This window comes from Nocardia sp. NPDC004718 (assembly GCF_053601535.1).
In genome coordinates, this window is record NZ_JBSGCA010000005.1 from 57,672 (window position 1) to 115,342 (window position 57,671).

General features: G+C 70.7%; 25 protein-coding genes and 1 pseudogene (2 of these 26 cut by a window edge). 12 read left to right on the plus strand and 14 right to left on the minus strand.

Annotated features, from left to right (window positions below):
- From ACWEH3_RS05855 to mftA, 8 genes and pseudogenes are all read right to left on the minus strand, one after another.
- Positions 1–16,904: the 5' portion of a non-ribosomal peptide synthase/polyketide synthase gene (locus ACWEH3_RS05855; RefSeq protein ID WP_452358275.1), read on the minus strand. The gene continues 8,332 nt to the left of window position 1, outside the view; 16,904 of the gene's 25,236 nt are visible here — the first part of the coding sequence; the start codon lies at positions 16,902–16,904; its stop codon lies off the left edge, out of view.
- Positions 16,904–34,690 (minus strand): non-ribosomal peptide synthase/polyketide synthase, encoded by a 17,787-nt coding sequence (locus tag ACWEH3_RS05860; protein ID WP_452358276.1) that lies wholly within the window; start codon positions 34,688–34,690, stop codon positions 16,904–16,906. The genes ACWEH3_RS05855 and ACWEH3_RS05860 overlap by 1 nt, the downstream gene beginning before the upstream one ends.
- Positions 34,691–35,079: 389 nt before the next feature.
- A complete protein-coding gene (locus tag ACWEH3_RS05865; protein ID WP_450020967.1) occupies positions 35,080–36,450 on the minus strand; it encodes a GAF domain-containing protein in 1,371 nt (456 codons plus the stop codon).
- Between the two features lie 125 nt (positions 36,451–36,575).
- On the minus strand, positions 36,576–38,027 hold the full coding sequence (gene mftG, locus ACWEH3_RS05870; RefSeq protein WP_450020969.1) for a mycofactocin dehydrogenase MftG: 1,452 nt from the start codon (positions 38,025–38,027) through the stop codon (positions 36,576–36,578).
- A gap of 100 nt (positions 38,028–38,127) precedes the next feature.
- A complete protein-coding gene (gene mftF, locus ACWEH3_RS05875) occupies positions 38,128–39,528 on the minus strand; it encodes a mycofactocin biosynthesis glycosyltransferase MftF (RefSeq protein ID WP_450020971.1) in 1,401 nt (466 codons plus the stop codon).
- A 231-nt stretch (positions 39,529–39,759) separates the two neighbouring features.
- Positions 39,760–41,070, minus strand: coding sequence for a mycofactocin radical SAM maturase (mftC, locus tag ACWEH3_RS05880; protein WP_450021054.1), 1,311 nt, complete (start codon positions 41,068–41,070; stop codon positions 39,760–39,762).
- A gap of 51 nt (positions 41,071–41,121) precedes the next feature.
- Positions 41,122–41,322, minus strand: a pseudogene (gene mftB / locus ACWEH3_RS05885) (mycofactocin biosynthesis chaperone MftB); the annotation flags it as partial.
- 10 nt (positions 41,323–41,332) lie between these two features.
- Positions 41,333–41,431, minus strand: a complete 99-nt coding sequence (mftA, locus tag ACWEH3_RS05890; RefSeq protein ID WP_157170973.1) for a mycofactocin precursor MftA — start codon at positions 41,429–41,431, stop codon at positions 41,333–41,335.
- Positions 41,432–41,826: 395 nt separating this feature from the next.
- On the opposite strand from mftA, the gene mftR2 reads away from it, so the two are divergent.
- Complete coding sequence (mftR2, locus tag ACWEH3_RS05895) at positions 41,827–42,465, plus strand: mycofactocin system transcriptional regulator MftR2 (RefSeq protein WP_450020973.1); 639 nt, start codon at positions 41,827–41,829, stop codon at positions 42,463–42,465.
- Between the two features lie 61 nt (positions 42,466–42,526).
- Entirely contained in the window at positions 42,527–43,582 is a 1,056-nt protein-coding gene (locus tag ACWEH3_RS05900; RefSeq protein WP_450020975.1) for a 2Fe-2S iron-sulfur cluster-binding protein, read from the plus strand.
- 40 nt (positions 43,583–43,622) lie between these two features.
- Here ACWEH3_RS05900 and ACWEH3_RS05905 read toward each other — a convergent pair whose 3' ends face one another.
- The 3 genes from ACWEH3_RS05905 to ACWEH3_RS05915 all read right to left on the minus strand — a co-directional run bounded on the left by ACWEH3_RS05905 (position 43,623) and on the right by ACWEH3_RS05915 (position 46,784).
- On the minus strand, positions 43,623–44,360 hold the full coding sequence (locus ACWEH3_RS05905; protein WP_450020977.1) for a DNA alkylation repair protein: 738 nt from the start codon (positions 44,358–44,360) through the stop codon (positions 43,623–43,625).
- Positions 44,361–44,654: 294 nt separating this feature from the next.
- Positions 44,655–45,416 carry a glutamate racemase gene (locus ACWEH3_RS05910; protein WP_450020979.1) on the minus strand — a complete coding sequence of 254 codons (762 nt, stop codon included), beginning with the start codon at positions 45,414–45,416 and terminating at the stop codon, positions 44,655–44,657.
- A 171-nt stretch (positions 45,417–45,587) separates the two neighbouring features.
- Positions 45,588–46,784, minus strand: coding sequence for an NAD(P)/FAD-dependent oxidoreductase (locus ACWEH3_RS05915; RefSeq protein WP_450020981.1), 1,197 nt, complete (start codon positions 46,782–46,784; stop codon positions 45,588–45,590).
- A 216-nt stretch (positions 46,785–47,000) separates the two neighbouring features.
- Here ACWEH3_RS05915 and ACWEH3_RS05920 point away from each other — a divergent pair, with 216 nt between their 5' ends.
- The 3 genes from ACWEH3_RS05920 to ACWEH3_RS05930 all read left to right on the plus strand — a co-directional run bounded on the left by ACWEH3_RS05920 (position 47,001) and on the right by ACWEH3_RS05930 (position 49,032).
- Positions 47,001–47,357 carry an SPW repeat domain-containing protein gene (locus ACWEH3_RS05920; RefSeq protein ID WP_450020983.1) on the plus strand — a complete coding sequence of 119 codons (357 nt, stop codon included), beginning with the start codon at positions 47,001–47,003 and terminating at the stop codon, positions 47,355–47,357.
- On the plus strand, positions 47,357–47,986 hold the full coding sequence (locus ACWEH3_RS05925) for a TetR/AcrR family transcriptional regulator (RefSeq protein WP_450020985.1): 630 nt from the start codon (positions 47,357–47,359) through the stop codon (positions 47,984–47,986). The genes ACWEH3_RS05920 and ACWEH3_RS05925 overlap by 1 nt, the downstream gene beginning before the upstream one ends.
- Positions 47,987–48,075: 89 nt before the next feature.
- Positions 48,076–49,032, plus strand: a complete 957-nt coding sequence (locus ACWEH3_RS05930) for a hypothetical protein (protein ID WP_450020987.1) — start codon at positions 48,076–48,078, stop codon at positions 49,030–49,032.
- A gap of 92 nt (positions 49,033–49,124) precedes the next feature.
- On the opposite strand, the gene ACWEH3_RS05935 is transcribed toward ACWEH3_RS05930, so the two are convergent.
- Positions 49,125–49,943, minus strand: coding sequence for an alpha/beta fold hydrolase (locus ACWEH3_RS05935; RefSeq protein WP_450020989.1), 819 nt, complete (start codon positions 49,941–49,943; stop codon positions 49,125–49,127).
- A gap of 138 nt (positions 49,944–50,081) precedes the next feature.
- On the opposite strand from ACWEH3_RS05935, the gene ACWEH3_RS05940 reads away from it, so the two are divergent.
- The 3 genes from ACWEH3_RS05940 to ACWEH3_RS05950 all read left to right on the plus strand — a co-directional run bounded on the left by ACWEH3_RS05940 (position 50,082) and on the right by ACWEH3_RS05950 (position 53,383).
- Positions 50,082–51,350, plus strand: coding sequence for an epoxide hydrolase family protein (locus ACWEH3_RS05940; RefSeq protein ID WP_450020991.1), 1,269 nt, complete (start codon positions 50,082–50,084; stop codon positions 51,348–51,350).
- A gap of 210 nt (positions 51,351–51,560) precedes the next feature.
- A complete protein-coding gene (locus ACWEH3_RS05945) occupies positions 51,561–52,571 on the plus strand; it encodes an adenylate/guanylate cyclase domain-containing protein (RefSeq protein ID WP_450020993.1) in 1,011 nt (336 codons plus the stop codon).
- Positions 52,572–52,615: 44 nt separating this feature from the next.
- Entirely contained in the window at positions 52,616–53,383 is a 768-nt protein-coding gene (locus ACWEH3_RS05950; RefSeq protein WP_450020995.1) for an RluA family pseudouridine synthase, read from the plus strand.
- A 342-nt stretch (positions 53,384–53,725) separates the two neighbouring features.
- On the opposite strand, the gene ACWEH3_RS05955 is transcribed toward ACWEH3_RS05950, so the two are convergent.
- Positions 53,726–54,328 (minus strand): TIGR03086 family metal-binding protein, encoded by a 603-nt coding sequence (locus ACWEH3_RS05955; RefSeq protein WP_450020997.1) that lies wholly within the window; start codon positions 54,326–54,328, stop codon positions 53,726–53,728.
- A 51-nt stretch (positions 54,329–54,379) separates the two neighbouring features.
- Between ACWEH3_RS05955 and ACWEH3_RS05960 the strand changes: the two genes are divergently transcribed.
- The 3 genes from ACWEH3_RS05960 to ACWEH3_RS05970 all read left to right on the plus strand — a co-directional run bounded on the left by ACWEH3_RS05960 (position 54,380) and on the right by ACWEH3_RS05970 (position 56,517).
- Positions 54,380–54,817 (plus strand): MarR family winged helix-turn-helix transcriptional regulator, encoded by a 438-nt coding sequence (locus ACWEH3_RS05960; RefSeq protein ID WP_450020999.1) that lies wholly within the window; start codon positions 54,380–54,382, stop codon positions 54,815–54,817.
- Positions 54,818–54,987: 170 nt separating this feature from the next.
- Positions 54,988–55,773 carry a metallophosphoesterase gene (locus tag ACWEH3_RS05965; RefSeq protein WP_450021001.1) on the plus strand — a complete coding sequence of 262 codons (786 nt, stop codon included), beginning with the start codon at positions 54,988–54,990 and terminating at the stop codon, positions 55,771–55,773.
- Positions 55,774–55,839: 66 nt separating this feature from the next.
- Positions 55,840–56,517 (plus strand): phosphodiesterase, encoded by a 678-nt coding sequence (locus ACWEH3_RS05970; RefSeq protein ID WP_450021003.1) that lies wholly within the window; start codon positions 55,840–55,842, stop codon positions 56,515–56,517.
- Here the strand turns inward: ACWEH3_RS05970 and ACWEH3_RS05975 are convergent.
- Entirely contained in the window at positions 56,514–57,575 is a 1,062-nt protein-coding gene (locus ACWEH3_RS05975) for an AraC family transcriptional regulator (RefSeq protein ID WP_450021005.1), read from the minus strand. The two genes, ACWEH3_RS05970 and ACWEH3_RS05975, sit on opposite strands and share 4 nt — an antisense overlap.
- An 85-nt stretch (positions 57,576–57,660) precedes the next feature.
- Here ACWEH3_RS05975 and ACWEH3_RS05980 point away from each other — a divergent pair, with 85 nt between their 5' ends.
- Positions 57,661–57,671, plus strand: the 5' portion of a protein-coding gene (locus ACWEH3_RS05980; RefSeq protein WP_450021007.1) for a flavin-containing monooxygenase. 1,456 nt of this gene lie beyond the right edge of the window; only the first 11 of its 1,467 coding nucleotides appear in the window; it begins with the start codon at positions 57,661–57,663; the stop codon falls past the right edge of the window.

Here is a 57,671-nt window from a genome sequence, read left to right on the forward strand (position 1 = left end):
GACACGTCGAACGTGGTCGCCGTCTTCTGCAGGTAGACGTCCTCGGCGGTGAGACCGTACCGCGACTGCATCCAGGTCATCTGGTTGACGATCGCGGCGTGCGACACGCTGACGCCCTTGGGTTTCCCGGTGGAGCCGCTGGTGAAGATCACGTACGCCGGGCTGCCCGGGCGGATCGGCGCGCGACGTTCGTCGGCCGCGATCGCGTCGTCGGCGTAACCGTCCAGCGCGACGGCCTCGACCAGGACGGTGGCGACGGAATCGCCGACGTCGATCCGGTCGGCCGCCGTGGTGAGCACGGCCACGGGCGTGGCGGTGTCGAGGATGTGGGCGATGCGCCGCGCGGGGTGGTCCGGGTCGATCGGCACATACGCCCCGCCCGCCTTGAGCACCGCGTACATCGCGACCACCAGCTCCGGTGAGCGCCGGAGCGCCAGCGCCACCAGCGCTTCCGGGCCGACGCCCGCCGCGATCAGGTGGCGGGCCAGCCGGTTGGCGCGCCGGTCCAGCTCGCCGTAGGTCACGGTGACGGGAGGCAGCGCGCTATCGGGCACGAACACCAGCGCGGGGTCGTCGGGCGTCGCGGCGGCCTGCGCCTCGAATTCGTCGAGCAGCAGTTCGTCGGCCAGGGCGGTGTGCGTGGAGTCGTTCCACTCGGTGACCACGCGGCGCAGTTCGCCCGCGTCGAACAGGTCGATGTCGCCGACCACCTGTTCCGGGTCGGCGGTGACCGCGGCGAGCAGACGGGTGAAGCGCGCGCCGAACGTCGCCACGGTGGAGTCGTCGAACAGGTCGGTGGCGTAGGTGAAGCGCAGCGCGTCACCGGTGACGGTGAGCTGGAGGTCGAACGGCGTGGTCTCGCAATCGAAGTCGTGCACCGCCACGGCGACGCCTGCCATGTCCAGGGCGACCGGCGCGAGGTTCTGGAAGAACAGCGCGATCTGGAACAGCGGGTGCCTGGCCTGCGAGCGCGGCGGATCGAGCAGCTCGACCAGGCGCTCGAACGGCACGTCGGCATGGGCGAAGGCGTCCAGGTCGCGCTCGCGCACCCGGCGCAGCACGGCCGCGAAGGTGTCCGAGCCGGGGACCTGCGCGCGCAGTACCAGGGTGTTGACGAACATGCCGACCAGCTCGTCCAGCGCCGCGTCACCGCGCCCCGCGACGGGCGCGCCGATCGCGATGTCCTCCGTACCGGACAGCCTGGCCAGCAGGGTGGCCAGCGCGGCGTGCACGACCATGAACGGTGTGGCCTCGTAGCGCGCGGCCACGTCGGCGATGCCCGCGCCGATCTCCTGCGGGAGAGCGACGGTCGTGCTCGCCGCCATGTGCGAGGCGACGGCGGGGCGCGGCCGGTCGGCGGGCAGGTCGAGCTGGGCGGGCAGAGCGCGCAGCGTCTCGCGCCAGTACGCGAGCTGGCGTGCGGCCACCGAGTCCGGGTCGTCCTCGGCGCCGAGCACCGCGCGCTGCCAGAGCGCGTAGTCGGCGTATTGCAGGTCGAGTTCGGTCCAGTCCGGGGCGGTGCGCGTCGCGCGAGCCGCGTAGGCGGCGGCGAGATCGCGGGCCAGCGGGCCCATCGAGAAGCCGTCGGCCGCGATGTGGTGCACCACCAGCGCCAGCAGGTGGTCGCGATCGGACCGGGTCACCAGGCCGACGCGCAGCGGCACTTCGGCGGTCAGGTCGAACGGGGCGGCGGCGAACTCCCGCAGCGCGCCCGTCGCTTCCAGCATTCGGACCGCGGGCGCCTGATCGACGTCGAGGATGCGCTGATACCCGACGCCCTCGTGGTCGGGGTACACGGTGCGCAGCGTTTCGTGCCTGCCGACCACGTCGCCGACGGCGGCGGCGAGGGTGTCCGGGTCCAGGTAGCCGGTGAGGCGGACCACCACCGCGATGTTGTGCACGGTTTCGGCGGGATCGAAGCGGTTGAGGAACCACATCCGCTGCTGCGCGGGCGAGAGCGGGATGCGCTCCGGGCGTGGGCGCGGCACGAGCGCCGGTTTGGCGCCCGTCCCCGCGAGCCGTTCGGCCCGCGCGGCCAGCGCGGTCACGGTCGGCGCCTCGAACAGCAGGCGCACCGGGATCTCGGCGTCCAGTTCGGCGCCGAGCCGGGCGGCGACCTGGGTCGCGAGCAGCGAGTTACCGCCGAGGGCGAAGAAATCGTCGTCCGCCCCCACGCGCTCGACGCCGAGCAGAGCCGCGACGATCCCCGCCACGGTCGCCTCGGTGCGGGTGGCCGGAGCCCGGTACCCCACGGTCGCGAACTGCGGCGCGGGCAGCGCGGCGCGGTCGAGCTTGCCGGAGGCGTTGACCGGGAACCGCTCGAGCAGGACGAACGAGGTGGGCACCATATACGCGGGCAGTTCGGCGCTCAGCGCGGCCCGCACGTCCTCGATGTCGATCGGGTGGCGGCCCGAGGCAACCAGGTAGGCGACCAGCTGATCGCCCAACCGCTCGTCCGAACGGACCAGCACCACGGCCTGGGCAACCGCGTCCAGCGCCGACAGCGCCGACTCGATCTCGCCCGGCTCGATACGCAGACCGCGCAGCTTCACCTGGAAGTCCGTGCGGCCGAGATACTCCAGCTCGCCCTTGCCGGTCCAGGAGACGAGGTCACCGGTGCGGTACATCCGCGCCCCGGCGGGTCCATACGGGTCGGCCACGAACCGGTCGGCAGTCAAGTCCGGGCGTGCCACGTAACCCTGGGCCAGCTGTGCACCGGCGAGGTACAGCTCCCCCGGAACGCCGACCGGGACCGGCCGCATCCGGGCGTCCAGCACCAGCAGGCGGGTGTTGGCCACCGGTCTGCCGATCGGCACGGACACCAGGTCCTCATCGGTCACCTCGTGATAGGTGACGTCGACGGCGGCCTCGGTAGGGCCGTACAGGTTGTGCACCCGCGCTCCGATCACCTCTCGCGCCCGCTGCGCGGCAACCGCGGGCAATGCCTCGCCCGATGCGAAGACGTTGCGCAGCGTAATGCACTTTTCTGCGCGCGGATCCGCCAGGAAAACCGCCAGCATGGCGGGTACGAAGTGCACCGTCGTGACGCGTTGCTCGACGATCAGGCGGGCCAGATAGGCGGGGTCGCGATGCCCATCTGGACGTGCGACCACCAAGCGAGCGCCGAAAGCCAAGGGCCAGAAAAATTCCCAGACCGAGACGTCGAAGGTGGCGGGGGTCTTCTGCAGCACCACATCGTCCGTGACCAGCGGATAGGCCGACTGCATCCAGGTGAGGCGATTCACGATCGCCGCGTGGGTGACGGCCACGCCCTTCGGGCGACCGGTCGATCCTGAGGTGAAGATCACATACGCGGTGTGGCCAGGGGCGGGCGCACCGAGCCGGTCTACGGCGGTGAGCGGATCGGCGGAGTACCGGGTCAGGTCCAGCCGGTCGACGCGGACCTGCCGCGCCGCGCCCGCGTCCAGGTCCGGGCCCGAGGTGAGCACGCACACCGGCCGGGCGGTCGACAGCACGTACTCCAGCCGCTCGGCCGGATGGTCGGGGTCGAGCGGGACGTACGCGCCGCCCGCGAGGGTGACCGCGTAGATGCCGACCACCAGTTCCAGCGACCGTCGCATGCCGAGCGCGACCGGCGCATCCGGGCCGACGCCCTGACCGACCAGCCAGCGCGCCAGCCGCCGCGCCCGCGCGGCGAACTCGGCGTAGGACAGGGTGCGCCCGTCGACCGTGACCGCTGGCGCGTCCGGGGTCCTCGCGACCTGCGCCTCGAACAACGAGATCAGCGTGGCGGCCGGGTCGACGGGGACGGCGGTGTCGTTCCAGCGGTCGAGCACCAGTGCCCGTTCCGCGTCGTCCAGGATTTCGAGGTCGCCGACCGGCACCGAGGGGTCGGCCACCGCGGCCCGCAGCACGCGCGTGAAGCGAGCCCCGAACGTCTCGACGGTGGCTCGGTCGAACAGGTCCGTGGCATACCGCAGCACGCCGCGCAGCGCGTAACCGGTCGCCACGCGGTGTTCGGTCAGTTCCACCGCCAGGTCGAACTGCGCGACGCGGTTGTCCAGCGGATAGGCCGACACCGTCAGGCCGGGCAGGCGCAGCACGGTGTCGTCGTGCTGCTCGAAGGTGAGCAGTGTCTGCACCAGCGGCGAATGAGACTGCGAGCGAACCGGGTTCAGCTCCTCGACCAAGCGCTCGAACGGCAGGTCGGCGTGGGCGAAGGCCCGCACGTCGATCTCCCGGACGCGGCCGAGAAATGCGGCGAACGACGCGTCCGGCGTGATCGGCGTGCGCAGCACGAGGGTGTTGACGAACATGCCGACCAAGTCGTCCAGCGCTTGTTCGCCGCGTCCCGCGACGGGGGTGCCGATGGCGACGTCGCCGGCTCCGGCGAGCCGGGCGAGCAGCGCGGCGTAGGCGGCGTGCAACACCATGAACATCGAGACGCCGTGCCGCCGGGCGAGTTCCGCGATCGAGCCGGTGAGGTCGGCGGGAATCGCGAACTCGACGGTGGCGCCGCGACCCGAGGCCACCGCCGGGCGGGGACGGTCGGCGGGCAGTTCCAGCAGCGGGGCGAGTCCGTCGAGTTCCGATCGCCAGTAGGCGATCTGGTTCGACAGCGGCGAGTCCGGATCATCCGCGCAGCCGAGTGCCTCGCGCTGCCAGAGGGTGAAGTCCGCGTACTGCACGGGCAGCGGCGGCCACGACGGCTGCTCCCCCGCGACGCGCGCGGTATAGGCCGTCATCAGGTCGCGGGCCAGCGGTGCGGTGGAGACGCCGTCGGCGGCGATGTGATGGACCACCACGGCCAGCACATGGTCTTCGGGCGCGACGCGGAACAGGCTCGCCCGCAGCGGGATACGACTGCGCAGGTCGAAGCTCTCGCCGATCGACGCGAGCACCGTGTCCCGCAGGTTCGGCTCGGTCACCTCGATCGGATGCAGTGGCAGTTCGGGCACATCCGCGCCGGTGCGGACGACTTGGGCGGGGCCGTCGGCGTCGGCGGGGAAGACGGTGCGCAGCGATTCGTGCCGATCGATCACGTCGCGCACGGCCGCGCGCAATGCCGCGAGGTCCAACGCGCCGGTGAGCCGGATCGTGATCGGGATGTGATAGACCGCCGAATCCGGATCGAGTCGGTGCAGCAGCCACATCCGGGTCTGTGCCAGAGACAACGGGATCCGCTCCGGCCGTTCACGGGGAACGAGCGCGGGCCGGGTGGCGTCCGTCGGTTCCGATCCCGCCACTCGCAGGGCGAGTCCGGCCACGGTCGGCGCTTCGAACACCTCGCGCACCGTCAGCGCGCACCCGAAGGCCGCGTTGACCCGGGCGACCAGCCGCATGGCCAGCAGCGAGTTGCCGCCGCGGGCGAAGAAGTCGTCGTCCGCGCCGATCCGCGCCGCGCCGGTCAGGTCGGCGACCAGGGTGGCGAGCACCGCCTCGGTCCCCTCCCGCGGTGCGCGGAAGTCTCCCGTGGCGCCGGTGAACTCGACGGCGGGCAGCGCCGACCGATCGAGCTTGCCCACCGTGGTCAGTGGCATCTGGCCGAGCACGACGATGTGGGCGGGCACCATGTACGCGGGCAGTTGTGCTCGCGCCTCGTCGAGCACCACATCGGGCGTCGGGTCGGCTCCGGTGACGTAACCGACGAGGCATTCCTGTCCCGCGTTGTCGCGAGCCACGAGCACCGCCGCGTTGGTCACGCCGGTCGCGGCGGCGAGGACGGCCTCGACCTCGCCCAGCTCGATCCGCTGGCCACGCAGCTTGACCTGCGAATCGTTGCGGCCCAGATACACCAGATCGCCGTCGCGGTTCCAGCGCACCAGGTCGCCGGTCCGGTACATCATGCGGCCGGGCACGCCGAACGGATCGGCGACGAACCGCTCGGCGGTCAGTCCGGGGCGGGCGTGATAGCCGCGCGCCAGCTGGTCGCCCGCGAGATACAGCTCGCCCGTGACGCCGATCGGCACCGGGCGCAACCGGTCGTCCAGCACGTAGGCCCTGGTGTTCCAGCACGGACGGCCGATGGCGACGTCCCGCCCGGATTCGGCGTCGCTGTCGGTGAATTCGTGGTAGATCGCCGAGATCGCCGCCTCGGTCGGGCCGTAGGCGTTGTGCACCGCGCCGTCGAAGCTGCCGCGCAGCGCGGCGAGCAGGTCCGGGGTGAGCGCCTCGCCGCCGCAGTGCAGATGCCGGAACGACCGCAGCGCGTCGCCCATGCCCTCTCCGATCAGCGCGGCCAGCACCGAGGGCACGTACTCCGCGATGGTGATCCGGTGTTCGCGCAGCAGATCCGCGAAGTAGGCCAGGTCCAGGTGCCCGCCGGGCCGGGCGATCACCAGCGGCGCGCCGACGGCGATCGGCAGGAAACATTCCCACACCGACACGTCGAAGGTCAGCGGGGCCCGTTGCAGAATGCGGTCGGACGCCGTGACCTGGTAACGGAATTCCAGCCAGCGCAGCTGGTTCATGATCGCGCGGTGGGTCACCGCGACGCCCTTCGGCCGGCCCGTGGAGCCGGAGGTGAACAGCACGTAGGCCGTGTTGTCCGGGCGCAGCGCGGTGATCCGCTCGGCGTCGGCCACCGGTCCGTCGGCGAAGTCATCGAGGTCGAGAGCGTCGAGCTCGAGCACGGGGACACCGTCGAGCGGGTGCAGCGTCACGTCACCGGCGGTCAGCACCAACCGGGGCTCCGCGCTCGCGACGACCTGCGCCAGGCGTTCGGCCGGATGCGCCGGATCGATCGGCAGATACGCCGCGCCCGCGCGCACGATCGCGTACATCGCCACGAGCATGTCGATCGAGCGCGCCGCGGCCAGGCCGACGATGTCCTCCGGGCCCACACCTGTCCGGATCAGCCTGCGGGCCAGACGGTTCACACGAGAGGCGAACTCCGCGTAAGTCACCGCTTCGTTCTGATAACGCACGCCGACACGGTCGGGCGTGGCCGCGACGCGGGCGGTGAGCAGGTCGTCCAGCGTCTCGGCGGGCAACGGGTGCGCGGTGGCGTTGCGATCCGACAGCAGCAGGCCGCGTTCGGCCAACGACATCAGCTCGAGCGTGCCGCCCCTGGTGCGGGCGTCGCGCACCAGGGCGCGCAGCACGCGGTCGAAGGCGGCGAGGAACCCGGCGGCGGTCGGTTCGTCGAACAGGTCGAGCGCGTAGTGCAGGTGCACGTCGATGCCGTCGGGCGCGCCGTCGGCGGCGTAGCGGTCGGTCAGCGTCCAGTCCAGGTCGAGCTGGATCGGCGCCGCGCCGATCTCCAGCGCCGCGATGGCCAGCCGGTGCAGCCGGAACTCCGGCGCGGTCTGGTTCTGCAGGGTCAGCGCGACCTGGTACAGCGGGGCGTGCGCCTGTGAGCGAACCGGGTTCACCACCTCGACCAACTGCTCGAACGGCACCGCGGCGTGATCGAAGGCGGCCAGGTCGGCCGCGCGCACGGTCTCCAGCAACTCGGCCAGAGTCGCGTCCGGGCGAACCTCGGTGCGCAGCACCAGCGTGTTGACGAACATGCCGACCAGCTCGTCCAGCGCTTCCTCGCCGCGCCCGGCGACCGGCGCGCCGATCACGACGTCCCGGCCCGCGCCGTAGCGGCTCAACAGCACGGCCAGCGCGGTGTGCAGCACCATGAACGGGGTCGCCCGGTGCGCGGCGGCCAGTTCCTGGATCTGCTCGTGCAGTGCGGCGTCCAGCCGTCCGGTCAGCGCGCCGCCCCGGTTGGTGGCGACCGCGGGGCGGGGCCGGTCGGACGGGAGTGTCAGCACCTCCGGCAGCCCGGCCAGCCGGTCGGTCCAGTAGGACAGTTGGCGTGCCAGCACCGAGTCCGGGTCGGCGGCGGAACCCAGCGCGGTGCGCTGCCAGATCGCGAAGTCGGCGTACTGCACCGGCAACGCTCCCGGCGCGGGAGCCGTGTCCGCGCACCGCGCGACGTAAGCGTTGGCCAAATCCCGGGTGAGCGGCGCGAACGACCAACCGTCGGCGGCGATGTGGTGCACGACGAACAGCAGGACGTGCGCCTGGTGGCTGCCGGCTGCGCCGTCGTCCTCCACGCGCAGCAGGCGCACGCGCAGCGGAACCTCGGCGGTCACGTCGAACCCGGCTCGCGCGGCGGCGGCGACGAGTTCGGGCACCTGCGGCGCGGGAACCGGCCGTGCGACCAGCTCGACCAGCTTCGTCCCCGCGGGCAGTACCAGCTGCGTCGCACCGCCGTCCTGCTCGGGGTAGATCGTGCGCAAGGTTTCGTGCCGGGCGATCACGTCGGCGATCGCCGCCTCCAGGGCCGGCACGTTCAGCGCTCCGGTGAGGCGCAGCGCGAACGGGATGTTGTACGCGCCGCTGGTGGTGTCGAACCGGTTCAGGAACCACATGCGCTGCTGGGCGATCGACAGCGGGATCGACCCGCCGCGCTCCTGCGGCGTGAGCGGCGGCAGCGCGACGGGCCCGGTCTCGGCCGGAGCGTCGACCGTGATCCGCCGCGCCAGCGCCCGCACCGTGGGCGCGTCGAAGATCGTGCGCACCGCCACTTCCCCGCCGGTGGCTTTGCCCAGCCGCGCGGCGAGCTGGGTGGCGCTGAGCGAATTGCCGCCCAGGGCGAAGAAATCGTCCTCGGCGCCGACCTCGTCCACCCCGAGCAGAGCCGTGAATGTCTCGGCGACGAGTTCTTCCGCCGCGCCGCTCGGCGCCTCGAACACCACGCCGGCGATCACGGGCGCGGGCAGCGCCGATCGGTCCAGCTTCCCGGACGCGTTCACCGGGAACCGGTCCAGCACCACGAACGCCTGCGGCACCATGTAGCCCGGAAGCCGTTGGGCCACCGCGTCACGCACCGCCGCGATCTCGACCGGTCCGTCCGTAACCAAATAGGCGACCAGGCGCTCGCCCACGCCGCGATCGTCCCGGACCAGCACGGCGGCCTGGGTCACGGCGGGCGTCGCCGCGAGCAGCACCGACTCGATCTCGCCGAGTTCGACGCGCAAGCCGCGGATCTTGACCTGGAAGTCGGCGCGGCCGAGGAACTCCAGCTCTCCCGAAGCGTTCCACCGCACCAAGTCGCCGGTGCGGTACATCCGTTCACCGGGCGGGCCGAACGGGTCGGCGACGAACCGGTCGCCGGTGCGGCCGGGGCGGTCCAGATAGCCCCGCGCCAGTTGCACGCCCGCGAGATACAACTCCCCCGGCACACCCGCAGGCACCGGGCGCAGCCGCGCGTCGAGCACATACGTTCTGGTGTTCCAGATCGGTTCGCCTATCGGCACGGTCTCGAAATCGGTGTCGCGCACCTCGTGGAAGGTCACCTCCACCGCGGCCTCCGTGGGGCCGTAGCCGTTGTGCACCCGCGCGCCGGTGAGTTCGCGCATCCGCTGGGCCACGCCGACGGGTAGCGCCTCGCCGGAGCAGAACACCTCACGCAGCGACGGCACGTCGAACTCGCCCGCGACGAAGACGGCCAGCATGGACGGCACGAAGTGCGCCGCGGTGACGCCCTCGGCGCGGATGAGGCGGGCCAGATACGCCGGGTCGCGATGCCCGTCCGGCCGCGCCAGCACCATGCGCGCGCCGACCTGCAACGGCCAGAAGAACTCCGGCACCGAGACGTCGAAGGTGGCGGGCGTCTTCTGCAACAGCACATCACCCGGCCCGAGCGCGGCGTACGCGGACTGCATCCAGCACAACCGGTTCACGATGCCGCGGTGACTCATCGCGACACCCTTCGGCTTGCCCGTGGAACCCGAGGTGAACAGCACGTAGGCGGTGTTCGCCGGGCGCAGCGGAGCGCGCCGGTCGGCGTCGGTGAGCGGGGTGTCCGGGTAAACGGACAGGTCCAGCCGGTCGATCCGCGTCTCGGGCACGCCGCAGTTCAGGTCCGCGCCGGCGGTCAGTACGCACACCGGAGCGGCGGTGGCCAGGATGTGGGCGGTGCGTTCGGCGGGGTGGTCGGGATCGAGTGGCACGTACCCGCCGCCCGCGACGGTGACCGCGTACATGCCCACCACCAGGTCGAGGGATCGGCGCATACCGAGCGCCACCAGCGTTTCCGGGCCGACGCCCTGGGTGACGAGCCACCGCGCCAGCCGGTTGACCCGCCGGCCGAATTCCGAATACGTGAGCGTCGCGGAGCGACTCGTCGAGGGGTGGTGGTCGGGCGTCTCCTCGAAGGTGACCGCGGGCGCGTCCGGTGTGCGTTCGACTTGCGCGGCGAACAGCGAGGCGAGCGTGTCGGATTCGGGGAACGGGCGCTCGGTGGCATTCCACACCCGCAACACCCGTGTGCGTTCGGCGTCCGAAAGCAGTTCGATGTCACCGATCCGCGCACCGGCGTCGACCGCGACGGCGGCCAGCATCCGCTGGAAGCGGTCGGCGAACGACTCGACGGTCGCGGCGTCGAACAGATCGGTCGCGTAGCGCAGGGTGCCCGACAGTCCCGCCGAATCCGCGCGCTCCGCCACCACCAAGTGCAGGTCGAATTTCGCTCCGTTGTCGGGGATCTCGACCGGGTGCACCGACAGCCACGGCACCTCCATGGCTTTCCCGCCGAATGCGGGCGTCGCGGTCTCGAAGCTGAACATCACCTGGAACAGCGGATGCGTGCCCGCGGAGCGATCCACCGCCATGACGTCCACCAGGCGCTCGAACGGCAGGTCGGCGTTGGCGAACGCGGCCAGATCGGCCTCGCGCACCTCGCTCAGCAGCGCGGCGAACGAGGCGTCGGCGGCTACTCGGGTGCGCAACGCCAGGGTGTTGACGAACATGCCGACGAGTGCGTCCAGCGCCCGCTCTCCGCGTCCGCCGACGGGCGAGCCGATCACGATGTCGGCGCTGCCGCTCAACCGGGCCAGGGTGGCGGCGAAGGCCGCGTGCAGCGTCATGAACAACGTCGCGCCGCCGCGCCGGGCCAGCGCGCGCAAGCCGGCGACGACCTCGGGCTCGATCAGGAAATCGACGCCCGCTCCCTCGTGCGAGGGGATCGCGGGCCGTGGATGATCGACCGGGAGGGGCAGTTGCGGCGGCGCGCCGGTCAGCACGTCGCGCCAGAAGCGCAGCTGCTGGTAGGCGAGATCCCCGGGGACGTCCTCGGCGCCGAGCAGTTCCCGATGCCAGAGGCTGTAGTCGGCGTACTGCACCGCCAGCGGCTCCCAGCCCGGCCCCCGGCCGGTCAGGCGCGCGAGATAGGCCCCGACCAGGTCGGTGACCAGCGGGACCATCGACAAGGCGTCGGCGGCGATGTGGTGCACGACGAACACCAGCACGTATTCGTCGCCGGTGACGCCGCGCGCCTCGTCGACCCGGTCCACCGCGAGCAGCGCGACCCGGCACGGCAACTCGGCGGTCACGTCGAACCCGGCGCCGACAATGCCTGCCACGGCGTCCTCCAGCGCGGAGCGGTCGATCGGCACCGGATGCAGGCTCAGGCCGATATCGGCGGCGTCGCGAACGGATTGGCGGGGCCCGTCGTCGGTTTCGGGGAAGGTGGTGCGCAGCGTCTCGTGCCGGGCGAGCACGTCGAGTACGGCGCGCTCCAGCGCCGTCACGTCGAGGCGGCCGGTCAGCCGCAGCACGATCGGCAAATTGTACACGCTGTCGGCGCCGTCCTGGCTCTCGACGCGGTTGAGGAACCACAGGCGCTGCTGTGCGGGCGAGAGCGGCACCCGCTCGGGCCGTGGACGGCGGACCAGCGGGAGTCGCGGCGCCCCGGCGGCGCCGAGCCGCTCGACGGCGGCGGCGAAGCCCTCCACCGTGGGCGCGTCGAACAGCGCGCGCACCGGAACGCGTACTCCCATCGCCTCACCCGTGCGGGCGCTGACCTGAGTGGCGTCCAGCGAGCTACCGCCGAGAGCGAAGAAATCGTCGTCCAGCCCGGCCCGCTCGACCCGCAGCACCTCCGCGACCACCGCGGCGACCAGACGTTGCGCGGCGCTCACCGGCGGACGGAAGCGCTCGGCCGCGAGCACCGGGATCGGCAGGGCGGAGCGATCGAGCTTGCCGCTGGTGTTGCGGGGGAATTCGTTCAGCTCGACCACTGCGGTCGGCACCAGGTAGTTGGGAAGACGCTGAGCGACGGACGATTTCACCGCGTCGAGGTCGAGCGTCGCACCCGGCGCTGCGATCACATAGCCCGCCAGGAACTCTCCCGCCGGTCCGGTGACCAGCCGCGCCGCGGCCTGGCCGACCCCGGCCGCCGCAAGCAGCGCTGTCTCGATTTCGGCGAGTTCGACGCGCCGACCGCGGAACTTCACCTGGAAGTCGCTGCGGCCCAGATAGATCAGCTCGCCGTCACGGCTCCAGCGCACCAGGTCGCCGGTGCGGTACATGCGGGCGCCCGGCGCGCCGAAGGGATTGGCGACGAAGCGATCGGCGGTGAGGTCGACGCGGCCGTGGTAGCCGCGCGCCAGCTGCGCTCCCGCGAGGTACAGCTCGCCCTGCACGCCGATCGGCGCTGGCCGTAACCGTCCGTCCAGCACGTATACCTGCGAGTTCCACTCCGGCTCGCCGATCGGCACTTGCGGCGAGTCCACCTCGGTGACCTCGCGGCTGGTGATGGACACCGCCGCCTCGGTGGGGCCGTAGAGGTTGTGCAGGCCCGCGTCGCACACCTGCCGGAACGCGGCGGCGGTCTCCGGCGGCAGCGCCTCGCCGATGACGAACACGTCACGCAGCGAGTCGAGTTCGCCCGGCGCGGCGTGCGCGGCGAACACCGCGAGCATCGATGGCACGAAGTCGGTGAGTGTGACGCCATAGCGGGCGACGGTCTCGGCGAGATAGCGCGGATCGCGATGTCCGTCCGGTGCGGCCAGCACCATGGTCGCGCCCGCTCGTAACGGCAGGAAGTAGCCCCACAGCGAGACGTCGAAGGTGCTCGCGGTCTTCTGCAAGTAGACATCGCCGGTGCGCGGACGGTACTCCGCGTGCATCCAGGCCAGTTGGTTGGCGATCGCCTGGTGACTGACCGCCACGCCCTTCGGCTTTCCGGTGGACCCGGAAGTGAAGATCACGTAGGCGGGATGCTGCGGGTGCAGCGCGCCGTGGCGTTCGCGGTCGCCGATCTTGCCGGAGGGGTAGGCGGAAAGATCGAGTTCATCCAGCTGATACACCGGAACGGAGACCGGCGCGGCCGCGTCGAAACCGCTATCGCTCATGGTCAGGACGGCCTGCGGTCGCGCGGTGTCGAGGATGTGGCCGATGCGTTCGGCGGGATGCCCTGGGTCCACCGGGACGTACGCGCCGCCCGCCCGCGCCACCGCGTACATGGCGACGACCAGTTCCACCGAGCGCGGCAGGGCCAGCACGACCAGCGCTTCCGGGCCGACGCCGATCCCGATCAGCATCCTGGCCAGCCGGTCGGCGCGGTCGGACAGCTCGGCGTAGGTCAGCCGCTCGCCGTCGGTGACCACCGCGACGGCATCCGGGGTACGGCGCACCTGCGCGTCGAAACCCTCGTGCAGGAACCGGTCGGGCACTCGGTGCCCGCTGGCGTTCCAGCTCGCGGTGACGTAATCCAGCTCGCCCGCGTCGAGCAGCGGGAGATCCCCGACCGGCGCGTCCGGGTCGTCCACCGCCGCACGCAACAGCCGGACGAACTTCGCGGCGAACTCTCGCACCGTCGCGGCGTCGAACAGGTCGGTGGCGTAGGTGAATTCGGCGCGGTAGCTGTCGGCGAGTTCGGACACCGTGAGCTGGAGGTCGAACTTCGCGAAACCGGAGTCGAAGTCGACCTGCTCGGTGTCGAGACCGGGCATGGTCAGCGCGATCGGCCCGATGTTCTGCATGAACAGCGCGACCTGGAACAGCGGATGCCGGGCGGCCGAACGCGCCGGGTTCAGCGCCTCCACCAACTGCTCGAACGGGATGTCGGCGTGCGCGAAGGCGCGCAGGTCGCGGTCGGCGGCGTGCGCCACCAAGTCGGCGAAACCGCGCGCGGCGTCCACTTCGGTGCGCAGCACGAGGGTGTTGACGAACATGCCGACCAGGTCATCGAGAACGGCCTCGCCCCGGCCGGCGACCGGTGTGCCGATAGCGATGTCCTCGGTACCGGACAACCGGGCCAGCAGGGCGGCCAGCGCCGCGTGCAGCACCATGAACGGCGTCGCGCGAACGCGTGCCGCGATCGTCTCGACGCCGGAGCGCAGCGCGGCGTCGACGGCGAACTCGTAGGTGGCGCCCTGGTACGAGGGCGCGGCAGGACGCGGCCGATCGGCGGGCAGATCCAATTGCGCGGGCAGCTCGACCAATTCGGCGCGCCAGAAGGCGAGCTGGCGCGCTGCCACGGACTCCGCGTCGGTCTCCGCACCGAGGACCCGTCGCTGCCACAGCGCGTAGTCCGCGTACTGCACGGCCAGCGGAGTCCACTCCGGCCCGCGGCCGTCGCGCCGCGCGGCATAGGCCGCGGCCAGATCGCGCATCAGGGGCACGAGCGAGACGCCGTCGGCCGCGATGTGGTGGACGACGAGCACGAGCGTGTGGTCCTCGAATTCGCAGCGCAGCAGGCGCACCCGCACCGGGATCTCCTCCGCCACGTCGAAGCCCTGGCTCGCCACCCGGCGGATCGCCGCGGCCAACCGCTCCCGCGGCACTTCGGCGGGCGTCAGGTCGAACACCGCGTGTACGCGTCGCACCGACTGCGCAGGCCCCTCGGCGGTCTGCGGATACACGGTGCGCAGCACTTCGTGCCTGGCCACCAGATCGGTGATCGCCGCCGATAGCGCGGCGACGTCCAGCGGGCCGCGCAAGCGCAGCGCCACCGGGATGTTGTCCACGGCGGCGGCGCCCAGCTCGCGGGCCTGATCGGTGTCGGCGCCGAACCGGTTGAGGAACCACATGCGCCGCTGGGCGGGCGAGAGCGGAACATGCTCCGGGCGCGGACCGGCCACCAGCGGCGGACGCGCCGCGACCGGATGCGCCGACGCGGCCACCGCGGCCACGGTGGGACGATCGAAGAAATCGCGCACGTCCACGGTCGCGCCGATGGCCGCGGCGATCCGGGCGATAGCGCGGGTGGCGAGCAGCGAATTGCCGCCCAGCGCGAAGAAGTCGTCATCCGCGCCCACGCGCGGCACGTCGAGCAGCTCGGCGAAAATCGCGGCGACCGCCGTCTCCGCCGCGGTCTCCGGCGTCCGATAAGCCGTTGTCCCGGAATCGAATCGCGGCTCGGGAAGCGCTCTGCGGTCCAGCTTGCCGTTCGCGTTCAACGGCATCGCCGCCAGCGCGACGAGCAGCGTCGGCACCATGTAGTCGGGCAGCTCGCGGCGGACGGAGTCCAGTACCTCGGCGGTCTCGACCGCGTCGCCGACCACGTAGCCGATCAGATGATCGCCGCTCGCGTGCCGGTGCAGCACCACCGCCGCCTGGGTGACGCGCGGGTGGCGCAGCAGCGCCGCCTCGATTTCGCCGAGTTCGATCCGCAGGCCGCGCAACTTCACCTGGAAGTCCGTGCGGCCCAAATACTCCAGTTCCTCCGGCCCGCCCTCCACCCCGGGCGCCCAGCGCACCAGGTCGCCGGTGCGGTACATCCGCTCCCCGGCCGGTCCCTCGGGGTTCGCCACGAATCGCTCGGCGGTCAGGCCCGGCCGGGCGACATAACCGCGGGCCAATTGCACGCCTGCCAGGTACAACTCACCGACGACGCCGCGCGCCACCGGACGCAGGCTGTCGTCGAGCACCAGCAACTCGGTGTCGTCGGCGGCGACGCCGATCGGCACGCCCGCCACGTCCGCGCCGGTCACCTCGTGCGCGGTGACGTCGACCGCCGCCTCGGTGGGCCCGTACAGGTTGTGCAGCGTCGCCCCGCAGACGTCGCGGAAGGCCGCGGCGGTGGCGGCCGCAAGCGCCTCACCCGAGGCGAAGACCAGCCGCAGCGAGTCCACCGCGACCGGCTCGGCGACGAAGACCGCGAGCATGGACGGCACGAAATGCGCCACCGTGACACCGCTTTCGGCGATCACGCGCGCCAAGTACGCCGGGTCCCGATGACCGTCCGGCTCCGCGACGACCAGCCGGGCGCCGACCTGCAACGGCCAGAAGAACTCCCACACCGACACGTCGAAGGTGAACGGCGTCTTCTGCAACACCACGTCGTCGGCGCGCAGCCGGTACATCCGTTGCCGCCAGCGCAGATTCGCCACGATCGCGCGGTGCGAGACGGCGACGCCCTTCGGCATGCCGGTCGAGCCGGACGTGAAGATCACGTAGGCGAGGTCGTCGGCCGACCGGGCGACCGCGGGCGCATCCGGCGTGGGCGAGCCCGCGAATTCGTCGATCCGCAGCGTCGCGACCGCACCGCCGAAGTCGGGCTCGTCGCGCGTGGTGGTCAGCACGAGCGCCGGCTCGGCGACCGCGAGCACATAGCCGATGCGGTCGGCCGGATGATCCGGGTCGATCGGCAGGTACGCGCCGCCCGCACGCAGGATCGCGTACATGCCGACCAGCAGGTCGATCGAGCGCCGCACGGCCAAGCCCACCAGCGAGTTCCGCCGCACGCCGAGTTCGACCAAGCGGTGGGCCAGCGCGTTGACCCGGCCGTCGAATTCCGCATAGGTGAGGGTGATTCCCGCGTATTCGACGGCGATCGCGTCCGGAGTCCGCCACACCTGCTCCTCGAACAGGCTCACCAATGTCTCGACCGGCGCGGTGGTGGTCGCCGGGAGATCCGGCGCGGCCGCGAGCGCGTCGTCGAGCAGCGCGTCCAGCACCGCGCCGAGCGCGCCGTCACCGGATTCCAGCAGCGCGGGCAGTCGACCGGAGACCACCACCGGAACCAGCGCCTCCGCGCCCACCTCCGCGCCCATGACTTCGGACAGGGCCGCGAGTTCGTCGGCCAGCGCCGCGTAGGTGACGGTGAGCTGCCCGTGCCGCAACGCCACGCGCTGCGGGTCCAGCCCGGCGACAATCGCGATGAGACCGGGCAGGTCGTCGATGCCGTAGCCGCGGCGCACGGCGTCTGCGTGGGTCATCAGCGGTTTCCTTCCGAATCGATGGCCGCCGCCGAGTCGGCGAGCAGCGCCTCGGCGGTGGCGGGCAGGGTCCGCAGCAAGGCCGCAAGACCGCTGCCGCCGAGTGCGGCGAGCAGGCCGGGCACCAGCCCGGCGAGCGAGACATGGATCAGGGCTTCGGGTTTGGCCGCCGGGCCCATCGCCTTGGCGACGGACGCGAGCTTCGCGTCGAGCTCGCCGAAGGAGACCAGCCGATCGCCGTGCTCGAACGCGGTGGCGGCGGGGACGGCCCGTGCCGTCCGGGCGATCAGCGCGGGCAGGTCCGCCACCGACGCGGTGGGCCGGGGCAGCCGTTCGGCCGCGGAACGGATGTCGATCGCGCGAAGGGCCGCCGCCGGATCCGCGGCCACCGCCTCCAGCACCCGCAGCAAGCGGTCACCGAACGCGTGCGCCGTCGGTTCGTCGAAGAGGTCGGTCGCGTAGCCGACGCGCAGTTCCATACCGGCGCGCGCACCGTCGGCGGCGAACTGCTCCAGCACGGTCACCTGGAGGTCGAACTTCGCCTCCGCCGACGTCAGGTCGATCGCCTCGACCGCGAGGCCGGGCAGTTCCACCTCCGCCCGCGGCAAGTTCTGGAAGGTGAGCAGTACTTGAAACAGCGGCGCGTACGAGCCCGAACGGGTGACGCCCAGCGCCTCGACCACCTGATCGAACGGGACGTCGGCGTGCGAGAACGCCGCCAGATCCCGCCGGGTGACCTGGCGCAGCAGCTCGCCGAAACTCGCACGGGGATCGACCTCGGTGCGCAACGCCACGGTGTTGACGAACATGCCGACCAGCTCGTCCAGCTCGCGGACGCCGCGCCCGGCGACCGGCACGCCGACCGTGACCTCCCCCGCGCCGGACAGTTTCGCCAGCAGCACCGCGAGCGCGCTGTGCACCAGGGTGAACAGTGTGCCGCCGTGTTCGCGGGCCAGTCGCTCCAGGCGGACGGTGCGCTCGGCGTCGATCTCCCGGCTAACGCTTGCCCCCTGCATGGTTCGCCTGGCCGGTCGCTGTCGATCGGTGGGCAGGGCGAGCAGTTCCGGCGCACCGGTCAATTCGGTGCGCCAGAAGGCGAGTTGGCGCGCCAGCAGGCTGTCGGGGTCGGCGCCGTCGCCGAGCAGCTCGTGCTGCCAGGCGCTGTAGTCGCGGTAACGGATCGCGGGCGGGGCCCAGTCCGGCGCGTGTCCGGTGGATCTGGCCAGATAGGCGCGCACCAGGTCGGCGGTCAACGGTGCGATCGAGTATCCATCCGCACCGATGTGGTGCAGCACGACCACCAGGACGTGTTCGTCGGCGGCGGGGGTGAACAGGGCGGCGCGCACCGGCGGCGCGGAAGCGAGATCGAAGGCGGGGGACACGAATTCCGCTATCCGCGTGTCCAGTTCCGATCGGTCCACCGGAATCGGTGTCAGGTCGACCGGCGACGCGGGCACGACCTCCTGGACAGGTCCGTCCCCGGTGTCCGGGTACCTGGTGCGCAGCGTCTCGTGCCGGTCGAGCACATCGCCGAGCGCCGCCGCCAGCGCCGCCGCATCCAGCCGGCCGCGCAGCCGCAGCGCCGTGGGAATGTGATAGGCCGACGAGTCCGGTGTGAGCCGGTCGAGCACCCAGATGCGCTGCTGCGCGGGCGCGGGCGGCACCGGCCCTGCATCGGCGCGACGGACCAAAGCGGGCCGGGCCATGCCGCGCTCGGTGGCCGCGATGCGTTCGGCGAGTGCGGCGGGCGTCGGGGCTTCGAACACCGCGGCCACCGCGACATGACCGCCGAGTGCCGCGCCGAGCCGGGCCGCGAGCCGGGTGGCCATCAGGGAGTTGCCGCCCCTGGCGAAGAAGTCGTCGTCCACGCTCACCGCGTCCACGCCGATGACCTCCGCGAACGCGTCCGCGACCAGTCGCTCCAACGCACCGGACGGCGCGCGGAAGGCCGTCTCGGCGAACAGCGGCTCGGGCAGCGCCGAACGATCGATCTTGCCGTTGGCCGTGAGCGGCAGCGCCGCCAGCACGACGACGGCGGCGGGCGTCATGTATGCGGGCAGTCGCGCGGCCACCGCGGCGCGCAGCGACACGGCCAGGTCGGCGTACGTGACCGGATCCGCCTCCGGCACCGCGGCATACGCGATGAGCCGTGTTCCCGCGCGGTCGTCGGCCTTCGCCACCGCGACGGCCGCGGCCACCCCGGGTTGCCGCAGCAGCGCGGCCTCCACCTCGCCGAGCTCGATGCGGAAGCCGCCGATCTGCACCTGGAAGTCGGCGCGCTCGAGGTATTCCAGGGTGCCGTCGGGACGCCAGCGCACGATGTCGCCGGTGCGGTACATCCGCTCGCCGGCCGCCGCACCGAGTTCGACCGCGAACGGATCGGCCACGAAGCGGTCGGCGGTCAGCGCCGGACGGCGCTGGTAGCCGCGCGCCAGCTGCGCGCCCGCGAGGTACAGCTCGCCGGGCACTCCGATCGGCGCGGGCCGCAAGCGCCCGTCCAGCACGTAGACCCGGCTGTTCCAGGCGGGCGACCCGATCGGGACGGTGTGCTCCGGCTGAGTGTCGAGCGTGAACGCGGTGATCGACACCGCCGTCTCCGTGGGGCCGTAGAGGTTGTCCAGCGCGGTTCCGCTATGACGGCACAGGAAGTCCACGGCGGTGGCCGACGGCAGCGCCTCGCCGATGGCCAGCACGTGACGCAGGGTCTCCGGCAGCGCGGCGCCCGGCTCGGCCGCCAGCAGCATGCCGATCAGGGCGGGCACCGCGTGCAGCACGGTGACGCCGTGGCGGCGCAGCAACGCGCGCAGCAGGTCCGGGTCACGTTCGGCGCCGGGCGCGGTGACGATCAGCGAACCGCCGGTGACCAGCGCGGACCAGAACTCCCACACCGACAGATCGAAGGTCGCGGGCGTCTTCAGCAGCACGCGATCGTTCGCGCCGAGGCCGTATCTGTCCGCCAGCCAGACGAGCTGATTGACGATCGCGGCGTGCGGAACCGTCACGCCCTTGGGCACGCCCGTGGAGCCGGAGGTGAAGACGACGTACGCCGGATGCTCGGGACGCAGCGGACCAACCCGGTCCGCGTCGGTGATCGCCGTCGCGGCGAGCCCGGCGACGTCGAGCCGATCGATTTCCATGACCGTGCAGTCGATTTCGAACGGGAACCCGTCGCGTGAGGTGGTCAGGACCACGACCGGCGCCGCGGTGGCCACGATGTGGGCGATCCGCTCGGCCGGGTGGTCCGGATCGATGGGCACATAAGCGCCGCCCGCCCGCACCACGGCGTACATCGCGACCACCAGTTCGAGCGAGCGGCGCATCGCCAGCACGACCGTCGACTCCGGTCCGACACCGGACGCGATGAGCCTGCGCGCCAACCGGTTCACCCGTTCGTCGAACTCGGCGTAGCGCAGCTCTTCGCCGGTCGTCGCGTCCACCAGCGCGACCGCATGCGGGCTGCGCGCGGTCTGCGCGTCGAACAGATCCGCCAGCGTGGCCCGCGGGACCGGCCGCCGGGTCCGGTTCCATTCGGCGAGCACCTGCGATCGGTCGGTCCCGAGCAGGTCGATGTCGCCCACCGGCAGTTCCGGCCGCGCCGCGATCGTTTCCAGCACCCGGCGCAGTTGGGCGGCGAACCGGAACGCCGTCGCGCGCTCGAACAGATCGGTGGCGTAGCCGAGGGACAGCTCGATGCCGTCGGGCGCGCCGTCGGCGTCGTAGGCGTCCACCGCGAACAGGTGCAGGTCGAATTGCGCTACGCCGATGTCGAACTCGAACTCGCGAATCTCGAGTTCGGGCAGCAGCAGCTGTCCGCGCTCATGGTTCTGGAACGAGTAGCCGACCTGGAACAACGGGTGGCGTGCGGTGGAGCGCACCGGGTTGAGCACTTCCACCAGACGTTCGAACGGCACGGTCGCGTGTTCCAGCGCCGCAAGGTCGGCGGCCCGCGCCCGGGCCAGCAGCCCAGCGAACGACTCGCCGCCGTCGACCCCGACGCGCAGGACGAGAGTGTTGACGAACATCCCGATGACGTCGTCCAGTTCGGCGGCGCCGCGTCCGGCGACCGGCGTGCCGATCGCGATGTCACCGGCGCCCGACCACCGCGCGAGCAGCACGGCGAAAGCGGTGTGCACCACCATGAACAGCGTCGCGCCGTGCCGCCGGCCGAGGGCGGCCAGATCCGCGTGCAGCCGCGCGCCGATCGTCAGCGGAACCTTGTCCCCGCGCAGGGTCTGCCGCGCGGGGCGGGGGCGGTCGGTCGGCAGCGCCAGCTGATCCGGCAGTCCGGCGAGTGTCCGGGTCCAGAAACGAATCTCGCGGGCCGCCACCGATTCGGCGTCGTCCTCGGCGCCGAGCAAATCGCGTTGCCACAGTGCGTAATCGGCGTACTGCACGGTCAGCGGTGTCCAGTCCGGCGCAGCGCCACCACGGCGCGTGGTGTAGGCGACCATCAGATCCCGCACGAACGGTGCGATGGACGAGCCGTCGGCGGCTATGTGGTGCAGCACCGCGGCGAGCACGAAATCCGGCCGCGCGCCCGTGCGGACCACGCGGAACAATCGCATCCGCACCGGAATCTCGGCGGTGACGTCGAAGGTCGTCTCCGCCAGTTCCCGGACCCGCCGCGGTAGTTCGCCTTCCGCGACATCGATCGGCCGCAGCGCCGGAGCGGTGGCGGGTTCGACGAGTTGCACCGGTTCGCCGTCGATCTCCGGATAGCGAGTGCGCAGCGCCTCGTGCCGGGCGACCACGTCACCGAGCGCGGCGCGCAAGGCGGGCACGTCCAGCCGGCCGGACAGCCGCAGGGCCACCGGGATGTTGTAGGCGGTGGAGGACTGGTCGAACCGATTGAGGAACCACATGCGCTGCTGCGCGGGCGAGAGCGGGACCCGCTCCGGGCGCGCCGCCGCCACCAGCGCGGGCCGGGTGCCTCCCATGGCCACCGCGCTCGCCGCCGCCGCGAGGTCCGCGACCCTGGGAGCTTCGAACAGCGCGCGCACACCGACGGTCCGGCCCAGCGCCGCGCCGATCCTGGTGACCGCTTTCGCGGCCAGCAGGGAGCTGCCGCCGAGCGCGAAGAAGTCGTCGTCGGCGCCGACGGCGCGCTCCGCGCCCAGCACTTCGGCGAACACCTCCGCCACGACCCGTTCGCTCGGCGTGGACGGCGCCCGGTAGGTGGTCGATTCGAACCGTGGCGCGGGCAGCGCGGCGCGGTCCAGCTTGCCGTTGACCGTCAACGGGATGCGCGGCAGCGGGACGATCGCGGCGGGCACCATGTGCTCGGGCAGGCGATACACCAGGGCTTGTCGCAGCGCGGCGGTGTCGACGGAGTCGTCCGCGCCGACCGCGTACGCGACGATGCGCGGTTCGTCCACCAGATCGGTGCGCACCACCACGGCCACTTCCCGGACCGCTTCGGACGCCTCGAGCAGCGCGGCCTCGATCTCACCGAGTTCGACGCGGAAGCCGCGCAGGTTCACCTGCTGGTCCGCGCGCCCGAGATACTCCAGCTCGCCGTCGGCGGTCCAGCGGGCCAGATCGCCGGAGCGGTAGGTGAGCGCTCCGTCGCTCGCGTACGGGTCCGCGACGAAGCGGCCCGCGGTCAGTGCGGGACGGCGCAAGTAGCCGCGCGCCAATTGGCCGCCGGAGACGTAGATCTCGCCGGGCACGCCGACCGGGACCGGCCGCAACCGGTCGTCGAGCAGGCGAACGGTCAGTCCGGGCAACCCGGCGCCGATCACGCCGGCCGAGCCGGTGTGCCCGTCGATCTCCCGATAGGACACGTGCACCGTGGTCTCGGTGATGCCGTACATGTTCACCAGGCGCGGCGCGTCCGGGTAGCGGGCGAGCCAACCGCCGAGGCGCTGCGGCTCCAGCGCCTCGCCGCCGAAGACGACGACGCGCAACGCGAACGCGGCGGGTTCCGGTTCGGCCAGATCGGCGGCGACGAGCTGATAGAACGCCGACGGTGTCTGGTTGAGCACGGTGACCCGCTCGGCGAGCAGCAGCTCACGGAACTGCCGCGGCGAGCGCGAGGTGTAGTAGTCGACCACCACCACCGTCGCGCCGGACAGCAGCGGTCCCCACATTTCCCAGACCGAGAAGTCGAAGGCGTAGGAGTGGAACAGGGTCCACACGTCCGCCGGGCCGAAGCCGAAGCGCCGCCGCGTGTTGTCCAGCAGCCGCAGCACGTTGCGATGCGGCACCACAACGCCTTTGGGCCTGCCGGTGGAACCGGAGGTGTAGATGACGTAGGCCACATGACCGGAGCGCAGCGGGGTGCGCCGATCCACATCGGTGACCGGCTCGCCGCCGAACTCGACGAGGTTCGGTGCGGCGACGTCGATCACCGGTCCGCCGAACCAGCCGCGCGGCAACTCGGTGGCGGCCCCCGCGATCGCGCAGATCGGCCGGGCATCGTCGAGGACGTATTCGATCCGGTCGTCCGGGTAGGCCGGATCGATCGGCAGGTATCCGCCGCCCGCTTTGAGCACCGCGAGCAGGGCGACCACCAGTTCCGCCGAGCGGGGCAGGGCGACGGCCACCAGTGTTTCCGGCCCGACGCCCGCGGCGATCAGCCGCCGCGCCAATCGGTTGGACCAGTCGTCGAGTTCGGCATAGGCCAGCGACCGTGCCCCGTCGCGCACCGCGACGGCGGCCGGGTCCAGCGCGGCGGCCCGCGCGAAACGCTCGGCCACACTGCCGGTGGCGTCCGCGACGTCGGGGCCGCCGACCGGCCACTCGTACAAAGCGCGATGCTGCTCCTCGGCGCTGAGCAACTGGATGTCGCCCACGACCACGGTGGGATCGGCGGCGATGGCGGCGAGCACCTGAGTGAACCGCCTGCCGAGAACGGTGACCGACGGCGCGTCGAAAAGATCGGTGGCATAGCGGATCTCGACCTGCATGCCGTCGGCGCGCCCGTCCGGGTCGTTCGACTCGAGCACGGTGAACTGGAGGTCGAACTCGGCCACCGGCGCGTCGAACTCCTGCGCGCGCACCCGTAGATCAGGCAGCTCGAGCTCGGGCAAGGCGAAGTTCTGGAAGGTCAGCGCCACCTGGAACAGCGGATGACGGTTGCGCGCGCGGGTCGGAGCGAGCATCTCGACGAGCCGCTCGAACGGCGCGTCGGCGTGCGAGAGCGCGTCGATGTCCTGGTCGCGCACCGCGTCCAGCACGGTCTCGAACCTGGCTCTGGAGTCGACGGCGGTGCGCAGCACCAGCGTGTTCACGAACATGCCGACGAGCCGGTCCAGCGCCGCGTCACCGCGTCCCGCGACCGGGGTGCCGATCGCGATGTCGGCGCCGCCCGACAGCCGGGCCAGCAGTACCGCCAAGGCCGCGTGCACCGTGCTGAACAGCGTGGTCTCCCGTTTGCGCGCCAGCTCGCCCAGCTCGCTGTGCAGGTCGGAATCGATCCGCAGGCGGTGCGTCGCACCGCGATGGGAGGAGATCGCCGGACGGGGACGGTCGGTGGGCAGTTCGAGTTGCTCCGGCAGGCCGTCGAGGGCGCCGCGCCAGTAGTCGAGTTGCCGCTCGGTGTCGGCGAGATCGGCCTGCCAGAGCGTGTAGTCGGCGTACTGCACCGGCAGCGGATCCCACTCGGGCGCTGCCCCGGCCCGGCGCGCCGAGTAGGCGGTCATCAGGTCCTCGGCCAGCGGACCGAGCGAGAAACCGTCCGCGGCGATGTGGTGCAGCACCAGGGCGAGCGCGTATTCCGCCTGTGGCGCGCCGTCGATCGCGAACAACGCTGCCCGCAGCGGTGTTTCCGTGGTCAGATCGAAAGGCGCGGCCGCCAGCTCCCGAAGCTGTTCCGCCAGTGCGGTTTCGGCCACATGTGTGACCGGGAGGTCGGGCGCGGACGGCGGCAGGACCAGTTGTTCCGGCCCGTCCGAGCCGTCCGGGTAGACGGTCCGCAGGATCTCGTGCCGGGCCACCACGTCGGCCAACGCCATGGTCATCGCCGCGACGTCGAGCTCACCGGCGAGGCGCAGCGCGACCGGGATGTTGTCGATCGCGGCGGCGGGCCCGGCCTGCTCGTCGGCGTGGAAGCGGTTGACGAACCAGACGCGCTGCTGGGCCGGAGACAGCGGGACGCGCTCCGGCCGCGGGCGGGGGCGCAGCGGGACGCGACCGCCGTCGCCCCGATGCGTTTCGGCGCGAGCCGCCAACGCGGCGACGGTCGGTGCGTCGAACAGCGCCCGCACCGGAATCCGGGTGTCGAGCGCGGCGCCGAGCCGGGCCGCCACCCTCGCGGCGGTGAGCGAGTTGCCGCCGAGGGCGAAGAACCCGTCGTCCAGGCCCACCCGGTCGACGCCGAGCAACTCGCCGAACGCCGCGGCGACGAGTTTCTGCACGGGCGTCGCGGGCGCACGGAACCGCGCGGGCTCGATCGCGGGCGTCGGTAGCGCTCGGCGGTCCAGCTTGCCGGAGGCGTTGACCGGGAACTCGGGCAGCACGACGTATGCCGACGGGATCATGTACGCCGGGAGACGCCGGGTGAGCGTCGCTTCGAGCGCACCGATATCGAGGTCCGCGCCGGACGCGGAGACCAGGTAGGCGACGAGCCGCTCGCCGGTCCCCGCGTCGTCGCGCGCGACCACTACCGCCTGAGCGACTTCCTCCAGACCGGTCAGCGCCTGCTCGATCTCCCCGAGTTCGATACGCAGACCACGCAGTTTCACCTGGAAGTCGGTGCGGCCCAGGTACTCCAGCTCACCGTGTTCGGTCCACGCCACCAAGTCACCCGTGCGATACATCCGCGCACCCGGCTCCCCATACGGATTCGCCACGAACCGATCGGAGGTCAGATCCGGACGCGCGACATAACCCCGCGCCAGCTGAACACCCGCGAGATACAGCTCACCCGCCACACCCACCGGCACCGGACGCAACCGCGCGTCCAACACCAACACTTGGGTGTTGAACACCGGAGCACCGATCGGCACCGACTCGGTATCGGCGTCGACGACCTCGTGGAAGGTGACGTCGACCGCCGCTTCGGTCGGGCCGTACAAGTTGTGCAAGGCCGCGCCGGTCAGCTCGCGCAGGCGGTGCGCGGGCTTGGGCGGCAACGCCTCACCCGAAGCGAACACCAACCGCAGCGAATCGCATCGCGCCGCAGCCGCATCCGCGACGAACACCGCCAACATCGACGGCACGAAGTGGGTGACGGTCACCTTCTCCGCGCTGATGATCTCGGCGAGGTAGGCCGGGTCACGATGCCCGTCCGGCTTCGCCACCACCAGGCGCGCACCGATCTGCAACGGCCAGAAGAACTCCCACACCGACACATCGAACGTCGCAGGAGTCTTCTGCAACACCACATCAGCGCCGGTCAACTGGTAGGCCGTCTGCATCCACACCAGACGGTTCACGATCGCCGAATGCGAAACCGCCACACCCTTCGGACGACCCGTCGAACCCGACGTGAAGATCACATACGCGGTGTGCGACGACGTGAGCGTCCCGAGACGATCCGCGTCGGTCAGCGGTTCGCCGGAATAGTCCCCGGTATCGAACAGGTCGACGTCCAGCACCGCCCACATCCCGGCGGCCCGTCCGGACAGGTCGAGCCCGTCCTCGGAGCGGCTCAGCACACACACCGGCCGCACCGTCCGCAGTATGTCGGCGATCCGCCCGGCCGGATGCTCCGGATCGATCGGAACGTAGACTCCCCCGGCCGCGAGCACCGCGTACAGGGCCACCACGAGATCGACCGACCGCCGCATGCCCACCGCCACCGGCTGGTCCGGCCGCACGCCGACGGACACCAGCAGCCTGGCCAGCCGGTGCACCCGGCTCGCGAACTCGGCGTAGGCGAGCGAGGCACCGTCGAAGGTCACCGCGAGCGCCTCGGGCGTCCGCGCCGCCTGCGCCTCGAACAGCGACACGAGCGTCGCGGCCGGATCCACCGGGTGCCCGGTGGCATTCCAGGCGCCCAGGATGCGGGCACGTTCCCCTGGGCTGAGCAGATCGATCGCGCCGACGGGCACCCTCGGGTCGGCGGCCACCGCGTCGAGCACCCGGCGCAAACGCAGGGCGAACGACGCGACGGTAGCCGAATCGAACAGATCGGTCGCGTATTCGAAGACCGCGGCGAGACCGGAACCGTCCGCCGCCTCCGTCACCGACAGGTGCAGATCGAATTTCGCCGTTCCCGTGTCGATGTCGAGCCCGGAAACGGTCAGGCCGGGCAGCTCGAGATCGGTGCGCGCGGTGTTCTGCAAGTCCAGCATCACCTGGAACAGCGGATGCCTGGCCGCCGACCGCTCCGGGGCGAGCACCTCGACCAAACGCTCGAACGGCGCGTCGGCGTGGGCGAATGCGGCCAGGTCGCGCTCGCGCACCGCCGCGACCAGGCCGGTGAACGTCAACTCGGCCCGCACATCGGCGCGCAGCACGACGGTGTTGACGAACATGCCGACGAGCTCATCGAGCGCACGCTCGCCGCGACCGGCCACCGGGGTGCCGATCACGATGTCCTGCTGCCCGGTCAATCCGGCCAGCAGTGTGGCGAACGCCGCGTGCAGCACCATGAACAGCGAGGCGTTCGCGCTGTCCGCGATCTCGCGCAACCGGCGCCGCGTCGCGGCATCGATGGTGAAGGCGTGGCGCGCGCCGCGACCCGACGCGACGGCCGGGCGCGGCCGATCGGCGGGCAGCGTCGTCACGTCCGGCAGACCGGCCAATTCGCCCCGCCAGAACCGGATCTGCCCGGCCAGCATCGCATCCGGGTCGTCCTCGGAGCCGAGGACCTCCCGCTGCCACAACGCGTAGTCGGCGTAGTGGACGGTCAGTGGCGTCCAGTCGGGTGCGCCGCCCGCACGGCGAGCGTCGTAGGCGCGCATGAGATCACGGGTGAGCGGTGCCAACGACCAACCGTCGGCGCTGATGTGATGCAAAGCGACGACGAGCACGTGCTGCTCCACGCCGAGGCGCAGCAGGGCGAGGCGCACCGGCGGCTCGCGATCGATCCGGAAGGGCGTGGCCACCAGTTCGCGAATCCGCTCCGTCAGCCGCCGCTCGTCGACCGATTCCGCGACCAGCCCGACCCGCGCCTCCTCGACCGGGAGCACCAGTTGATACGGAATACCCTCCGCCGCCGGGTAGACCGTGCGCAGCGGCTCGTGCCTGGCGAGCACGTCGACCACCGCGTCCGCCAGCGCGGTCTGATCGAGCGCGCCGCGCAACCGGATGGCGGCGACCAGATTGTCCGCCACCGAGGCCGCGTCGAACTGGTTCAGGAACCACATGCGCTGCTGCGCGTAGGACAGCGGGATCAGTGTCGGGCGCGCCCCGGCGACCAGCGGCGCCCGGCTACGCGCCCGGCCGCCGGACAGGTCCGCGGCCAGCGCCGCCACGGTCGGGAACTCGAACAGCGCCCGCACCGGCACCTCGGTGTCCAGCGCGTCCGCCAAGCGGGCCGCGATCTGCGTGGCGACCAGCGAATTCCCGCCCAGCGCGAAGAAATCGTCGTCCGAGCCGACCGGATCGACGCCGAGAACCTGCCCGAACACCGCGGCGACGGTCCGCTCCACCGGCGTCCGGGGCGCGCGGAAAGCCTTCGTGACCGGCATCGGGTCGGGCAGCGCCTTGCGGTCCAGCTTGCCCGACGGAGTCAGCGGCATCGCGGTCAGCGGGACGTACGCGGTGGGCACCATGTACGAGGGCAGCACCGGGCGCAGCCGCTGCTCCAGCTCCGCCGCGAGCCGATCGGGGGCGATCGCGCCGACCACGTAGGCGGCCAGCGTCTCGCCGGAGGGCTGCGCGACGACCCGCACCGCCGCCGCCCGCACGTCGTCCATGGCGAGCAAGGCCGCCTCGATCTCGCCGAGCTCGATCCGCTGCCCACGCAGCTTCACCTGGAAGTCGCCGCGGCCCAGGTATTCCAGCGCGCCGTCGCGGCGGCGGCGCACCAGATCCCCGGTCCGGTACATCCGGCTGCCCGCCGGTCCGTACGGGTCGGCGACGAAACGCTCCGCGCTCAGGTCGGCCCGGCCGAGGTAGCCGCGCGCCAGCTGCACACCGGACAAGTACAACTCGCCGACCACGGCGTCCGGAACCGGTCGCAACCGGTCGTCCAGGACCATGGCACGGCTGCCCGGCACCGGACGCCCGATCGGCGCCGGACCGCTCGCGGCCGGGTCGACCGGGGCGTACGTGGCGTGCACGGTGAATTCGGTGGGGCCGTAGAGGTTGTGCAGTCGCGCTGGGCTCACCGCGGCGAACGTGGCGGCGGCCTCACCCGTCATCGCCTCCCCCGCGACCAGCACGGTGCGCAGGGACGCGATCGCGGCAGGCGCGGCGGCGTGGGCGAACACCGTGAGCATGGACGGAACGAAGGAGGTCATCGTCACCCGGTGCGCGGCGATGGTCGCGGCGAGATACCGGGGATCGCGGTGCCCGTCGTGGTCGGCGACCACGATCCGCGCGCCCCGGGTGAGCGGCGCGAACAGCTCCCACACCGACACGTCGAAGGTGGCGGAGGTCTTGAACAGCACGACATCGTTCGCGTCGATCCGGTATTCGTCCGCGATCCACCTGACCTGATTGACCGCCGCGTCATGCTGCACCGCCACGCCTTTGGGACGGCCGGTCGAACCGGAGGTGAAGATGACGTACGCGGTACCGGAAGCGCGCAAGGGGGCGAGCCGATGCGCGTCGCCGACCGGCGCGGCGGAGTATTCGGCGACCTCAGGGGCGTCGGCCGCGAGCACCGGCGTCGCGGGTAGCTCCGCGAGCGCACATCGATCGGCGAATTCCCCCGCCTCCTCCCGGGATCGGGTCACTACGCACACCGGGCGGGCCGCGGCGATCACCTGCGCGACCCGGGCCGCCGGCTGGTCCGGGTCCACCGGCACGTACCCACTGCCCGCGGTCAGCACCGCGTACGCGGCCACCACGAGATCGACCGAACGCGGCATGCCGAGCACGACCAACCGCTCGGGCCCCACCCCCGCGGCGATCAGCCGACGCGCCAGCCGGTTGACCGCGCCCGCGAACTCCGCGTAGGTCAGCCGCCGCTCGGCGTCGAGTACCGCGACCGCGTCGGGGGTGCGCCACGCCTGTGCCTCGAAGGCGGTGAGCAACGTCTCCGCCGGGTCCTGCGCGCCCGCGACGGCCTGCCCCGCCGCGAGTGCGCGCGCTTGCTCGTCGCCGTCCAGGAGAGGCAGATCGCGCACCGCGATCGCGGGATCGGCGGTGATCGCCCACAAGAAGCCGATCAGCCTGCCCGCGTAACCCGCGATGGTGGCTTCGTCGAAGAGATCGGTGGCGTAGGTGAATTCCGCGGGAACCCCCGCCGGTGCCGAACCTTCCCCGAGTCCGGCACCGGCGGCGTTCTCGGTGACCGTGAGCTGGAGATCCAGCTTGGTCACTCCGGTGTCCAGGGTACTGGTGGCGACCGACAGTTCGGGCAGTTCGAAAGCGATTGCCTCGGCGTTGTCGAAGGCGAGCAGCACCTGGAACAACGGATGACGCGCCTGCGAGCGCGGCGGATCCAGCGCCGCGACCACCCGCTCGAACGGCAATTCGGCATGGCCGAAGGCGGCGAGGTCGTCCTCGCGGACCCGCGCCAGCAAGGCGGTGAAGGGCTCGGCGGCGTCCACCCGGGTGCGCAGTGCCAGGGTGTTGACGAACATGCCGATCAGGTCGTCGAGCGCGCGGTCACCCCGACCCCCGACCGGGGTGCCGATCACGATGTCGTCGGTGCCGGAAAGCCGCGCCAGCAGCGCGGCCAATGCGGCGTGCGTCAGCATGAAGGTCGAAACGCCGTGCGCGCGGGCGAGTTCGTTCATCCGGGCGATCAGTTCGCCGGGGAACTCGAAACCGAACACCGCGCCACGGCCGGAGGCGACCGCGGGGCGGGGCCGGTCGGCGGGCAGGTCGAGCTGGTCGGGCGCGCCCGCCAGCGCGTCGGTCCAGAACGACAGCCGATCGGCCGCGAACGAATCGTCCGCGGAGCCCAGCAACTCGTGCTGCCAGAGGCTGTAGTCGGCGTACTGCACCGGCAGCGGGGCCCAGGCGGGCGCGCTGCCGCCGCGGCGCGCCCCGTACGCGGTCATCACGTCGCGGGCCAGCACGCGCAGCGACAGCCCGTCGGCGGCGACGTGGTGCAGGACCAGCGCGAGGGCGTGACTGCCGTCGTCCACCGCGAAGATCCGCGCCCGGATCGGGATCTCCCGTTCCAGATCGAAACCGCGGGCGGCGAACGCGCTCAGCCGCTCGTCGAGGTCGGTGGCGCCGATCGCCTCCGGCGCGGCGGCGATCGGCGCCACCGACAACACGACCTGCCGTGCCGCGAGCCCCGCGCCGTCGCCGGGCAGCAGCGCGGGGAAGATCGTGCGCAGCACTTCGTGCCGGAGAACCAGATCATCGAGCGCCTGCCGCAGCGCGGTGACGTCCACCGCACCGCGCAACCGCACCACGAACGGCATGTTGTAGCTCGCGCCGGCCCGCTCGAACCGGTTGAGAAACCAGATGCGCTGCTGCGCCGGAGAAAGCGGAACCAGCGGCGGCCGTGGCCGTGCCCGCAGCTGCGCGACCAAGGACGCGCCGCCGGATCCACCGGCCCGCTCGACGAGCCCGGCGAGTTCGGCCACCGTGCAGGCGGCGAACACGTCGCGGACTCCGAGCGGGCAGTTCAGGTCGGCGGACAGCCGCGCGGCGACCTGCGTGGCCACCAGACTGTTTCCGCCGAGTGCGAAGAAGTCGTCGTCGCGACCGACCAGCGCGTTACCGAGCACTTCGGCGAACACCCGCGCGACCGCCCGTTCCACGGGGGTGGCAGGCGCGGTGTAGCCGGTCGACGCCCTGCTCGGGGCAGGTAGAGCGGCGCGATCCAACTTTCCGGACGCGTTCACCGGCAATGTGTCGAGCACCACGTAGGCGGCGGGCACCATGTACCCGGGCAGCGCCTCGGCCGCCGCGGCGCGCAGCCGCTCCGGACGCACCGCGCCGGGCTCCGCCGCCACGACGTAGGCCACCAACTGCTCGCCGACCCCCGCGTCGTCGCGCACCACGACCACCGCGCGGGCCACCGCGTCCACCCTGGCGAGCACGGCCTCGATCTCGCCGAGTTCGATGCGCAGACCGCGCAGCTTCACCTGGAAGTCCGTGCGGCCGAGATACTCCAGCTCGCCCTGCGTGGTCCAACGCACCAGGTCACCGGTGCGATACATCCGGTTCCCCGCCTGTGCGGGCCCGCCGAACGGATCGGCCACGAACCGCGCCGCGGTCAGTTCCGGTCGAGCCACGTAGCCCCGGGCGAGCTGTACCCCCGACAGATACAGCTCACCCGGCGCCCCGACCGGCACCGGCCGAAGCCGCGAGTCGAGAACATGGAGCCTGGTGTTGAACACCGGCGCGCCGATCGGCACCGAGAGGGTATCGGTGTCGGCGACTTCGTGAAAGGTGACGTCGACCGCCGCTTCCGTCGGACCATACAGATTGTGCAGGCGAACGCCGGTCACGGCGCGCAGCCGCTGGGCGAGCGCGGCGGGCAGCGCCTCCCCGGAGGCGAACACCGTGCGCAGCGGCGTGCGGAACGCGGCATGCTGATCGGCGAGGAACGCCGCGAGCATCGAGGGCACGAAATGTGTCGTGGTGACGCCGTATTCATCGATGACCCGGCGCAGATAAGCGGGATCGCGGTGCCGGTCCGGCTGGGCGAGCACCAGCGTCGCGCCGATCTGCAGCGGCCAGAAGAATTCCCACACCGACACGTCGAATGTGGCCGGAGTCTTCTGCAGCACAACGTCTTGCGCCGATAGTCGGTAGGTCTGCTGCATCCACACCAACCGGTTGACGATCGCGCGGTGGGTAATGGCGACGCCCTTGGGCAGACCGGTCGACCCGGAGGTGAAGATCACATACGCCGGATGCTCCGGTCGCAAGGCCGCGACTCGTTCCCGGTCCCATATCGGCCCCGCCCCGACCGTCTCGGCGGCTCGGTCCACCCGCACCACCGGCAGACCGGACAGCTCCGGCGGCCGCTCGTCCCCGGCGAGCAGCAGGCAGGCCGGACGGGCCGTGGCCAGGATGTGCGCGGTGCGCTCGGGCGGGTGGTCCGGATCCAGCGGCAGATAGGCGCCGCCCGCGGCGAGCACCGCGTACATCGCGACGACCAGCTCCGGCGAGCGCGGCAGGTGCAGCGCCACCAGCGTTTCGGGCCCGACGCCGAGCGCGATCAGCGTGCGGGCGAGCCGATTGGCGCGCGCGGCGAGTTCGCGGTAGGTCAGGTCCGGCGCACCGGCGGCCCGCAGCGCCACCGCGCTCGGCGTGCGGGCCGCCTGCGCCTCGAACATCGACACCAGCGTCGCCACGGGAGCGAAGGCCACGGAGCGACCCGGCAGCTGCGCTTCCACGTCGAAACCCGTCTCGTTCCAGATCCGGGTGCTGACCTCGAGTTCCAGCTCGGTCGCGATTTCCACGGCGGCGAGCGCGGTGTCCGGCTCGGTGAAGGCCAGGCGCTCCAGATAGCGGAGGAATCGGGCGTGCTGCCTGGCGACGTCGTCGGCGGTGTACAGGTGCGGATTGGCCTCGAAGTCGACGTGCACCCGGTCCCGGTCGCCGTAGTAGACGTTGAGACTCAGGTCCTCGACCGGACCGGTGGACAACACGTGGTACCGCCCCACGGTGGCGCCGAGGGTGAGATCACTGCGGAACAACATGATGTTGGCCAGCGGGCCGAACAGCCCGCGGTGCGCCGGACCGGCGGCGCGCTCGGTGTCGCGCCGGATGTCCTCGTGACGGTAGCGCTGGTGGCGCAGCGCCCCCGCGACCTCGACGCGGGTGGCGCGCAGCAACGCGCCCCAACTGCCGTCGACCGGCAACCGCAGCGGCACGATGTTCGACAGCATGCCCGCCGAGCGCCGCAGCGCCGCGGTGGTGCGCGCGGTCACCGGCAGGCTCAGCACCGCCTCGTCCCGGTCGGTCAGTCGTCCGAGGTAGGCGGCGAATGCCGCGAGCAGCACCACGGCGAGCGTCGAATCCTGGCTCGCGGCAAGCGCGTTCATCCGTTCGACGAGTTCCGGCGTGAGCGCTCGCCCGGCGATCAGGTTGGTCGCGCCACGGGATGCGGAGCGACCGGCGAGGCTGGTCGCGCCGTCCAGCCCGGCCACCCGCTCGGCCCAGTGCGCGCGATCGGACTCGAACCGGGGGCTGCTCCGGTAGGCGAGTTCGGCCTGCGTCAACGAGGCGAGCGTCCCCGGTCGCACGGCCGCGGGTTCGGTGCCGCGCACCCGCGCTGTGTACCGCTCGGCCACCCGCATGGTGTTGGTGAGCGCGCCGTAGCCGTCCAGCACGATGTGATGGGCTCGCAGGTACCAGAAGTACCGTCGCTCGGCGACGCGCAATACGGCGCCCGCGAACAGCCGGTCGGTGCGCAGGTCGACCGGCGCGCTCGCGTCCGCGCGCATCCAGGCGTGCGCCGCGGCCGCCGGGTCGGCCTGGTCGCGCAGGTCGATCAGCGGAATGTCGACCGAGAGGCCGAAGTCGACGTACTGGTGCGGGACGCCGCCGGATTCCCCCAGCCGTACCAGCACCGACTCGTACTCGCGCGCCGCCTCCACCGTGACCTCTTGCAGCAGAACGGCATCCAACTCGCCGTGCACGTCCACGTACTGCGCGACGTTGATCGGCGCGTCCGGGTCGAGCAGCTGCCCGTACCAGACGCCGAGCTGCGCGGGCCCCAGAGCGAACGGTTCGGGTGCGATCCGGGACGACTCCGGCTCGACGGAACGCTGCGGCAACGCGCTGGACCCACCCAACTCCGTATCGTGCACCAGAGCCTCCTACTCGGCGGAACAACGGCTGTCCGAACGCTTTCGAGCAGCACGAACAAGCCGCTGCACCCGGCTGCCCAGCCCGGGCGCATGGCGTCGACCACCACGTGCGATTCGATGAGAGCGCGAGCGGTGCTCGGGCACGCTCGCGCGGAAAGCCGCCAATCCTCCAACGTCATCGCCGTGGAGCGGGCGCCACGGCTATGTCAGCTACGTCACACGGTCGTGATCCGTGCATTGCGAACATTAGGCGCTTCGTTAATAAAAAGGAACAATTTGCACTAAAAACTTCTGGACGCTTGTCCAACGCGGCTACCAGGGCCGGAAGTCCAGGGCAAAGCGTAATGCGCGATCACATTCGACCGCGGCGACGCCGATGGCTGTGCAGACTATGAGCCGAAACGTTGCATTCGCGTTGCATCGGCGCCGAGGCGGCGATCCAGTACCCGGATCTTGGCCTCGATCTGCGCATACAGCGGCGAGTCACGGTCGACCGTGGCCCGGTAGGCCGCCCACGCCGCGGCGTCGTCGCGCCCCTCCGGACACGCGGTCCACCGGCGCAGCACCGCCGCGTCGCCCGAAGCCAGCACCGCGGTGCGCAATCGAACCCGCACTTCGTCGCGAATGTCGATGATGCCGGGCGCGGTCGAACGCGGCAGCACCGGCCCGGCATAGAGCCGTAATGCGGAATCGACATCACCGGAGTCGAGCGCAGCGCGCAACGCCTCCACATCGGTTGCGACCGGAACGCGCAAACGGTAAGGCCGCGAACCGAACACGGTCGGACCGACCACCGCACGCAACCGGGACACGGCCGCGCGGATGGTGCCGTTGTCCAGATCGGTGTCGTCGAGCAACAGCGCGAGATGATCGGCGCCGAGTCCCTCCGGATGTTCGGCCAGCAGCAGCAGGATCTCGGCATGCCGCTGCGACAGGGGCACCCGATCATCCGCGACGCTCAGTTGCGGCTGACCGAGGCCGAGCACGTCGAGCGCGAGCCTGCCCGCCGGGTGCGGCTGCGCCGGGTCACGCCTGCCGCGACCGTCGGTCCGACGCTCGCCGGAGCGCATCGCGGTGAGCAGCAGGTCCATCTCCGCGGCCGTTGCGGTGGCTTTGATCAGGGCGAGAATCTCCGGCTTGGCCACCCGGACGCCGCCCGCGATCATCAGCACTCCGACCAGCCTGCCGTCCGGATCGTGCACCGGGGCCGCGGCTCCGGTGATCTGGTGCATCCGGTGCAGGAAGTGCTCCGGGCCGTGGATCCACGCGGCGCGCCCGGTACGCACCACCAGGCCGACCGCGTTCGTCCCGATGCGGCGCTCGCTCAGGTCGTCACCGGCGCGCAGGCCGATCTCCGCGGCGGCCGCGACCTGTTCGTCACCACCGTGCACCGAGAGCACCCGGCCGAACTGATCGGCCACCACGACGATCAAACCTGTTCTGGCCGTGTCCTGTACGAGCAATTTGTCGATCAGCGGCATCAGCGCGGCGATCGGATGGGCCTGGAGATAGCGCTGCAGATCTGCGCCGCGCAGACCGCGGCCGTCGACCGCGTCCATCGGATCGATCCCGCCGCGCAAGCTGCGCAGCCAGGACTCCAGCACGGCGGGACGCAGCAGACCGGCGAGGCGGGCAAGTTGATCGCCACCCGCGCCGAGATATCCGTGCGCCTGCGCGGCGTAGACTTCGAGCGCACCCAGTTGGGCGCCCGGCTCCACGCCCGGCCGTGGGGGTCGCCCACCTGCGATGTTGCTGACCATTTGCCTTTCTTTCCGCCCCAAACTGTACCGGCGCATTCAGGGCGGGAACGACCGATGTTCGGCTTTGTCCGCCAGGTCACACCCGGTGCGTATCCCGGCAAATTGTGACCGAACCGTCTTTCACTTCACGAGCACAGGTGTGCGGCCGCCTTTTCCGCGATCACCATGGTCGTGGCCTGCGGTCCACGACCGAGCGGCACCGGAACCACGGACAGATCCACCACGGACAACCCGGTAACTCCGTGCACCCGGCAGCGCTCATCCACCACGGCGGCCGCATCGTTTTCCCGGCCCATTCGACAGGTTCCGGACAAATGTTGCGAAGTGGCGAGATTCGCGCGTAACCAGGCATCGAGATCCGCGGGCCGCGGAATCGGATCGACCGGCCGCGCGTTCATTCGTCGCAGCAGCCCGCCCGCGGTCGCCACCGCGTCGCGTAATCGGGCGCGATCCTGGTCGGCGGTCAGGTAGCGGTAGTCGATCAGCGGCGCGGCGCCGGGGTCGGCCGACCGCAAGCGGAGCACGCCGGAGGATCGCGGCCGCATCAGCGTGACGCCGAGCCTGCGCACCCCGGGTGTGAACGACACGGCGTACGGCCGGATTTCGACATCGTCCACCTCGAGCACCCTCTCCAGCGGCACGCTCGGCGGTTCGGCCAGGTGCAGCAGATAGGAGATGCCCACTTCCGGATGGTCGCTGAGCCAGGAGCCCACCGGGGCGGCGTGCACGACCGGGATGCCGAGGGGGCGCAGCTGTTCCGGGTCGCCGATGCCGGAGCGCAACAGCAGCGTGGCCGACTCGATCGCGCCCGCGCAGAGCACGATCCGGTCGGCCCACTCGATGCCGCTCTCGCCATCGCGTACGTACTCCACGCCGACCGCACGGGTTCCGTCGAAGCGGATGCGCGTGACCGACGTTTCCCCTGCGACGGTCAGATTCGGGCGGGCCAGCGCGGGCAGCAGATAGCCGATCGACGGGCCGATGCGCCTGCCTCGGTCGCAATTGCACGGCACCGCGCCCACCCCCGCCCCGCTGTCGGGGGCATTGAGATCGGGCACCTCGGCGAACCCGGACGCGAGGCAGGCCTCCGTGAACGCGGCGCTGACCGGTGCGGGATCCGAGCTGCGCACCACGGGAATCGGGCCGCGGTCGCCGTGCCAGGGCTGTTCGCCGAAGTCGAGGTCGCGTTCGATCCGGCAGTAGAGCGGAAGCACGGTATCGAACGACCAGCTGTCCGAGTCGCCGAGCACCCGGCTCCAGGCGTCGAAATCCGCCACCGTGGCACGGACGAAGTAACCGCCGTTGACCGCCCCCGAGCCGCCGATCACCTTGCCTCGCACGATGGTTGCCGGCACCGGCGGCTCGTCGGCGAGGAGCACCTCGTAACGCCACAGCCACGGGGCCTCCGGACCGATCGGCAGCGACGCGGCGTCCAGCAATTCGGCGGGCATCGCGTCGCGACTGGTCCACATCCGACCGGCTTCGAGCAGCCGCACCGTATGCGCGGGATCGGCGCTCAATCGCTCCGCCAGGACACACCCGGCGGTACCGCCCCCGACGATGAGCGTGTCGGCCATTCGGACTCCCGTTCAGTATCTCGGCGCGGTCCGCGTCGCCGGACGGCGGCGCGGCGAGGGTGCGGGCAAGATCCAGGTCATCGCGGGTGCTTCAGGTCGATCAATGGGACGGTGTGGTGGGTTTCAGCGCTTCCACGCTGCGCGCGCGGAACGCGCCGAGCCACAGGCCGGTGCCGTAGGCGATGTCGTCGAGACGCTTGTAGACCGTGTAGCGGACGGGATCGAGGCCGCCCGAGTCGCGGTGGGTGAACCAGTCGGCCAATCCGTCCGCGACGGCCATGGTGATCGCGATGCGCCGCACCCGACGGGAGAAGAACATCGCCAGCACCGTGATCGGCCAGTAATGCCTGCACATCGCCGAGGCCAGACGCCACAGTCCGGCGAAGAAGCCGCGCGCCAGATAGATCGCGGCGATCCGGGTGGAGTTGTCCAGCCCGGCGAAGACGCGGCGCAACCGGGCCAGCGCGGTGATCAGGGTGACGATGCCGCCGAACAGTCCCCACTTGGTGAGCGTCGCGAACAGGAACGCGGCCAGCAGCGTCCAGGACGGCACCGACAGCGGTGACACCGTTCCCGCGTGCCGCTCGCCCAGCGGCGCCGCGCCGGTGCCGTAGAACAGCTTTCGGCCGAACCACGCGCGGAAGCACACCCGGTGGTCGTGCGCCACGTGGGCCGCGGGCTCGTAGCGCAGCCGCCAGCCCGCCCGCTCCAGCCGCCAGCACAGGTCGACGTCCTCGGCGACGTGCATCGACTCGTCGAAGCCGCCTTGCTCCAGCAGCGCCCTGCGCCGCGCCAGCAGCGCCGCGCTCGGCACGTAGGACACCAGCCCGCGCGAGTGCACCGCCGCCTCGCGCCTGCCCAGGTCGAGCGAGGAGCGGGTGTGCTCGTAGCGCGCCAGCGCGTTGGACTCCGGGTCCAGCGCGACGATCCGCGGGGCGACCAGCGCCACCCCGGGGTCGCTGAAATGGCCGAGCATCACTTCCAGCCACCCGCTGCGCGGCACCACGTCGGAATCCAGGAATGCGACGAAGTCGGTTGTCGCCGCCCGCAAACCGGCGTTGCGCGCGGCCGCGGGCCCCTGCTTGCGGTCGTGCCGCAGCACGGTCACCCGGCACCGGGTGCCACGATTGCGCGGTATCCGCACCGGCTGGTCGGACCCGTCGTCGACCACAATGACGTTGTGTCCGCGCAACGCGGCGAGCAGCCGCGCCAGTCCTTCGGCGTTGTTGTGCAGCGGCACGATGACGGTGACGTCCTCCGGCGACGGCAGCAGCCGGGGGCGGGGGTTGGCCACCCCGGAGTCGAGCAGCCGTCTGGCAACGACAGCGGACTTCGGGCCGGTCACCTCCAGGTACCCGTCGCCGATCATCTCGGCGGCCTCCGGGGCAAGTCGCAGCAACCTGGCCGGCGAACCGCCGATCAGAACCCGCCCGCCGGAGTATGCGCGTACCCGGGGATCGATCCGCACCCCGAATCCATCGGGCAGGCGATCATGGCGCATTCCTGGCATGCTAGGCGGAGTTTCGCGGGTAGACATCAACAGTCCGGAAAAAACGGCAGATTTCCGGGCGAAACCGGCCCGCGACCGGAACGGCCGCGCGCCGCACCCGATGCCGAGTGTTCGCTCGCACCCGTTTCCCAGCATCCGGCAACAGGGCGGCTATCTCCCGGTCGACGGCCGGGCGATAGCCACACCTGTACTCTCAGCATACTTTTGGCAAACTTCATGGCTTCATGCCAGCGGGCTCTCGTCGCAGGCCCGCGCCGGGCGGCGTTCCGGCGTGAATCCGGCCGGGCGCGTCGCACTCAGCGTCAGCGGAACCGGTCCGCTCTTGCGCCCGCCCGCGCGCGGGGCGACCCGGCGGGAATGGTCGACCGACGAACGCGGGATCATCCGCGCCGTGTCGGCCAGTGCCGCTTTGCCGTACCCCTGGACGCACTCCGGATCAGGCCCGTCGGCGGGCAGCCCGGTGAAGAACTTCGCCGCCATGCAGCCGCCGCGGCAGGCGTCGTAATGGCTGCACGACGCGCACGCGCCGCCGCCACTGGGCTCCCGCAGCTCCCCGAACAACTCCGAGGACCGCCATACGGCCCCGAAACCGCCGTCGGCCACGACGTTTCCGGCGCGGAACCGGTCGTGGATGGCGAACGGGCAGGCGTAGACGTCACCCACCGGGTCGACCAGACAGACCACCCGGCCCGCGCCGCACATGTTCAGCCCCGGCAACGCCGCACCGAAAGCCGACAGGTGGAAGAACGAGTCGCCGGTGAGCACGCCCTCCCCGTTGCGCAGCAGCCAGTCGTAGAGGACGCGCTGCTGATCGGGCGTGGGATGCAAGTCGTCCCACACGTCCGCACCCCGGCCCGACGGCCGCAACCTGGTCAAACGCAAGGTCGCGCCGTACTTTTCGGCGATGGCGCGGAACTCGTCGAGCTGCGCGATGTTGTGCCTGGTCGCCACCACCGACAGCTTCGCGTCCCGGAAACCCGCCGCGGCGAGATTCTCCAGCGCGCGAATGGCCATGGCGTAGGAGCCGGGGCCGCGCACGGCGTCGTTGACCTCGGCGTCGGCGCCGTCCAGCGACACCTGTACGTCGACGTAGTCACTGGCCGCCAGCCGGGCCGCGACCTCGGGCGTGATCCGGACTCCGTTGGTGGAGAACTTCACGCCCACATGGTGCGCGGTCGCGTAATCGACCAGTTCCCAGAAGTCCGGGCGCACCGTGGGCTCGCCACCGCCGATGTTCACGTAGAACACCTGCATACGCTCGAACTCGTCGATCAGCGCCTTACACTGCTCGGTGCTCAGCTCGCGCGGGTCCCTGCGCCCCGAAGACGACAGGCAGTGCACGCAGGACAGGTTGCAGGCGTAGGTGAGTTCCCAGGTCAGACAGATCGGCGCGGCGAGACCGGACTCGAAGCGGTCCACCAGGCGAACCGCCGCGTCCGACGGCGGGACCACCCCCGCCGTCGACGGCGGCGCCGTGGCCGCGCTCGCGACGGAGGGCGCCGTCGGTGCGCCGGCCGGCGCACCGATGATCATGTCGGATTCGGCGAGCTGTGTCAGCGCTTTGACGTAAGCCGCGGCGTTCTCCTCCGGCACGCCCGCCGCGCGCAGGGCGGTGCGCGCCGACGTGTGCTCCGGCAGCGACCGGACGATCTCGACGATCCGCGGACTCTTCAGGAAGGAGAGCTTGCGCGTGCCGAAGTGGTAGAGCAGCGCGCCGAACGGCTCCGGACGCAGCGCCACTCGCGGATGCAGCTGCCAGCGGGTATCGAGATCGAGCATCGTCATCGACCGCCCGTCAGTAGACGCCGCACATGCCGTCGATGGACACCTCTTCGATGAGGCTCTCCTCGACCAGCGGCGCTTCTTCGGCCGACCGCGCGGCGGCGGCCTCCACCCGTCCGGTGTTGTCGGTGTCTGCGTGTCCGGTGGACCCGTATTCCGGCATGGCTACCTCCGCGAGGACGATCCGTGTGCGAACTGCCCGGTGCAGTTCGTGCTCACACAATAACGTCATAAACTGACAAAACAACAGGTTTCAGTTATCCGGCGATCCGGGAGGTCCCGGGCTCCGCGCGCGCCGGGCGAGGAGCCGATTCCACCGCGAGCCGAGTGGAACAGGCGGCGACGCGACCTTCGCCCGGCGCTCTAGACTGCGGGTGGCAAGCAGCTGAACAGAATGTGACGGGCAGCACGCCCGCAGTGGTAGAGGTGGCATGGGAGTCGGACGAATGCAGGCGAACGGGGGCGGCGGCACACAGCGGTGCGCGCACCAGGCCCGGAGGCGGAAGCTTGCGTAACCACGGAGGGCCCGCGAGCACCACGAATCGAACACTGTCGGAGTCCGAGATCGTCGAGGCCGCGCTGCGCGTCGTCCGCGAGGACGGCGTGGAGAAACTGTCGATGCGGCGACTGTCCCGCGAACTCGGCGTCTCCCCGATGGCGCCCTATTACTACGTCGCCGACAAGCGCGAGCTGCTCGACCTCGTCGCGAGCGCGGCACTCACCGGAGTGCGCACGCCACCGGCCGAATCCGGCACGTGGCAGCATCGGCTGCGCGCTCTCGTCGACCAGATCGACGAGAAGTTGCGCAAGCATCCCGGCCTCGGCGACATCCTGATCGAGCAGATGCTGGGCAAACAGCTGGACCTGATCGCCGCGATCATGGACATCCTCGACGACGCGGGGTTCGGCGATCGCAACATTCTCGCCGCCTACGCCACCATCCACACCTACCTGTTCGGCCGCAGCCGGGTGAACCCGCGCGACCGCTCCGCGCCGGCCGATGTCACGCTGCCACCGGTTGTCGAGCGGGCCACCCGGTACATCGGTGACCTGCGCGGACGCTACTCCTACGACTTCGGCATGGAGGTGCTGATCGCCGGTCTGGAAGCCCAGCTTGTCCGTCAGGCGACGACCGACGTACGATGAAACTGAAACACGTTCTAGTTTTTGCGTCGCGGGTTGCCCGTGCCAGGTTCGAGAGGACGACATGACCACTGTCGAGGTTCCCCACGGCTCGCGCTCGGTCGTGCTGCGGGTGTCCGCGGTCATCGCCGAGACGGCCGACACCCGCTCGCTGGTCTTCGACGTTCCCGGCGAGCTGGCCGAGAAGTTCCGTTACCAGCCGGGACAGTTCCTCACCCTGCGCATCCCCAGCGACCGGACCGGCTCGGTGGCGCGGTGCTACTCCCTGGCCAGCTCGCCCTACACCGACGACCGCCCGAAGGTGACCGTCAAGCGGACCGAGGGCGGCTACGGGTCGAACTGGGTGTGCGACAACGTGAAAGAGGGCGACCAGATCGAGGTGCTGCCGCCCTCCGGCGTCTTCACCCCGAAGGATCTCGACGACGACCTGCTGCTGTTCGGCGCGGGCAGCGGCATCACGCCGGTCATGTCCATCCTCAAGTCGGCCCTGGCCCGCGGGAACGGCCGCATCGTGCTGGTCTACGCCAACCGCGACCACGAGTCCGTGATCTTCGCCGGTGAGCTGCGCGATCTGGCGGACAAGCACCCGCAGCGGCTCACCGTGATCCACTGGCTGGAATACCTGCAGGGCCTGCCGACGGCCGACGCGCTGGCCACCCTCGTCGCCCCGTATCGCGGCTACGACGCGTACATGTGCGGGCCGAAGCCGTTCATGGACCGGGTGCACGACGCGCTCGGGCAACTGGGCGTGCCGCGCACGCGCACACACGCCGAGGTGTTCAACTCGCTGGCCGGCGACCCGTTCGCCGATCAGGCGCCGGTCGAGGTCTCCGACGAGGAGGCGGCCGACGCGGCGACCGTGGAAGTCGAACTCGACGGCGAAATACACGAATTGAAGTGGCCGCGCAGGCAGACGCTGGTCGACATCATGCTGGCCAAGGGCTTGGACGTGCCCTACTCCTGCCAGGAAGGCGAGTGCGGCTCGTGCGCGTGCACGGTGCTGGAGGGCAAGGTCGAAATGGACAACGCCGAAATTCTCGACCCGGAGGATATCGAGAACGGTTACATCCTCGGCTGCCAGGCGCACCCGGTGACCGACCACCTGAAGATCCAGTTCTGAGCGCGCTCGCCTGAGATAATTCGCCGATCGTTTGCGTCGCCTATCGCGCGCGGTATTCCGCGCGAGCCTCGGGCGGCAGATGCTCGGTCGCGTAGCTCAACGCGGTGCGTCCCATGGCCTGGGCGTGCCGGTCGAGGAATCCGGTCAGCAGGCCGCGGTCGACGCGCTTGCCGACTTCGCGCAGCATCCAGCCCAGCGCCTTCTGGATCAGGTCGCGCCGGTCGTCGAGCAGCAGTTCACACAGCGCGAAGGTGGTCGAGGCGTCACCCGCCTTGATGAACGCGAACGTGGACAGCAACGCCACGCGCCGCTCCCACAGCGACTCGGCGGCCGCCAATTCGAACAGCAGGTCACGCGGTTTGTCCAGCAGCCACGGGCCGACGATGTTCTCCGCCGACACGTCCACGAGATCCCAGTTGTTCACCCGTCCGCGGCGCACGGCCGCCAGATACAACCGCACCATGGCGGCGCGGGCGGCGTCGTCGAAGGAGCGCGGCCGGGACGCCTTGGCGAATCGCGCGTTCAAGATCACCAGCGCGGCGAACCGGTCCTCGTGCACGTCGCTGTCGAGCAGCCGGTCGATCTCGTCGAGCGGAAGTGTCGCGAAGCGCTCGGCGACCCGGCGGCTCGCCGGGACCCGGACGCCGAGGAACACGTCACCCTCGCCGTATTCACCGGGACCGGTCTTGAAGAACCGTTGTAGCTGCGTCGCATCAGCCGGATTCGCCAGTTCCCGCAACGCCGCCCGCACGTCGGCCGCGGTCACCGAGTCGGTCATCGAACCATGCTCCTGTTCCGAAATGCTGTCGGCTTTTCCTGTCCGGTCCACCACGACGATCTTCGACGCACCCACCAGCCGGGCAGTAAGGATGTGGGCGCCTGAACCTTCGACCGGCGCTTCGACGCGGCACCACAACTGCTGATCCGCGGGAAGCGGCGGATGCACAAGGCCCTCGCGGTGCTCGAGTCGACTCGTACGCGAAACCGAGTTCACTCCGGATGGCGCCCCAACTGCCCACTCTCGGCACCGCACCCGGTGGTGCCGGTCGTCAGCACGGCGCCGGGCAGCGGTTCACCCTTGCGCGCCCAGCACGCGGCCGGAATCGAAGGCGGCCGCGCTGCTGGGCAACGCACCGGGCCGACCGCTGTTGAGCACCCGGATCACCCCGGCACCCGTGGTGGGGCGGCCCAGCGCCTCGATGCGCCGGATGGTCTGCGCGGCAACGGCTTGCGCGCTGTCGAAGAGCCGGACGCCGCTGGGCAACGCGGCCACGATCGCGTCGGTCACCAGCGGGTAGTGCGTGCAGCCGAGCACCACGCCTTCCACACCGGGCGGCGTCCGCTCCGCCGCGCTGACGATCGCTTCGTGGGCGGCAGTCAGGTCGCCACGGTCGATCGCGTCCGCCAATCCGTGACACGCCACCCCGACCACATCGGCGTCGCCGCCGAATTTCGCGATCAGATCGGCCTGGTACCGGCTCGCCGTGGTCGCCGCGGTGGCCCAGACCGCCACCGACCGGCACACGGCCGCCGCGGGCTTGATCGCGGGCACGGTGCCGATCACCGGCACGTCGGGCCCGACCTCCGCGCGCACGTGCTCCAGCGCCGTCACGCTGGCAGTGTTGCACGGGAGCACGATCACCTCCGCGCCAGAACGAAGCGAGGTCCGCGCGGCGTTCACCACACGCTCGACCACCCAGTCCTCCGGCTTCGGCCCCCACGGCGCCCCGTCCGGATCCAGCTGCAGCAGCAGATCCACATCGGGCCGTAACTTGCGCAACCAAGCGGCAGTGGGCAGCAACCCCAGACCCGAGTCGATGAGCGCGACGATCACCGCACCACCGTATTACAGCCCCATGACACCCCCACACGCCGTGCGCGCCCCGCCGGCGCACGCTCCGCAACCGGCGCGCGCAGGCGGGCCACGGCGGCCATAGTCGCGGAGGATTCTGCGACCAGTACCGATGCCGTAACCGCCGTTCCGCGGCTCCCGCCGGGCGCGCCCTCAGCTGGGTGCGAGCAACTCGGTCACCGGCGCACCGGACGCGATCTTGGCGCGGGCCTTCATCACCTGGGCCGTCATGCCCGCGCCGACGACGCCGGTGAGGTGGCCGCCCTGCGCGTAGTAGGCGAGGAATTTGCGGCCGTCGTCGGAGGCGATGTGCACCTCGTCGGTCGCGCCGGGAGTGCCGAGGGCCTGGATCTTGACGTCGTACTGGTCGCTCCAGAAGTACGGGACGCGCGCCGCCGTGGGCGGTTCGGCGCCCAGCAGCGCGCAGGCGACCAATTTGGCCTGTTCACCGGCGTTGGTCCAGTGTTCGACCCGCTTGCGCAGTCCGGTCTCGTGCAGCCAGGCCGCCACGTCGCCGACTGCCCAGACGCCGTCGGCGGAGGTCCGTCCCACCTCGTCGGCGAGCACGCCGCCACCGGCCGACGGTTCGGCCAGCGCGATTCCGGAATCGCTCAGCCATTCGGTCACCGGCCGCGAACCCACGCCGATGACGACGAGGTCGGCGGCGATCTCGGTACCGTCGGACAGTCGCGCACCGCGCACCCGCCCCGACTCGTCGCCGAACAGGGTGTCCACGCCGATGCCGCAGCGCAGATCCACCCCTTCCGTGCGATGCATCCGCGCGACCAGTTCGCCCACCGCTTCGCCGAGCACCGAGGCCAGCGGCGTCGCCTGCGGTTCGACCAGCACGACATCCACTCCCGCCGCCCGGAAACTCGCGGCGAGTTCGCAGCCGATGAAGCCGGCGCCGACGACCAGGGCCGTACTCGCGCCGCTCAGATCGGCGCGCAGGGCGACGGCGTCGGAATGGCCGCGCAGCACGTGCACGCCGCGCAGCTCGGGCAGGCCGGGCAGACGGCGCGGGCGCAGACCCGTGGCGATGATCAGCTGGTCATAGTCCAGGGTGGCGCCGTCGGCGAGGCGGACGCGGCGCGCACCGGTGTCGACCCCGACGGCTTCGGTGCTCAGGCGCAGATCGATCTGCTTCTCGGCGTAGAACTCGCTCGGACGCAGTGTGGTGTCATCGGTTTCGCCGCGCACGAACTGCTTGGACAGCGGCGGCCGGTCGTAGGGCAACCGCGACTCGTCACCGACGAGCACGAGTTCGCCGGCGTACCCCGCGCGGCGCAATTCCTCCGCAGTGCGCAGGCCGGCGAGGCCGGCTCCGACGATCACGATCGGCGCGGTCATGCGGCCATCCCTTCACTGGAATCCGGCCGCCGATTCCACGGAACCGGCGGGGCGACGAAGCTCACCCTAACCTTTGCTTGGTTCATTCCTCTGTGCGGGCCATCACGCGGAGCGACCGGTCAACCGTCGCACAACTGTGTCCGTTCCTATATTGATCGGGCGGTCAATCAGGACTAGACCGAGGTCAGGACATACGCACAGCCTGAGGAGGTACACATGTTCACCGAGAGCCGCGCACAGGATCTCCTGGCCGTCATACTCGGAGCCTTCGCCGCACTGTCCCCCTTGTGGGTCGACCACAACAACAACGCCATGTGGTCGCTGATCGTGCTCGGCGTGCTCATCGCCCTCACCGGCCTGGCACAGATGGCCCGCCCCGAAATGGCGGCGGCGGACTACGTGATGGGCCTGTGCGGCGTACTGCTGTTCGTCTCGCCGTGGGTCATGGACTTCACCCAGTACCGCAGCGCATCCTGGACCGCATGGGTAGTCGGGGTGGTGACGGCGGTGGTCGCGGTCGCGGCGCTGCCGACGGTGTCGGGGCGGCTGCACGACATGGCTCCGCATCACTGATGCAGCGACCGGGAACCCGGCGCGCCGGACGCCGCCGCAGCGCGAAAGCCGACGGCGACGCTCGGCAGTTGATCCTCGACGCCGCGGAGGACCTCTTCGCGGCACAGGGATACGACGCCACCGCGACGGCTGCCATCGCCGCCGCGGCCGGCGTCCCCAAAGGACTCGTCTTCTACTACTTCCCGACCAAGGATTCGATCCTGTCCGCTTTGATGTCCGAGCGGGTGCCCGCGCGGCCGATCGACGACATCGGCACCGTGGTTACGCCGGGAGATCCGGCGGCGAGTCTGGTCAACCTCGACGCTGCGCTGAACCTGCGCGACCACCACTCGTCGGTACTGCGGGTGATCCTGTGGCGGGAGGCCGACACCCATCCCGACGTGCGGCGGCAACTGCGCCGCCTGCGCGACCAGATGCTGGAGGTGACCGCGAAGGTGCTCCAGGCGAGCGCCCCCGACCCGGTCCGCCCTGGAACCCTGCGCGCGTGCGCCGCGGCCTGGGTCTCGGCGATGTTCGCGATCGCCAGCACCGACCGGCTGCACGCGCTCGACGGCGTGCCGCTGCCCACCGCCGACGAAGTGCTGAACGTAGCCCAGGTGGTCGCGGCCGGAATGACCCAGATGGGCTGACTCCCCGCAGTTGTCCACAGCCCGCGCGTTGTCCACATGCGCCGCCGCGCGGGGGGTTCCTGCATCGCCGGTCGATCACGATCGTCGGTATGGAAGCACCGCAACTGATCTCGCGTCAGCAGGCGCTGGCATCCGGTCTGTCCGACAAGACACTGCACCGGCTGTGCAGAACCGGGAAATGGCAGCGGCTGCGCGCCGGGCACTATCTGAGCGCGCCGGGCTCCGGTCTCGGCGCCACCGGCAGGCACCTGCTGATGACGCTGGCCACCGCGGAGTCCACGTCCGACTCCGCCGTCACGAGCCACTGTTCGGCGGCGGTGCTGCACGGGATGACGACCTGGGGCATTCCGCTCGACCGGGTCCATCTGACCAGGAACCGGATCAACGGCGGCCGGCTGAGCCGAAGGGTGGTGATCCACTCGGCTCGGATGGAGCCCGACGAGATCACCTTGGTCGACGATATACGGGTGACCACCCCGGCGCGGACGGTCTTGGACATCGCACGCTCGGAAGGATTCGAACAATCCGTCGCTCTCGGGGATTCCGCGCTACGCCAAGGCTTGACCACCACGGCGGAACTGCGGGAACACCTGCGCCGGGCCCGACGCAGGCCCGGATGCCGCCGTGCCGCCCTCGTCCTGGACCTCCTGGACGGGCGCAGCGCGAACGTCGGCGTATCGCTGAGCCGGATCCTGCTGCACCGGGCTGGTCTTCCGGCTCCCGAAGTGCAAGCCCGCGTCTTCTCCGATGACGAGATCTGTGTCGGCCGTGTCGATTTCCTGTTCCCCGATCTCGGTGTGATCGGGGAATTCGACGGAAGCGATCACCTCCGAGCCGCGCCGTGCGGTGCACTGCCCACCGCTCGGGTGGTCACGGCGGAGAAGGTCCGCGCGGATCGGCTCCGCGCACTCGGCTGGGTGGTCGTGCGCTGGACCTGGGGCGATCTGTCCGCTCCCGCCCAGTTGACCGATCGTCTCCGCGCGGCGATCCGCACGGCCGCGGAACACCACCGTGCCGGCTACTGGACTCCCACCCCAGAACCGTGAACGCACCGAACCCTTTCAGCGTCCCGCGGGCCGTCACCCGACCGAGCCGAGAGGAACAGCCGACGAATACCCGGGCGCACAGCGGTGGCGAGTCAGGGCTGGTCGAGAAAGTTGACGACGTCGATGGCGAAGCGGGGGCGCCTGAGCGCGCTCACGTGCCCCGCGCCCGGATAGATGACGAGGTGGGAATCGGGGATGCCGTCAGCGGTGCGGCGGAAGGTGGCGAGGCTGTAGGCGGCGTCTCGTTCGCCTCCGATGACGAGCGTCGGGGCCTGGATCTCACCGAGGCGCTCGGTGAGGTCGAATTCGTCCTCCGCGCGGAGAAAGGCGTGCGTGTCGGCGGGGTCGCGCGGGCGGCTCAACGGGTCCAGCAACCACATGGCGGCCGCCGCGAGACGAGCGGCGGCGGGCGAGGAGACGCTGCTCGACGCCAGGTGGTGCATCGCGCGGCGCCCGCGCAGAACCGCTTCGGCGTAACGCATCTGGCCTTCCTTCGTGACCGGATCCAAACGGCATCCGGACGACGCGACGACGAGGCGGCGCACGACCTCGGGATGGTCGGCGGCGAGTTGCAGCGCCACCGACCCGCCCGAGGAGATGCCGAGCACGTCGACCGGCTCGCCGAACTCGGTGCGCAGCGCGTCCGCGTGCTCGGCCGCGATCTCCGCCATCGTGATGCCCCGAGCCATGCCGGGCGCGCGGCCCACCGCGTAGACCCGGAAGCGCCGCGCCAGCGGCCGCAGCACTCGCACCTCGGAGTCGAGCATCCGACCGCGGGGATTCGCGTGGTCGGGACTGAACCACCGGAGAAAGACCAGTGGCCGACCGGAACCGATCGCGAAGTACGGCATGCCGTGCTCGAGCACGCCTTCGGTGATCTCGGGCCGCGCAACCCGCCCGGTCCCGACCACAGCGCCCTCCGCTCAGATGTACGTCCGTCGTCCCGACGCTAGCGGAGCGTGCCGCGAGCCGCGATTACCTCGGTGGTCAAATCCCACCGTGATGTTCTCCACAGCCTCGCGGAAGAGCGCACGGAGCATACTGGCCCGGTGAGTCAGGAGCCCTCTTCGCGTGGAGCCGGGACGCGGCCGTTCCCGCTGGATCCCACGCCTATTCATGTATCCGACGACGTGCTCGCCGACCTGCGGCAGCGATTGGAACTGACCCGCTGGCCGGTCGACGCGGGCAACGAGGACTGGTCCTACGGCGTGTCCCGCGACTATTTGCAGGAGCTGGTCGAGTACTGGCGCACCGATTACGACTGGCGTGCGGCCGAGGCCGCACTCAACGCCTATGACCACTACTTCGTCGAGATCGACGGGGTGCCGGTGCATTTCCTGCGGAAGCCGGGCGTCGGACCCGACCCGACGCCGTTGATCCTCACCCATGGTTGGCCATGGACCTTCTGGCATTGGGCCAAGGTGATCGACCCGCTGGCCGACCCGGCGGCGTTCGGCGGCGACCCCGCCGACGCCTTCGATGTGATCGTCCCGTCGTTCCCCGGATTCGGTTTCTCCGGCCCGCTGCCGAAGAACCCGGACATGAACTTCTGGAAGGTCGCCGACCTCTGGCACGTCCTGATGACCGAGACCCTCGGTCACGCGAAGTACGCCGCGGCGGGCTGTGACGTCGGCGCTCTGGTCACCGGGCAGCTCGGGCACAAGTACGCCGACGAGCTGTACGGCATCCATATCGGCTCCGGTCAGAAGCTGACCCTGTTCAGCGGCGACCGTGCCTGGGACATCACCGGCGGCAATCCCATCCCGGAGGGCCTGCCCGCCGCCGTGCACGACCGGATCCTCGAACTGGAACGGCGTTTCGCCGTCCACCTGACCGCACATGTGCTCGAACCGAGCACTCTCGCCTACGGGCTGTCCGACTCACCCGCCGGGTTGCTGGCCTGGATCTTGCAGCGCTGGGTGAACTGGAGCGACAACGGCGGCGACATCGAGTCGGTCTTCGGCAAGGACGACCTGCTCACCCACGCGATGATCTTCTGGGTCACCAATTCCATCGGCACGTCCATCCGCACCTACGCCAACAACAATCGCTATCCCTGGACGCCGTCGCACGACCGGCAGCCGCCCATCGAGGCTCCGACCGGCATCACCTTCGTCGGCTACGAGAACCCGCCGGGCGTCGACACCGACCGGCGCGTGCAAGCGTTCCGCGACAGCGACCGCGGCGATTGGTACAACCACGTCAACCTCACCGCCCACGACCACGGTGGTCACTTCATCCCGTGGGAGATTCCGGCCCATTGGGTCGACGATCTGCGCCGCACCTTCCGCGGCCGCACCCCGTCCACTGCCGGGTGAGCAGCCACGCGCTGCGCGGACGGCCCTTCGCCGGGATGCGAACGCGGCCGGACGGACCGGACCGGCGCGTTACGGCGGCGGCGGTCCGGCTGGATCGCGGAGGGCGTGCATGTTGTCGGCGCGGCACCGGAATCGACGTGGCGTAGCAGAGGTATGTGAACTCGCCCAATAGAAGCCGCCTCGTCGGATTCGGGCCGTAAGGTACCGATCATGGTGCCCAGCGAGAGGTCCCAGTTGGTGCAATCGGTCGTCGAGTCCTATCTGCTCGACGGAGCGCGCCGGTACAACCGCACCGAGGTCGCCGAACAGTCGGGGACGACGACGGCGCTCACCCGGCGATTGTGGATGGCGCTCGGTTTTCCGTCGAGTATCGGTGACGAGGCGGTGGACTACACCGACGCCGACGTCGCGGCGGTGCGCAACTTCGAGCAGCTGACCGTGTTGTCCTCGGCCGACACCCGGCAGCAGTCGGCGACCGCGCGCACGCTCGGCCAAGGGATGGCGCGCCTGGCGGAATGGCAGGTCGACCTGGTCCTCGCGGAGATCGAGGAGCGCATCGCCCGAGCCGATCCCGGCGCCGACCCCGAGGAGACGGTGCGCACCGCCACCGAGGGCGCCATAGCCACGTTGGAGCAGCTGAACACCTATGCCTGGCGGCGGCACCTGGCCGCGTCGCTGTCGCGGTCGCTCGACCCGGGGACGAGCGCGGGCGAGTCGGTGCGTGAACTGGCCGTCGGTTTCGCCGACATGGTCGGCTACACCAGGCTGACCAGGCATCTGCATCCCGACGAGCTGTCCATGTTGCTCGAGGCGTTCGAGTCCACCACCACCGCCGCCATCACCGAGAACGGCGGATGGGTGATCAAGAACGTGGGCGACGAAGTCATGTTCGCCGCGGAAAGCGCGGCCGAAGCCGCGCGCATAGCGCTGGCCATCCAGGAGTCCACCATGATGGTCGGGGGTACGCCGGAGTTGCGCGTCGCCCTCGCTTACGGCCCGGTACTGCAACGGTTCGGAGATCTGTACGGCTCGGTGGTGAACATCGCCTCCCGGCTCACCGGCGTCGCGCGGCCGGGCACAGTCCTGATCGATGACCACGCCGCCACGGAGTTGAACGGCGACCCGGCATTCGCGATCAAGCAGTTGCGCAGCGTCCGGGTGCGCGGTTTCAATCGCCTGCGTCCGCACCTGCTGCGCCACAACGGCAAGAACGGCGGATAGCCCCGATCTCCGCCCGACGCCGACACCCGCCCTAGGCTCGTCCGGTGGACAAGGATTGGTCACAGCTGCGCGCGCGTTGCCTCGTCGAGGAGGACGCGGCGATTCTCGCCCTGCACAAACCCGCCGGGATCTCCGTCATGGGCGAGCGCCACGACACCGATCTCGTCGAGCTGGCGGCGGCCGAGGGAGAAACGCTGTATCCGGTGCACCGGATCGACAAGGTGACCTCCGGCTTGATCCTCTTCGCGAAGGAGCTGTCCGCCCACGGCGAGCTGACCAGGCAGTTCAACAAGCAGACCGCCGACAAGGCCTACCTGGCCGTCGTCGCGGCCACCGGCCTGCCCGATACCGGCGTATTCGATCTGCCGCTCAGCATGGGGCGCAAGAACCGGGTGCGGATCGCGGCGCCGCGCGAAAGCATCCGCCAGGAGGCGGGCCGCTGGTTCGTGGACGACGCCGACTTGCTGCCCGCCAAGAACTACCCCTCGCTCACCCGTTACGTGACGGTGCTGCGTGGTCCGGCGCATACCGTCCTCGCGCTGCGCCCGGTGACCGGCCGTCGCCACCAGATTCGCGTCCACTTGGCCTGGACCGGCCACCCGATAGTCGGCGATCCCCTGTTCGACCGCTCCGGCGCACACTCGCGGACCTACCTGCATTCCTGGCGTCTCGGCCTCACCGCTTCCTGGCGCACCCCGCCGGAATTGGTCCTGGCCGCCGAGCCCGACGCGGACTTCTGGGGCCCGCTGCACGAATCCGCCGACCCGGCGGCCTTGGAACGCGCAGCCGACCTGTTGCGGACTCTCGACTAGCCGGGCCGCCCGATGCGGTCTTCGCACAGCCCGTTGCCTTGTGCGTCGACCGCTGCGAAGAACGTCGACACTGTGCCCCGCGCCGAAATCCGGCCAGGGCCGTACGGGAATCGGCCCCACAGCCAGCGCCGCTCGCATAGAGCGGCAAACAGCGCGCGAGTGCTATCGAGGTCGCTGCCCACCACTGGCGCCATCGCGAAGCACGCAAACTGTCGCTGCTCCGTCGCGCTCACTCGGCAGATACCGGCTCGCTGTTCGTCCACAGTCATCCCAGGCGGTCTGCCCCGTGCGCACAGAGCGGATGCACCAAGCAGAAGCGGTCTACCGGGCCGCTCGAGCAGATCAGTTCGGCCAGCTCGGCGAACGGCCGAGGAGCAAAAGGATGCGGTCGAGGGTCGGCGTGTGTTCCGGAACGGACAGTGCCGGTGCGAAAGCCGCGCCCGGGACGGTGCGCTCCGGACCATCGGGGACGGCTAGGGCGATGGTCAACGCCGCCTCGGCCACGTCGAGATCGGGTGTGATGGTCTCGCCGATCGAGCGCGCGACATCCCAGGCGTGCACGACGCTGTCCACGAGGTGGAAGCCGATCACGCGAACAGCGGGAATCCCCTGGTCGGGCAGAATTTCCGGAAGCAGCAGCGAGCGCTCGAGCACATCCTCGGCGGCGAAGGCGGCGAGCACGTCGTCGGCGGAGGCGCGATAGTCGGCGACCGGATCGGCCGACGCGCGCACGGTCCAGACCTCGAGATCCTCGCTTCCCCGCGCGGCGGCGGCGAAGCCGTGGTTCTGCGTGATCATGTGTTCCAGCAGGTCACGAACACGCCAACCCGCGCAGGGTGTTTCGGCGTCCAGCGCATCGGGACGGACGCGGTCGACGACGTCCACGCTCAGTCGGACAGAACGGGCATGCCGGTCGCGCAATCGTTCAGCAGATTCAGTAAGCATTTGCTTATCATAGGCTCAATCTTACATTCTGCCAAGCAGTATCGTCGATCCATGTCCACCGCCCGCCCCGATCTCGCCGCGATGATCGTGCCGCTCGGGCGGGCGCTCATGGCCCTCGAACTGCCCATCCTGGAGCGGCACGAACTGTCCATGTGGGGCTACTCCGTCTTGCTCGGCCTCGGCGCCGAACCCGTCTACACCCAGGCGGCGCTGGCCAAGGCGATCGGCGCGGACAAGACCCGCATCATCGGCGTCCTCGACGAACTCCAGCGCCGCGGCCTGATCACACGCGAACCGGACCCCGCGGACCGCCGGGTGAACCTGCTGTCGCTCACCGACGCGGGCCGCGCCCTTCGCGACCGCGCCCAGCGCGACATCCAGGCCGGGGAGGACCGACTGCTCGAGCGGCTGCCCGCGCCGGATCGCAGCGCGTTCCTGCGCGCTTTGCGCGTCCTCTCCGACACGGTGTCCGACCGCCCCGCCACTTGACTCCGACGAGTCCAGGCAATGTGATCCAGCGCACAATCCGGCGGGCACCGCTCGTACGGTGGCGAGCGTCATGGCGACGGGTAATGCGCAGGTCAACTAGCCTTATGACGTGCCGCGGACGCGACGCGCGCGCAATCTGACGCAATGCAGCGAACCCCTAGCGAAAGCGAATGCCGATGATCCTGGTTGCTCAGGTCAGCGACACCCATTTCGATCTCGGCACCCGCAATGCCCGGCGTGTGCGGCGAGTGATGGACTTCATCGCGGGGCTGCGCCGCAAGCCGGACGCCATCCTGGTGACCGGCGATGTCACCGATTCCGGCAAACCGGAGCAGTTCGCGGAGGCCAAGGCCGCTTTCGACGGCCAGATCCCGGTGTACGCGATCCCGGGGAATCACGACGACCGCGCGGGCTTCCGCACCGGCCTGCTCGGCGAGCCCGCCTCCGATGCCCCGATCAACCACGCGCATCGCATCGGCGATCTCACCGTCGCGCTGCTGGATTCGAGCGTTCCGGGGCAGCCGGGCGGCCAACTCGCGGACGAGACCTATGACTGGCTCGGCGGCGTCCTCGACACGGCGCCCGCGGGCAAGCCGATCCTGCTCGCCTTGCACCACCCGCCCGCGCACCTGTTCAGCCCGATCGTCGACGTGATCTCCCTGGCCGATCCGCAACGGTTCGCCGACCTCGTGGCCGGTGACGGCCGGATCATCGGCGTACTCACCGGGCACGCGCACTCCGCCGCGACGACCACCTTCGGGGGACGCCCGCTGCTGGTGGCCCCCAGCACCGCGTCGGTGCTCAGCGGAGAGTGGGAACTCGACCTGCCCGACCATGTCATGGACTACGCGCCGGACCCGGCGGTGGCGCTGCACGTCATCGGTGACGACCACCGCCTGACCAGCCATTTCCGGTCGGTTCCGATGGGCGGCCGGATCGGCGTGCAACCGGTCTGACAGCGGTTTACCCGGCACGCACCGGGGCAATCGGGAGGCACACGACGCCTACCGGGAGGATCCGCCATGGTCGATCTACCAGCCGCAGTGGTGAAGAACGCGTTCGCGGCCGGAGCCCGGATCCGGCACGCGCGGGTATTCCACCCGTCGGGCTTGCACCTGGCCGGCCGTCTGCACGCCGAGCCCGAGTTCGAGCCGCTGTTCGGCAGCGGCGATCGCGCGGTCATCGCGCGGGTATCCAAGGGCATCGGGCTGCCGAACGGCCTTCCCGACGTACTCGGCCTGGCGTTCCGCGTGCTCGATCGCGACGAGCAGCCTTGGGATTTCGCGCTGGCCACCACCGGCCGGGGACCGCTGGGCCGGTTGGTGATCACCCCCGCGCGCGGTTGGGCCAGCGCCCGGTACGGCTGCCTGATGCCCTATCGGATCAGCAACTCCCCGCCCACCTGGTTCTTCGCCGAGCCGGACAGCGTGCAGCCCGCGTCCGCGTCACTGGAGGCGATGCAAGCCCACCTCGACGAGGATCTGGTCAGCTTCACCCTCACCGCGGGCCGCCTCGGCGGGCCGACCTGGCGAGTCGCGGAACTCACCCTGCGTCCCGCCGAATCCGCCGAGTACCGCACGGATTACTTCGATCCGATGCTCAATCACCCGGCCGAGGTGGAGTTGTTTCCCAAAGCTGTCGGCAAGATTCGCGAGTTGGCATACATCGGCAGCAGGAGCGGCCGCGGCGAAGAGGGCTAGCGCCGGACGGCGCGTTCGCGGCGATAGGCCGCCGGGGTGTTACCGGTCCAGCGCTTGAAGGCGAAGATGAAGGTCGACGCTTCGGCGTAGCCGAGACGGATGGCGACGTCGCTCACCGATAGCGGTGTGGCGGTGAGCATTTCCTCCGCCAGCGCACGACGCACTTCGTCCAGCAGCGCGCGATAACTGGTACCCGCGGCGTCCAGGTGCCGCCGCAGCGTGCGGGTGCTCATGTTGAGATCGTTCGCCACGGCGTCGATGCCGGGTGGAGCGGCGAATCCGTCCGCGCCGCCGCGCGGCACAAGACGTTCGCGCACCTCGGCCGCGATGCCGGTGCGCGCCCTGCGGCGGTGCACCAGTTCCCGGCATTGCGCCAGGCACATCGCCCAGGTCTGCTCGTTGGCCTGCGGCAACGGTTGTTCCAGCAGCATCGGTTCGATCGCGAACAGGTTGTGCGGCATGCCGAAACGCGGCGGCACAAGAGTCACCTCGGCGATCCGCTCCGCGTAGCCGGGATCGGGAAAACGGAATTCCGCCCTGGTCAGCGGCAGGCATGTGCCGAGCAGATCGCTCATCACCTGGTGCATCGCGGTGACGTCGCGTTCGATCAGGAACTGCCGCACGTCCGTCGGCACCGACTCGTCGCGCACCACCGCGACGAACTCGCTGGCGCCCCACTCGGCCACGGGGATGCAGAAGGTGAAGCTGAGGTCCAGATAACGCAGCGCGAAGCTGATCGCCTCCCCGAGTGTCGGGCTGCTGACGCAGGCGAACCCGAAGATGCCGAAGGTGGTGATCCGGTAGCGGCGACCGACCTCCACACCCAGCGCGGGCCGGTCGGCGAGTTCGCGGACGAGATTGCGGATGACCGCCAGTTCGGTATGCGCGTCGATCTGGACGTCCGGATCGCGCAATTGCCGCTCGCCGAGCGCGGTGCCGTGCAGCATGCGCGCCGCGGGCACGCCGTGTTCGGCCGCGTATCCGACCATCAGCGCCACGCTGGCCACGCCGCGCGGAAAGTTCCAATCGCGGATATCCGGATCCTGTACCCGCTCCACGCGGACATTATGGCCGAAATTCTCTATACGACGGCACGGCGGCTCTTACAGTGGAGTCATCTACGGTCGCAGTGAGGAGTCTCACATGACAGCGCG

Excerpts from the sequence above, each read along its gene's own strand:
- ACWEH3_RS05915 (WP_450020981.1), bottom strand. The coding sequence starts at position 46,784 with ATGACCGCGCCGATCGTGATCGTCGGAGCCGGCCTCGCCGGCCTGCGC.
- ACWEH3_RS05970 (WP_450021003.1), top strand. The coding sequence starts at position 55,840 with ATGGTCGATCTACCAGCCGCAGTGGTGAAGAACGCGTTCGCGGCCGGA.
- mftG (WP_450020969.1), bottom strand. The coding sequence starts at position 38,027 with ATGGCCGACACGCTCATCGTCGGGGGCGGTACCGCCGGGTGTGTCCTG.
- ACWEH3_RS05945 (WP_450020993.1), top strand. The coding sequence starts at position 51,561 with ATGGTGCCCAGCGAGAGGTCCCAGTTGGTGCAATCGGTCGTCGAGTCC.
- ACWEH3_RS05865 (WP_450020967.1), bottom strand. The coding sequence starts at position 36,450 with ATGGTCAGCAACATCGCAGGTGGGCGACCCCCACGGCCGGGCGTGGAG.
- ACWEH3_RS05925 (WP_450020985.1), top strand. The coding sequence starts at position 47,357 with ATGCAGCGACCGGGAACCCGGCGCGCCGGACGCCGCCGCAGCGCGAAA.
- ACWEH3_RS05900 (WP_450020975.1), top strand. The coding sequence starts at position 42,527 with ATGACCACTGTCGAGGTTCCCCACGGCTCGCGCTCGGTCGTGCTGCGG.
- ACWEH3_RS05920 (WP_450020983.1), top strand. The coding sequence starts at position 47,001 with ATGTTCACCGAGAGCCGCGCACAGGATCTCCTGGCCGTCATACTCGGA.
- ACWEH3_RS05965 (WP_450021001.1), top strand. The coding sequence starts at position 54,988 with ATGCCGATGATCCTGGTTGCTCAGGTCAGCGACACCCATTTCGATCTC.
- ACWEH3_RS05955 (WP_450020997.1), bottom strand. The coding sequence starts at position 54,328 with ATGCTTACTGAATCTGCTGAACGATTGCGCGACCGGCATGCCCGTTCT.
- mftC (WP_450021054.1), bottom strand. The coding sequence starts at position 41,070 with ATGATCATCGGTGCGCCGGCCGGCGCACCGACGGCGCCCTCCGTCGCG.
- ACWEH3_RS05960 (WP_450020999.1), top strand. The coding sequence starts at position 54,380 with ATGTCCACCGCCCGCCCCGATCTCGCCGCGATGATCGTGCCGCTCGGG.
- ACWEH3_RS05905 (WP_450020977.1), bottom strand. The coding sequence starts at position 44,360 with ATGACCGACTCGGTGACCGCGGCCGACGTGCGGGCGGCGTTGCGGGAA.
- ACWEH3_RS05930 (WP_450020987.1), top strand. The coding sequence starts at position 48,076 with ATGGAAGCACCGCAACTGATCTCGCGTCAGCAGGCGCTGGCATCCGGT.
- mftF (WP_450020971.1), bottom strand. The coding sequence starts at position 39,528 with ATGCGCCATGATCGCCTGCCCGATGGATTCGGGGTGCGGATCGATCCC.